This is a genomic window from Streptomyces sp. NBC_01750, from assembly GCF_035918095.1.
In the GTDB taxonomy this organism is placed as follows: domain Bacteria; phylum Actinomycetota; class Actinomycetes; order Streptomycetales; family Streptomycetaceae; genus Streptomyces.
The window spans coordinates 5,090,579-5,147,456 of the sequence record NZ_CP109137.1 but is presented as its reverse complement, the minus strand read 5'-3'; the positions used below and the strand labels follow the sequence as shown (position 1 = coordinate 5,147,456).

52 protein-coding genes and 3 rRNA genes (2 of these 55 cut by a window edge) are annotated in these 56,878 nt (G+C 68.4%); 19 read left to right on the top strand and 36 right to left on the bottom strand.

What is annotated here, in order from left to right; all coding sequences use genetic code 11:
* Both OG966_RS23340 and OG966_RS23335 read right to left on the bottom strand, forming a co-directional pair.
* On the bottom strand, positions 1-218 hold the beginning of the coding sequence (locus OG966_RS23340; protein WP_326651735.1) for a redox-sensing transcriptional repressor Rex. It extends 508 nt beyond the left edge of the window; the window shows 218 of its 726 coding nt (coding positions 1-218); it begins with the start codon at positions 216-218; its stop codon lies off the left edge, out of view.
* 331 nt (positions 219-549) lie between these two features.
* Positions 550-825, bottom strand: a complete 276-nt coding sequence (locus OG966_RS23335; protein ID WP_326651734.1) for a glutaredoxin family protein — start codon at positions 823-825, stop codon at positions 550-552.
* A gap of 145 nt (positions 826-970) precedes the next feature.
* Here OG966_RS23335 and OG966_RS23330 point away from each other — a divergent pair, with 145 nt between their 5' ends.
* From OG966_RS23330 to OG966_RS23320, 3 genes are all read left to right on the top strand, one after another.
* Positions 971-1,921 (top strand): HAD family hydrolase, encoded by a 951-nt coding sequence (locus tag OG966_RS23330; protein WP_326651733.1) that lies wholly within the window; start codon positions 971-973, stop codon positions 1,919-1,921.
* Positions 1,922-2,319: 398 nt separating this feature from the next.
* Positions 2,320-3,114, top strand: coding sequence for an ECF subfamily RNA polymerase sigma factor, BldN family (locus tag OG966_RS23325; protein ID WP_326651732.1), 795 nt, complete (start codon positions 2,320-2,322; stop codon positions 3,112-3,114).
* Between the two features lie 220 nt (positions 3,115-3,334).
* Positions 3,335-4,513 carry a DUF5667 domain-containing protein gene (locus OG966_RS23320; RefSeq protein ID WP_326651731.1) on the top strand — a complete coding sequence of 393 codons (1,179 nt, stop codon included), beginning with the start codon at positions 3,335-3,337 and terminating at the stop codon, positions 4,511-4,513.
* A 117-nt stretch (positions 4,514-4,630) separates the two neighbouring features.
* Here OG966_RS23320 and OG966_RS23315 read toward each other — a convergent pair whose 3' ends face one another.
* From OG966_RS23315 to OG966_RS23265, 11 genes are all read right to left on the bottom strand, one after another.
* Positions 4,631-5,704 (bottom strand): lysophospholipid acyltransferase family protein, encoded by a 1,074-nt coding sequence (locus tag OG966_RS23315; RefSeq protein WP_326651730.1) that lies wholly within the window; start codon positions 5,702-5,704, stop codon positions 4,631-4,633.
* 92 nt (positions 5,705-5,796) lie between these two features.
* Positions 5,797-6,879 carry an NAD-dependent epimerase/dehydratase family protein gene (locus OG966_RS23310; RefSeq protein ID WP_326651729.1) on the bottom strand — a complete coding sequence of 361 codons (1,083 nt, stop codon included), beginning with the start codon at positions 6,877-6,879 and terminating at the stop codon, positions 5,797-5,799.
* A gap of 183 nt (positions 6,880-7,062) precedes the next feature.
* Positions 7,063-7,161 carry a 30S ribosomal protein bS22 gene (locus tag OG966_RS23305; RefSeq protein WP_003948845.1) on the bottom strand — a complete coding sequence of 33 codons (99 nt, stop codon included), beginning with the start codon at positions 7,159-7,161 and terminating at the stop codon, positions 7,063-7,065.
* A 122-nt stretch (positions 7,162-7,283) separates the two neighbouring features.
* Positions 7,284-7,496, bottom strand: a complete 213-nt coding sequence (locus tag OG966_RS23300) for a helix-turn-helix domain-containing protein (protein ID WP_014046653.1) — start codon at positions 7,494-7,496, stop codon at positions 7,284-7,286.
* Between the two features lie 127 nt (positions 7,497-7,623).
* A complete protein-coding gene (locus tag OG966_RS23295) occupies positions 7,624-8,439 on the bottom strand; it encodes a phosphatase (protein WP_326651728.1) in 816 nt (271 codons plus the stop codon).
* A 228-nt stretch (positions 8,440-8,667) separates the two neighbouring features.
* Positions 8,668-9,843 carry an acetoin utilization protein AcuC gene (locus OG966_RS23290; RefSeq protein WP_326651727.1) on the bottom strand — a complete coding sequence of 392 codons (1,176 nt, stop codon included), beginning with the start codon at positions 9,841-9,843 and terminating at the stop codon, positions 8,668-8,670.
* Positions 9,794-11,035 (bottom strand): MFS transporter, encoded by a 1,242-nt coding sequence (locus OG966_RS23285; protein ID WP_326651726.1) that lies wholly within the window; start codon positions 11,033-11,035, stop codon positions 9,794-9,796. The genes OG966_RS23290 and OG966_RS23285 overlap by 50 nt, the downstream gene beginning before the upstream one ends.
* A 43-nt stretch (positions 11,036-11,078) precedes the next feature.
* Positions 11,079-11,723: an HAD family hydrolase gene (locus OG966_RS23280; RefSeq protein ID WP_326651725.1), complete on the bottom strand. Its 645-nt coding sequence runs from the start codon at positions 11,721-11,723 to the stop codon at positions 11,079-11,081.
* A 63-nt stretch (positions 11,724-11,786) separates the two neighbouring features.
* Positions 11,787-11,903, bottom strand: a 5S ribosomal RNA gene (rrf, locus tag OG966_RS23275).
* Positions 11,904-11,992: 89 nt separating this feature from the next.
* Positions 11,993-15,116 (bottom strand): 23S ribosomal RNA (locus OG966_RS23270).
* A 299-nt stretch (positions 15,117-15,415) separates the two neighbouring features.
* A 16S ribosomal RNA gene (locus OG966_RS23265) occupies positions 15,416-16,941 on the bottom strand.
* The 16S, 23S and 5S rRNA genes sit together here, the layout of an rRNA operon.
* A gap of 853 nt (positions 16,942-17,794) precedes the next feature.
* Here OG966_RS23265 and trpS point away from each other — a divergent pair.
* On the top strand, positions 17,795-18,790 hold the full coding sequence (trpS, locus tag OG966_RS23260; protein ID WP_326651724.1) for a tryptophan--tRNA ligase: 996 nt from the start codon (positions 17,795-17,797) through the stop codon (positions 18,788-18,790).
* 71 nt (positions 18,791-18,861) lie between these two features.
* Here trpS and proC read toward each other — a convergent pair whose 3' ends face one another.
* Positions 18,862-19,671 (bottom strand): pyrroline-5-carboxylate reductase, encoded by an 810-nt coding sequence (proC, locus tag OG966_RS23255; protein WP_326651723.1) that lies wholly within the window; start codon positions 19,669-19,671, stop codon positions 18,862-18,864.
* A 157-nt stretch (positions 19,672-19,828) separates the two neighbouring features.
* A complete protein-coding gene (locus tag OG966_RS23250) occupies positions 19,829-20,158 on the bottom strand; it encodes a hypothetical protein (protein WP_326651722.1) in 330 nt (109 codons plus the stop codon).
* A 137-nt stretch (positions 20,159-20,295) separates the two neighbouring features.
* Between OG966_RS23250 and OG966_RS23245 the strand changes: the two genes are divergently transcribed.
* Together OG966_RS23245 and OG966_RS23240 are read left to right on the top strand one after the other, a co-directional pair.
* Positions 20,296-20,802 (top strand): SigE family RNA polymerase sigma factor, encoded by a 507-nt coding sequence (locus OG966_RS23245; protein ID WP_326651721.1) that lies wholly within the window; start codon positions 20,296-20,298, stop codon positions 20,800-20,802.
* Positions 20,795-21,412 (top strand): L,D-transpeptidase, encoded by a 618-nt coding sequence (locus tag OG966_RS23240; RefSeq protein ID WP_326651720.1) that lies wholly within the window; start codon positions 20,795-20,797, stop codon positions 21,410-21,412. Before OG966_RS23245 ends, OG966_RS23240 begins: the two co-directional genes overlap by 8 nt.
* Here OG966_RS23240 and OG966_RS23235 read toward each other — a convergent pair.
* A complete protein-coding gene (locus OG966_RS23235; protein ID WP_326651719.1) occupies positions 21,409-22,146 on the bottom strand; it encodes an ABC transporter permease in 738 nt (245 codons plus the stop codon). The two genes, OG966_RS23240 and OG966_RS23235, sit on opposite strands and share 4 nt — an antisense overlap.
* The gene (locus OG966_RS23230; protein ID WP_326651718.1) at positions 22,143-22,985 is read right to left on the bottom strand and encodes an ABC transporter ATP-binding protein; all 843 of its coding nucleotides are present in this window, start codon (positions 22,983-22,985) and stop codon (positions 22,143-22,145) included. Before OG966_RS23230 ends, OG966_RS23235 begins: the two co-directional genes overlap by 4 nt.
* 103 nt (positions 22,986-23,088) lie before the next feature.
* On the opposite strand from OG966_RS23230, the gene OG966_RS23225 reads away from it, so the two are divergent.
* Complete coding sequence (locus tag OG966_RS23225) at positions 23,089-23,550, top strand: hypothetical protein (protein ID WP_326651717.1); 462 nt, start codon at positions 23,089-23,091, stop codon at positions 23,548-23,550.
* A 162-nt stretch (positions 23,551-23,712) separates the two neighbouring features.
* On the opposite strand, the gene OG966_RS23220 is transcribed toward OG966_RS23225, so the two are convergent.
* On the bottom strand, positions 23,713-24,279 hold the full coding sequence (locus tag OG966_RS23220) for a hypothetical protein (RefSeq protein WP_442806745.1): 567 nt from the start codon (positions 24,277-24,279) through the stop codon (positions 23,713-23,715).
* 35 nt (positions 24,280-24,314) lie between these two features.
* Positions 24,315-24,641 carry a peptidase gene (locus OG966_RS23215; protein WP_326651716.1) on the bottom strand — a complete coding sequence of 109 codons (327 nt, stop codon included), beginning with the start codon at positions 24,639-24,641 and terminating at the stop codon, positions 24,315-24,317.
* A gap of 127 nt (positions 24,642-24,768) precedes the next feature.
* Here OG966_RS23215 and OG966_RS23210 point away from each other — a divergent pair, with 127 nt between their 5' ends.
* A complete protein-coding gene (locus OG966_RS23210; protein WP_326651715.1) occupies positions 24,769-26,913 on the top strand; it encodes a serine/threonine-protein kinase in 2,145 nt (714 codons plus the stop codon).
* Between the two features lie 23 nt (positions 26,914-26,936).
* Here the strand turns inward: OG966_RS23210 and ilvD are convergent, their stop codons facing one another.
* From ilvD to OG966_RS23190, 4 genes are all read right to left on the bottom strand, one after another.
* Positions 26,937-28,787 carry a dihydroxy-acid dehydratase gene (gene ilvD, locus OG966_RS23205; RefSeq protein ID WP_326651714.1) on the bottom strand — a complete coding sequence of 617 codons (1,851 nt, stop codon included), beginning with the start codon at positions 28,785-28,787 and terminating at the stop codon, positions 26,937-26,939.
* Between the two features lie 94 nt (positions 28,788-28,881).
* Positions 28,882-29,496 carry a TetR/AcrR family transcriptional regulator gene (locus OG966_RS23200; protein ID WP_326651713.1) on the bottom strand — a complete coding sequence of 205 codons (615 nt, stop codon included), beginning with the start codon at positions 29,494-29,496 and terminating at the stop codon, positions 28,882-28,884.
* Complete coding sequence (locus OG966_RS23195) at positions 29,493-30,320, bottom strand: sugar phosphate isomerase/epimerase family protein (protein ID WP_326651711.1); 828 nt, start codon at positions 30,318-30,320, stop codon at positions 29,493-29,495. The genes OG966_RS23200 and OG966_RS23195 overlap by 4 nt, the downstream gene beginning before the upstream one ends.
* 23 nt (positions 30,321-30,343) lie before the next feature.
* The gene (locus OG966_RS23190) at positions 30,344-31,297 is read right to left on the bottom strand and encodes a Ppx/GppA phosphatase family protein (RefSeq protein ID WP_326651709.1); all 954 of its coding nucleotides are present in this window, start codon (positions 31,295-31,297) and stop codon (positions 30,344-30,346) included.
* Between the two features lie 40 nt (positions 31,298-31,337).
* Between OG966_RS23190 and OG966_RS23185 the strand changes: the two genes are divergently transcribed.
* A complete protein-coding gene (locus OG966_RS23185) occupies positions 31,338-32,144 on the top strand; it encodes a hypothetical protein (RefSeq protein WP_326651708.1) in 807 nt (268 codons plus the stop codon).
* 49 nt (positions 32,145-32,193) lie between these two features.
* On the opposite strand, the gene OG966_RS23180 is transcribed toward OG966_RS23185, so the two are convergent.
* Entirely contained in the window at positions 32,194-33,852 is a 1,659-nt protein-coding gene (locus tag OG966_RS23180; RefSeq protein ID WP_326651707.1) for a BACON domain-containing protein, read from the bottom strand.
* Positions 33,853-34,248: 396 nt separating this feature from the next.
* Between OG966_RS23180 and radA the strand changes: the two genes are divergently transcribed.
* Both radA and disA read left to right on the top strand, forming a co-directional pair.
* Positions 34,249-35,703 carry a DNA repair protein RadA gene (gene radA / locus OG966_RS23175; protein WP_326651706.1) on the top strand — a complete coding sequence of 485 codons (1,455 nt, stop codon included), beginning with the start codon at positions 34,249-34,251 and terminating at the stop codon, positions 35,701-35,703.
* A 44-nt stretch (positions 35,704-35,747) separates the two neighbouring features.
* Complete coding sequence (gene disA / locus OG966_RS23170; protein ID WP_326651705.1) at positions 35,748-36,872, top strand: DNA integrity scanning diadenylate cyclase DisA; 1,125 nt, start codon at positions 35,748-35,750, stop codon at positions 36,870-36,872.
* A 23-nt stretch (positions 36,873-36,895) separates the two neighbouring features.
* Here the strand turns inward: disA and OG966_RS23165 are convergent, their stop codons facing one another.
* Positions 36,896-37,687, bottom strand: a complete 792-nt coding sequence (locus OG966_RS23165; RefSeq protein ID WP_326651704.1) for a hypothetical protein — start codon at positions 37,685-37,687, stop codon at positions 36,896-36,898.
* A 385-nt stretch (positions 37,688-38,072) separates the two neighbouring features.
* Here OG966_RS23165 and OG966_RS23160 point away from each other — a divergent pair, with 385 nt between their 5' ends.
* The 5 genes from OG966_RS23160 (at position 38,073) to cseC (ending at position 42,444) form a co-directional block, all read left to right on the top strand.
* Positions 38,073-38,987 (top strand): A/G-specific adenine glycosylase, encoded by a 915-nt coding sequence (locus tag OG966_RS23160; protein WP_326651703.1) that lies wholly within the window; start codon positions 38,073-38,075, stop codon positions 38,985-38,987.
* 195 nt (positions 38,988-39,182) lie between these two features.
* The gene (locus OG966_RS23155) at positions 39,183-39,749 is read left to right on the top strand and encodes a SigE family RNA polymerase sigma factor (RefSeq protein ID WP_326651702.1); all 567 of its coding nucleotides are present in this window, start codon (positions 39,183-39,185) and stop codon (positions 39,747-39,749) included.
* Positions 39,737-40,408, top strand: a complete 672-nt coding sequence (locus OG966_RS23150) for a hypothetical protein (RefSeq protein ID WP_326651701.1) — start codon at positions 39,737-39,739, stop codon at positions 40,406-40,408. The genes OG966_RS23155 and OG966_RS23150 overlap by 13 nt, the downstream gene beginning before the upstream one ends.
* Before the next feature lie 12 nt (positions 40,409-40,420).
* Positions 40,421-41,125 carry a two-component system response regulator CseB gene (gene cseB, locus OG966_RS23145; RefSeq protein ID WP_326651700.1) on the top strand — a complete coding sequence of 235 codons (705 nt, stop codon included), beginning with the start codon at positions 40,421-40,423 and terminating at the stop codon, positions 41,123-41,125.
* Complete coding sequence (gene cseC / locus OG966_RS23140) at positions 41,122-42,444, top strand: two-component system sensor histidine kinase CseC (RefSeq protein ID WP_326651699.1); 1,323 nt, start codon at positions 41,122-41,124, stop codon at positions 42,442-42,444. Before cseB ends, cseC begins: the two co-directional genes overlap by 4 nt.
* 160 nt (positions 42,445-42,604) lie before the next feature.
* Here the strand turns inward: cseC and OG966_RS23135 are convergent, their stop codons facing one another.
* Positions 42,605-44,182 (bottom strand): MDR family MFS transporter, encoded by a 1,578-nt coding sequence (locus OG966_RS23135; RefSeq protein WP_326651698.1) that lies wholly within the window; start codon positions 44,180-44,182, stop codon positions 42,605-42,607.
* A gap of 105 nt (positions 44,183-44,287) precedes the next feature.
* On the opposite strand from OG966_RS23135, the gene OG966_RS23130 reads away from it, so the two are divergent.
* Positions 44,288-44,848, top strand: coding sequence for a TetR/AcrR family transcriptional regulator (locus OG966_RS23130; RefSeq protein WP_326651697.1), 561 nt, complete (start codon positions 44,288-44,290; stop codon positions 44,846-44,848).
* Between the two features lie 40 nt (positions 44,849-44,888).
* Here OG966_RS23130 and OG966_RS23125 read toward each other — a convergent pair whose 3' ends face one another.
* On the bottom strand, positions 44,889-45,572 hold the full coding sequence (locus tag OG966_RS23125; RefSeq protein ID WP_326651696.1) for a M23 family metallopeptidase: 684 nt from the start codon (positions 45,570-45,572) through the stop codon (positions 44,889-44,891).
* 537 nt (positions 45,573-46,109) lie between these two features.
* On the opposite strand from OG966_RS23125, the gene dacB reads away from it, so the two are divergent.
* A complete protein-coding gene (gene dacB / locus OG966_RS23120) occupies positions 46,110-47,708 on the top strand; it encodes a D-alanyl-D-alanine carboxypeptidase/D-alanyl-D-alanine endopeptidase (RefSeq protein WP_326651695.1) in 1,599 nt (532 codons plus the stop codon).
* Between the two features lie 83 nt (positions 47,709-47,791).
* On the opposite strand, the gene OG966_RS23115 is transcribed toward dacB, so the two are convergent.
* Complete coding sequence (locus OG966_RS23115) at positions 47,792-50,317, bottom strand: ATP-dependent Clp protease ATP-binding subunit (protein ID WP_326651694.1); 2,526 nt, start codon at positions 50,315-50,317, stop codon at positions 47,792-47,794.
* Between the two features lie 432 nt (positions 50,318-50,749).
* Between OG966_RS23115 and OG966_RS23110 the strand changes: the two genes are divergently transcribed.
* On the top strand, positions 50,750-51,328 hold the full coding sequence (locus OG966_RS23110) for an SCO3374 family protein (protein WP_326651693.1): 579 nt from the start codon (positions 50,750-50,752) through the stop codon (positions 51,326-51,328).
* On the opposite strand, the gene OG966_RS23105 is transcribed toward OG966_RS23110, so the two are convergent.
* The 8 genes from OG966_RS23105 to OG966_RS23070 form a co-directional block, all read right to left on the bottom strand.
* Positions 51,307-51,642: a histone-like nucleoid-structuring protein Lsr2 gene (locus OG966_RS23105; RefSeq protein ID WP_326651691.1), complete on the bottom strand. Its 336-nt coding sequence runs from the start codon at positions 51,640-51,642 to the stop codon at positions 51,307-51,309. The two genes, OG966_RS23110 and OG966_RS23105, sit on opposite strands and share 22 nt — an antisense overlap.
* Before the next feature lie 143 nt (positions 51,643-51,785).
* The gene (locus OG966_RS23100; protein WP_326651689.1) at positions 51,786-52,307 is read right to left on the bottom strand and encodes an amino-acid N-acetyltransferase; all 522 of its coding nucleotides are present in this window, start codon (positions 52,305-52,307) and stop codon (positions 51,786-51,788) included.
* Positions 52,308-52,316: 9 nt separating this feature from the next.
* Positions 52,317-52,712 carry a BlaI/MecI/CopY family transcriptional regulator gene (locus OG966_RS23095; RefSeq protein ID WP_326651688.1) on the bottom strand — a complete coding sequence of 132 codons (396 nt, stop codon included), beginning with the start codon at positions 52,710-52,712 and terminating at the stop codon, positions 52,317-52,319.
* Positions 52,713-52,814: 102 nt separating this feature from the next.
* Positions 52,815-52,988 carry a hypothetical protein gene (locus OG966_RS23090; protein WP_326651687.1) on the bottom strand — a complete coding sequence of 58 codons (174 nt, stop codon included), beginning with the start codon at positions 52,986-52,988 and terminating at the stop codon, positions 52,815-52,817.
* Between the two features lie 15 nt (positions 52,989-53,003).
* The gene (locus OG966_RS23085) at positions 53,004-53,603 is read right to left on the bottom strand and encodes a hypothetical protein (RefSeq protein ID WP_326655332.1); all 600 of its coding nucleotides are present in this window, start codon (positions 53,601-53,603) and stop codon (positions 53,004-53,006) included.
* A gap of 107 nt (positions 53,604-53,710) precedes the next feature.
* Positions 53,711-54,508, bottom strand: a complete 798-nt coding sequence (locus OG966_RS23080; protein WP_326651686.1) for a type III pantothenate kinase — start codon at positions 54,506-54,508, stop codon at positions 53,711-53,713.
* Positions 54,508-55,536, bottom strand: coding sequence for a carboxylating nicotinate-nucleotide diphosphorylase (gene nadC, locus OG966_RS23075; protein WP_326651685.1), 1,029 nt, complete (start codon positions 55,534-55,536; stop codon positions 54,508-54,510). Before nadC ends, OG966_RS23080 begins: the two co-directional genes overlap by 1 nt.
* Before the next feature lie 2 nt (positions 55,537-55,538).
* Positions 55,539-56,878 carry the 3' portion of an L-aspartate oxidase gene (locus OG966_RS23070; protein WP_326651684.1) on the bottom strand. Its footprint extends 358 nt past the window's final position, so the window shows 1,340 of its 1,698 coding nt (coding positions 359-1,698); its start codon lies off the right edge, out of view; the stop codon is at positions 55,539-55,541.

The following is a 56,878-nucleotide window of genomic DNA, read 5'->3' as shown; positions in this document are numbered from 1 at the left end:
ACACCGCGCGTCCCGTAGGAGCCCAGGTAGGAGAAGTCCTTGCGCAGCTTCGCGGAGTTGACTCCGGCCGCGGCGGCGAGTTCCTCCGACGAGACCGTGGGAACGGACCGCTCGGACAGCGCGGTCAGGGCGCGCAGGTACAGCGGGAGTCGGGCGACGGTGGCCTCGGGGATTCCTCGGCTACGGGTCGCCGGTCGGTGATTTCGGCCAGTTGCCACGGTGCTCCTGCGGGATGAGCGAGGCTGCAGGCGGCCGTATGTCACAGGGCCGCCCCGTCGAATGCAGGCTATGTCTTTGTGAACGCGTGCACAAAGATGGTGTCCGTTTTGTCCGTGCAAAGTGACCGGGGTCACGCCATCCGATCGCGTGATCCTGGAACTCTGGACCGCATGGGTCCGCTGAAGAGCCGAAGGGGGCAAAACCGTACACACTCCTCACGACTACGCCCCCGAGACCGCTTACTGTGCCCTGTCCGCACAGCGTCCCGATAGAGGCTGGACCGCGTCCGGGACCCGAGCAAAACGACCCCGATGGTCTCCGGCCGCTCATCTACGCCCCGAGCGCGCGGCGCAGCCGTCCCGCGTCGACACGCCAGAACGTGTGCTGCTCGCCGTCGACCAGGACGACCGGAATCTGCTCCCAGTACGCCCGGTGCAGCGCCTCGTCCTGAGTGATGTCCTTCTCCTCCCAGGACGCACCGGTCTCGGTGCACACCTCCTCGACCACGGCCCGCGCGTCGTCACAGAGGTGACATCCCGGCTTGCCGATCAGCGTCACCACCCGCTCGTCGGCCTTCTTCTTCGCTCGTCGCAACACAGGACTCATGTGCCCATTCTCCGCCCGCGCCGGAGGGCTGCGGCACGCATCCCGTACGCCCGAATCGCCCGTTTAACGGGTTGGTCGCGGAGAGTTCACGCCATGGCATCCCGGTGGGTCGGGAAGTACCGAACAGACTGGCTATGCTCACGACATGGCCGCACTGGGATGGCTCACCCCCCGTAGGCGCTCCGCCACCGCGCGGAGCGTGCTCGCAGGCGAGGCAGCAGCGGAGGCAGCGCGCAAGTCGTCGCAGCATTTCGAGGCGCTCGATGCACTCGAAGCGCAGGACGGCACCGCCTCGGCCGCCGAACCGGATTTCCCCGTCGCCGGGGACGACCGGGCCGCCGCCTTCTTCGACCTCGACAACACCGTGATGCAAGGCGCTGCGATCTTCCACTTCGGCCGCGGCCTGTACAAGCGGAAGTTCTTCCAGCGCCGCGAACTGGCCCGGTTCGCCTGGCAGCAGACCTGGTTCCGGCTCGCCGGCGTCGAGGATCCGGAACATATGCAGGACGTCCGCGAGTCCGCCCTGTCCATCGTGAAGGGCCACCGCGTCTCCGAGCTGATGTCGATCGGCGAAGAGATCTACGACGAGTACATGGCCGACCGCATCTGGCCCGGCACGCGCGCTCTCGCCCAGGCCCACCTCGACGCCGGGCAGAAGGTCTGGCTGGTGACCGCGGCGCCCGTCGAGACCGCGACGATCATCGCCCGCCGGCTCGGCCTGACCGGCGCGCTGGGCACGGTCGCCGAGTCCCTCGACGGCGTGTACACCGGAAAGCTTGTGGGCGAGCCGCTGCACGGCCCCGCGAAGGCCGAGGCCGTACGCGCGCTGGCCGCCGCCGAGGGCCTGGACCTGACCCGCTGCGCGGCGTACAGCGACTCGCACAACGACATCCCGATGCTGTCGCTGGTGGGACATCCGTACGCCATCAACCCGGACACCAAGCTCCGCAAGTACGCGCGAGCGCGCGAGTGGCGGCTGCGCGACTACCGCACGGGCCGCAAAGCCGCCAAGGTCGGCATTCCGGCGGCAGCGGGCGTCGGCGCCATCGCGGGTGGCACGGCGGCCGCGGTCGCCCTCCATCGCCGCCGCCGCTGACTCCCGGGCCGACGCCGACTCCCGGGCCGACGCCGACTCCCGGGCCGACGCCGACTCGAACGGCGACGCCCGCTCCGGCGACGACAGCGCTTTCCGCGAGCAATCCAGGCCCTTGCCCCTGTGCGCTCCCGCCAGTCCTGTTGCCGCGTGTCGGGCACAATCCACCGCCCGACACGACAGATCACGAATCAATTCGATCAACAAGTGCTCACGATCTGCGACTTGATACGTCTCCTAGACGTAACAGAAGCGACTGAAACGACGATTTGAGCAACTGGGTGTAGCAACGCCTGTACGAAGCGTTATTCTCCTCAGACGCATGACGGACCCCACCAGTCCCCACGACGGGTGAACGGTCCCGCACTGCACGTGATGGAAGCTCTGCCTCTGGGAGTCCCGTGTACCCACACGTCGGGGTTGACGCCTCGGGCCTGGCTACGCTGCGCGCAACGGTCCTCGACCACTTGCGCGGCTTCGTCCCCACCGCGTACGCCGTCCCCGCATTCGCCATGCCCCGCCTTGCCCCAAGCGGCCCGGCCGCCCCCTGCTACGCCCTGGCCGACGGCCGCGCGGCCGTCGGCAGACGAGGCAGCCGGGGCGCCGGCGGCTCCTCGACCGCCGCCCGCCGACCCAGCGCCGACAGCGACAGCGCCCGCATGATGGACCTGGTCGAGCGCGCCCAGGCGGGCGAGACCGACGCCTTCGGCCGTCTCTACGACCAGTACAGCGACACCGTCTACCGCTACATCTACTACCGCGTGGGCGGAAAGGCGACGGCGGAGGACCTCACCAGCGAGACCTTCCTGCGCGCCCTGCGCCGCATCTCCACCTTCACCTGGCAGGGGCGCGACTTCGGCGCCTGGCTGGTCACGATCGCCCGCAATCTGGTGGCCGACCACTTCAAGTCCAGCCGCTTCCGGCTGGAAGTAACCACCGGCGAGATGCTCGACGCCAACGAGGTCGAGCGCAGCCCGGAGGACTCGGTCCTCGAGTCCCTGTCGAACGCCGCACTGCTGGAAGCGGTCCGCAAGCTCAACCCTCAGCAGCAGGAGTGCGTGACCCTGCGCTTCCTGCAGGGCCTCTCGGTCGCCGAGACGGCCAGGGTGATGGGCAAGAACGAGGGCGCGATCAAGACCCTCCAGTACCGGGCGGTGCGCACACTGGCCCGGCTCCTCCCCGACGACGCCCGCTGACCGACTCCCAACTCACCATCGGTGACGCCTCGATGACGCACTGGTCACATCATCCTTCGCGCGTAACCCAAGTGCCGCGACGCTCGTTGTGCGGGATGCAGGTTCCCTGTGGTCACGCCATGCCCGCAGCCACTCACTCGATCGTGTGGATGTGTTCAAGGTATGCAACCATCCGGACCCCCAGGGGAGTCGATCGTCATGACGAGAGGAGGTGCCGCCAGTGATCGCGAACGTTTCGGCGCGTCGGCGGGCGAACGCCTTCGCCCAGGCCTTGGAAGATCAGGCGGCCGCACAGCCCGAAGAATCGGTCGAACCGACCGCGCCCGGACGGCTGTTGGCTCTGGCGAACGGTCTCGGCGAGCTGCCGAAACCGGAGATGGATCCCGAGGTCAAAGTGGTGCAGCGAGCACAGCTCGTGGCCGCCATGGAAGAGATGTTCGCCTCGGGGGGTGCGTCCGCGGGCCCTACAGTGCCCGAACAGCGGACACCCGGCCGTGGCGCCCATCGGGCCTCCCCGCTCCGGAAATTGCGACCACGCTCCCGGTGGTCGAAGGGCCTCGCGGCCGGCGGTCTCACCGTCGGTGTGGCTGCGGGAGCCTTCAGCGGAGTGGCCGCTGCCAGCTCCGACGCCCTTCCCGGTGATTCGCTGTACGGGCTGAAGCGTGGCATGGAAGATTTCAAGCTCGGCCTGGCGGACGACGACTCCGACCGCGGCGGGCTCTACCTCGACCAGGCCTCCACCCGGCTCAGCGAGGCACGCCGCCTGATGGAACGCGGCCGGGCGGGCGCCATGGACCACGAGTCGCTCGGCGAGGTCCGCCGCGCACTCAACGGCATGAGACACGACGTCACCGAGGGCCACCGCCTGCTCCACGAGGCGTACGCGAGGGACGGCTCCCTCGGCCCGATGGCGAGGCTCGATTCGTTCTCCCGGTCCCATCGCGACGCCTGGAACGGACTCCGCGACCGGCTGCCGGCCCAGCTGACCGATGTCGGCGACGAAGTGAACTCCGTCTTCGACGCCATAGACCAAGAGGTCGGCCCGCTGGCGTCGCTGCTGCCACGCGTCCCGGAAAAGGGCGGCCGCGGCTCGCAGCGCCCCGGCGCCACCCAGGACTCGGGCAACACCTCGGACCCGGGCCGTACGACACAGTCCTCACCGGCCACCGGCAGTGGCCGTACTGGAGACAGCGGCAGTCCGCGTCCGTCCGGTTCGGGCAGCACGGCGGACGACGACCTGCTCGGCGGTGACACGGGCGGCCTGTTCGAGCGCCCGTCGAGCGGCGCCACACCGTCCCCGTCCGGCAGCAAACCCGCACAACCGGAGCCGGACGTCACGATCCCGCCGCTGCTGCCGGGGATCCTGCCGGGCCTCGGACTCGACAGCGAGGACGATTAGCAGGCGGTACGTACGAAGGTGGGGCGTCCCTGAAAAGGGGCGCCCCACCTTCGTACGTACCGCCGGTACATGTGTTCAGAAAAGTCGCGCCGGAAAAGTCGCGCCGGAAAAACCGCTTCAGAAGAACACAGACCGGCGCTGCACCAGCAACTTGTACAGCGTGTGCTGGATCTGCTCCCGTACCTGATCCGTCAGATTGAACATCAGCATCGGATCCTCGGCCGCTTCCGGCGGATACCCGTTCGTCTGGATCGGCTCGCCGAACTGGATCGTCCACTTCGTCGGCAACGGCACCGCGCCCAGCGGCCCCAGCCACGGAAACGTCGGCGTGATCGGGAAGTACGGAAACCCGAGCAGCCGCGCCAGCGTCTTCGCGTTGCCGATCATCGGGTATATCTCCTCGGCACCGACGATCGAGCACGGCACGATCGGTGCCCCCGCCCGCAGCGCCGTCGACACGAACCCGCCCCGCCCGAAGCGCTGAAGCTTGTAACGGTCGCTGAACGGCTTGCCGATGCCCTTGAAGCCCTCCGGCATCACGCCGACGACCTCGCCGCGCTGCAGCAGCCGTTCCGCGTCCTCCGCACACGCCAGGGTGTGCCCGGCCTTGCGGGCCAGTTCGTTGACCACCGGCAGCATGAAGACCAGATCCGCGGCGAGCAGCCGCAGATGCCGGTTGGCCGGATGGTTGTCGTGGACGGCGACCTGCATCATCAGCCCGTCCAGCGGAAGCGTCCCCGAGTGGTTGGCCACCACCAGCGCCCCGCCCTCGGACGGGATGTTCTCGATGCCCTTCACCTCGACCCGGAAGTACTTCTCGTACAGGGGGCGGACCATCGACATCAGGACCTGGTCGGTGAGCTCCTTGTCGTAGCCGAACTCGTCGACCTCGTAGTCACCGGTGACGCGCCGCCGGAGAAACGCCAGGCCGCCGGCGATCCGCCGCTCCCAGCCGCCTCCGCCCGTCGGCTCCTGGCCCGTCAGGGGCTCCTGGCCCGCCTCGGGGGCCCGAACCGCTCCCCGGGGCTCTCCGTCCTTCTGCTGCCCCGGCAGCTGGCTGACCGGAGCCTCGCGCACCGCCGCGGGCTCGGCCTTCCGACGGCTGCTTCCTGCGGGGCGCCGCCGCGCCGATCGCTGCGCGCTGCTGCGCGAACGGTCGTCGTCGAACGGAATGACCTTGGCGTCCGCCATCGTTGGCTGCGCTCCTTATTCGGCGTCGCTCTGAGTCGTCTTCATGGTCGTCCTACTCGATCGGCTTCGGCGATCGCCCTCGTCGATCGGCGTCATCGATCGGCTTGGTCCATCGCCTTGCTCGCGGCTGTCGTCCTCGCACTGCCGGCCAAAGGCAGTGCCGCGGCCACCTGGTCCACAGCCCTGGCGAGCGCGTCCGGCGGCAGCAGCCCCGGCCCGCGGCTGCGTGCGAAGTCCGCGAAGGCCTCCGCTGTCGTGTACTTCGGCACGAACCCGAGTGTCTCGCGCATCTGAGTGGTGCTCACCACCCGGCCGTGCGTGAGCAGCCGGATCTGTTCGGGCGAGAAGTCCGTAATGCCGATCGTACGCAGCGCGGAGCCGACCCAGGTGACCGCAGGCAGCAGAACCGGCATCGTCGGCCGGCCCAGCCGCCGGGAACACTGCGAGAGCAGCAGTACACCATCACCCGCGACATTGAAGGTGCCACTGTTGAGCGTGCCGCGCCGCGGCTCGTGCAGGGCGATCCGCAGCACGTCGATCACATCGTCCTCGTGGACGAACTGCAGCCTCGGGTCGTAGCCGAAGACGGTCGGCATGACGGGCAGCGAGAAGAACTCGGCGAGCGGCGAGTCGGCGCACGGCCCGAGGATGTTCGCGAAGCGCAGTACGCACACCGCCACATCCGGCCGCCGCCGCGCGAAGCCCCGTACGTACCCCTCGACCTCGACCGTGTCCTTCGCGAACCCACCGCTCGGCAGCGACTTGGGTGGCGTGGTCTCGTTGAAGACCGCCGGATCGCGGGGCGCGGAGCCGTACACACTCGTACTGGACTTGATCACCAGCCGCTTGACGGTCGGCGACTTCTGGCAGGCACCGAGCAGCTGCATGGTGCCGATGACATTGGTTTCCTTCACCGTCGTACGGCCGCCTGTGCCCAGCGGCGTACCGGTGACATCCATGTGCACGACGGTGTCGACGGCATGCTCGGCGAGCACGCGCGCGATGGCGGGCTGGCGGATGTCCGCTCGAACGAAGTCGGCCCCGCCAAGATGATGCTCGGGCGCCACCGCATCGACCCCGATCACCCGGTCCACCTCGGGATCCCGCTGGATACGCCGGACGAGCCGGCCTCCGAGCTGCCGGGCCACTCCGGTGACGAGCACGACCTTCCCCAAGATCAGCGCCTTCCTTAGGTCCGCCTAGGTCCACTCTTATGCGTCACCGTAGCGGTTACGTGTTGCGCTGTGATGACCGCACGGCGGTCTTTTGCCACGACCGCTCCTTTGGCCACCCACAAACGCACCGCGGCCCTCCCACCGTGAAGGTGGAAGGGCCGCAGAGACACGTACAGCGGTCGCTTACTTCTTGTTGCGACGCTGAACGCGGGTGCGCTTGAGCAGCTTGCGGTGCTTCTTCTTGGCCATCCGCTTACGCCGCTTCTTGATAACAGAGCCCACGACTACCCTCGCTCACTTCTCTTCACTCGGTGCGGGGCGTCTGGGCCCACACGACCTACGTCGGCCTAGCCTACCTGCCGCCGAGTGAGGGACGTAATCCGAGGGGATTCGCCCGGCTCCGGTTACGCGGATTCCACCCCCACGAATGATTCGCGGAGGTACTCGTGAACCGCTTGCTCCGGAACCCGGAAGGACCTGCCCACCCGGATCGCCGGCAGATGACCGCTGTGTACCAAGCGATACACGGTCATCTTCGACACTCGCATCACCGAGGCAACTTCCGCCACGGTAAGAAACTTGACCTCGTTGAGAGGCCTCTCGCTGCCAGCAGCCATGACCCACCTGTACCTTCCGCACCCGACGCGCACCGGCTTCCCCTCCGGTGACTCAACGTCGCTGTGCGCTCACTCCCAGACTAGGGGCGTGTGGTGCGAGTGGGGAAGAGGAGCAGCCATCGGCCGCCTACTGTGACAGACACGCTCGATTGAGTACATAGCGAGTAAGCGGTCGGTAGTAATCGGACCGCACTGCGTCATCAAGCGGAACAACGACTGAGACGCGCCCCTCGGCCTCGCCGACGAAGAGGGCCGGATCGTCCGTATCCGCCAGACCGATGGCCTCAATCCCCAGCTGACCTGCCCCGCAGACCCAGCCGTGGTCCCCGACGACCAGCTCGGGCAGTGGCCCGCCACCCTCCGTCACACCCTCCAGGGCGACCCGAACCGGGAGCGGTGAATGGGTATGTGCGCCGGTCTCACTCCCGGCGCCCCGTGCGCCGGGTTCCCGCACCAGCGCGACTCCTCGTACGTACTCAAGGTTGTACGTACGTACGCCGAACCGGGTCGTTATGTCGACACATCGCCCCTGCGCGGGGGTGAGTACGAGGCAACCTGCCGCCGACAAAGCGTCTGCCAGCCCGGCGTAGAACCCGAGAAGCCGATGCGGATGCCCGGTCCCGAACATCACCGGCGCCCGCCGAGCGGCCACCTCCCCGAGCCGTTCGGCAAACGCGGCGAGCCCGCTCAACGTCCGCTCCGGATCGATTGCATCGGGCCCGGTCACATACTCGGGATCGTCCGAAACCCCACACTTGTCAGCCATCAGCGCGATCAAATCCCGCTCGCCCCAGGCCCATTCGGGATCAAGCCCGAGAGTCACGCGGGGATCCCTGGCGGCGAAGAGCCGATAGCTGCGCAGGCTCACCTCCCGCGATGTGGCCACCGTCCCGGCCAACCGGGCCGCCAGCAGATGCGCCCGCAGCGCTCCGGTGCTCAACACTCTGCCGATGCTCCCGCACCGGTAGCGGTTCCGGGCCAAAAGCCCGGGTAGCACCCACAGTTGGCGTAACAGTCGCGCGGCCTAAACGCGGAGTGCCGGGCCCCGCGGAGCTCCGTTCCGGGAAGGGGAGGGAGGGGAACGCCCAGCGTCCCGCACCTCCATCCGGCCGCCCATCCACACCGGCCCACCGCCCGCTGCGCACCGCCGCGGGTTACGCACCGCCGCGGGTTACGCCAACAGTCCCCGCAACGGAAACGCCGCCCGCCGCGTGGCCAGAACCGCCTGGTCCAACCGGTCCGCCGGGTCGTACCCCTGCTCCCACTCCCGCCAGGCCGGCTCCCGCCCATCCGTCATCCGCCCCGGCGCCACCCGCCGTGTCAGCGCATACACCTCATCCCGCCACGACGACGGAATGACTGACTCCGGATCCACGGGCGCATGCGCCGCGATCCCCACCAGATGCGTCCACGACCTCGGTACGACATCCACCACCTCGTAGCCCCCGCCGCCGAGCGCCACCCACCGACCGCCCTCCACGTACTCGTGCGCCAAGGCATGACACGACTCCTGCACCGCCCGCTGCGCATCCAGCGAGACCGCCAGATGCGCCAGCGGATCCTCGAAGTGCGTATCCGCCCCATGCTGAGTCACCAGCACCTGCGGCCGGAAGTCCGCCAGCAGCTCCGGCACCACCGCGTGAAAGGCCCGCAGCCAGCCCGCGTCGCCCGTCCCCGCCGGCAGCGCCACATTCACCGCACTGCCCTCGCCCGCCCCGGCGGCCCCGGTCTCTTCGGGCCACCCGGTCTGTGGAAACAGCGTCCGCGGGTGCTCGTGCAGCGACACCGTCAGCACCCGCGGGTCCTCCCAGAAAGCCGCCTGGACCCCGTCCCCGTGATGCACATCGACATCCACGTACGCGACCCGCTCCGCCCCCAGTTCCAGCAGGCGGGCGACGGCCAGCGACGCGTCGTTGTAAATACAGAACCCGGAAGCCGACCCCGGCATCGCATGGTGCAGCCCGCCCGCGAAGTTCACCGCATGCTCGGCCTCACCCCGCCACACGGCCTCCGCGGCCCCCACCGACTGCCCGGCGATCAGGGCCGACGCCTCGTGCATCCCGGCGAAGGCCGGGTCATCCACCGTCCCGAGCCCGTACGACTGGTCGGCCGCCCGAGGGTCGAGAGACGCCGCCCGCACCGCCGCCACATAGTCCTCGTGATGAACGAGTCTGAGCGTCGAGTCCCCGGCCGGCTTCGCGGCCACCACATCCACCGCACGATCCAGTGCGTACGCCCGCACCAACCCCATGGTCAGCGCAAGCCGCACCGGATCCATCGGATGGCCGTCACCGAAGTCATACTTCGTTACCGCCTCGTCCCACATCAACAACCCGCGGCCGCTCATGCACGCCACCGTACCGGGCGGTATCCGCCCCGAACGATCTGGCGTACCACAACGTCACCAGCACCAACACCATCGGCACGACCATCGCCCACCGATAGCTCCACGCATCACCGAGCGCGCCCACCAGCGGCGACCCGATCAAGAACCCCACATAGTTGAAGACATTCAGCCGCGCCACCGCCACGTCGCTCGCCCCAGGGAACAACCGCCCCGCCGCCGCGAATGTCTGCGGCACGATCACGCACAGCCCGAGCCCCAGCATGGTGAACCCGAGCATCCCCACCCACGCCCCCGGCGCCACGGCCACCACCCCGAACCCGGCCGCCGCCAGCACCGTCCCGCATCGCACGACCGCCACCGCCCCGAACCGCCGCACGCCCAGATCCCCGACGGCCCGCCCCAGCAGCGTGGTGACCATATAGGCGTTGTACGGAACGGTCGCGAGCTCCTCCGAGCTCCCGAGCACGTCCTGCAGGTACTTCGCGCTCCAATTCGAGACGGTCGAGTCCCCGATATACGCGAAGGTCATCACCAGACAGAGCGGCAGCAGCAGCTTGAAAGCGCCAGCCTGCCACTCCCCCGCACCTTTCTCCGTGTCCCCCTCGGCTCTCTCCCCTTCCCTCCCGGCCCGCTCCCCGTCCGCGTACCAACGGCTCCCGACCAGCGCGGTCGGCAACAGCACCATCGCCACCGGCAGATACGACATGAGCAGCGACAGGTCCCAGTGCGCCCCGGCCCAGGCGAGGGAGGCACCCGCGATCCCGCCGAGGCTGTACGCGGCGTGGAAGCCGAGCATGATGCTGCGCCCGTACGACCGCTGCAGGCTGACCCCGAGCATGTTCATGGAGGCGTCAAGCGCCCCCACCGCCAGCCCGAACCCGCCCAGCGCGACGGCCGCCTGCCATATCTCGCTACCGGCCGCCACCCCGAGGAGCGCCAGCAGGACCACGGGCTGGGCCCATCGGAGCACCACACTCGGCGCGACCCGCTTCACCAGCCGCTCGGTGATCACACTGGCCACACCGGCGAGGATCGGTACAGCGGCCAGGAAGGCGGGCAGCAGGCCGTCGGATATCCCGTACCGGTCCTGGATGGCGGGGATACGCGTCACGAGCAGGGCGAAGGCCACCCCCTGCGCGAAGAAGCTCAACGCCAAGGAGGCCCGCCCGTGCCGCAAACGCGCATCTGTCATGGCCGCACAGCGTAGGGCGCCGATCTACCCATGGGTAGATCGATCACACGAGCAATACGGGCAACTCCGCCATCCCGTCGAAGTACCCCTTGGCGCCATCGAGCTTGTCTGCAGCCGTCATGGCCGTGAACCCGTACACATCCATCCCGGCCGCCCTGGCCGCCGCCACCCCGAGGGGGCTGTCCTCCACGACGACGCACCGCTCCGGCGCCACCCCCATCCGCTCGGCGGCATGGAGGAACAGATCCGGCGCCGGTTTCCCGCGCCCCACATCCTGCGCGCTGAACACCGTACGGTCCTCGAACCACCGGTCCAGCCGGGTCTTCCGGTGCCCGACTCTGATCCGCTCATGGCTGCCGGAGGAGGCGACGCAGTACGGCACCCCGTCCGCGACCAGCTTCTCGAGCACCTCGGTCACACCGTCGACGGCGACCAACTCCCGCTCGAAGGCGGCAAAGACACGAGCGTGCAGGGTCTCGTCGAAGTCCGCCGGCAACGACTGTCCGGTCCGCTCCCGCACAAGATCGTGTACACGGTGCACAGCGGCGCCCATGTAGTCACGAAGGGAGTCCTCGTACGACGTGGGATGCCCCAGCTCGGTGAGATAGCCGGCCAGGATGGTGTTGGAGATCGGCTCGCTGTCGACGAGCACACCGTCGTTGTCAAAGATGACGAGGTCGTATCGCATACCTGGACCCTAAACGCAGAAAAGCCCCGCACCATAACGGTGCGGGGCTTTCCCACAATGATTGTTCGGCGGTGTCCTACTCTCCCACAGGGTCCCCCCTGCAGTACCATCGGCGCTGAAAGGCTTAGCTTCCGGGTTCGGAATGTAACCGGGCGTTTCCCTAACGCTATGACCACCGAAACTCTATGAAGATGTACGACCCGGAATCCCCGCACAGGGGGACTCGACAGTTCGTTGCTTCAGAACTAACACAGTGGACGCGAGCAACTGAGGACAAGCCCTCGGCCTATTAGTACCAGTCAGCTTCACCGGTTGCCCGGCTTCCACATCTGGCCTATCAACCCAGTCGTCTACTGGGAGCCTTAACCCCTCAAGGGGGTGGGAGTCCTCATCTCGAAGCAGGCTTCCCGCTTAGATGCTTTCAGCGGTTATCCTTTCCGAACGTAGCCAACCAGCCATGCCCTTGGCAGGACAACTGGCACACCAGAGGTTCGTCCGTCCCGGTCCTCTCGTACTAGGGACAGCCCTTCTCAAGACTCCTGCGCGCGCAGCGGATAGGGACCGAACTGTCTCACGACGTTCTAAACCCAGCTCGCGTACCGCTTTAATGGGCGAACAGCCCAACCCTTGGGACCGACTCCAGCCCCAGGATGCGACGAGCCGACATCGAGGTGCCAAACCATCCCGTCGATATGGACTCTTGGGGAAGATCAGCCTGTTATCCCCGGGGTACCTTTTATCCGTTGAGCGACGGCGCTTCCACAAGCCACCGCCGGATCACTAGTCCCGACTTTCGTCCCTGCTCGACCCGTCGGTCTCACAGTCAAGCTCCCTTGTGCACTTACACTCAACACCTGATTGCCAACCAGGCTGAGGGAACCTTTGGGCGCCTCCGTTACTCTTTAGGAGGCAACCGCCCCAGTTAAACTACCCATCAGACACTGTCCCTGATCCGGATCACGGACCCAGGTTAGACATCCAGCACGACCAGAGTGGTATTTCAACGGCGACTCCACAACCACTGGCGTGGCCGCTTCAAAGTCTCCCACCTATCCTACACAAGCCGAACCGAACACCAATATCAAACTGTAGTAAAGGTCCCGGGGTCTTTCCGTCCTGCTGCGCGAAACGAGCATCTTTACTCGTAGTGCAATTTCACCGGGCCTATGGTTGAGACAGTCGAGAAGTCGTTACGCCATTCGTGCAGGTCGGAACTTACCCGACAAGGAATTTCGCTACCTTAGGATGGTTATAGTTACCACCGCCGTTTACTGGCGCTTAAGTTCTCAGCTTCGCCACACCGAAATGTGACTAACCGGTCCCCTTAACGTTCCAGCACCGGGCAGGCGTCAGTCCGTATACATCGCCTTACGGCTTCGCACGGACCTGTGTTTTTAGTAAACAGTCGCTTCTCGCTGGTCTCTGCGGCCACCCCCAGCTCTGGCAGTAAATGCCGTCACCGGTGATGGCCCCCTTCTCCCGAAGTTACGGGGGCATTTTGCCGAGTTCCTTAACCATAGTTCACCCGAACGCCTCGGTATTCTCTACCTGACCACCTGAGTCGGTTTAGGGTACGGGCCGCCATGAAACTCGCTAGAGGCTTTTCTCGACAGCATAGGATCATCCACTTCACCACAATCGGCTCGGCATCAGGTCTCAGCCTTGATGTGTGACGGATTTGCCTATCACACGGCCTACACCCTTACCCCGGGACAACCACCGCCCGGGCTGGACTACCTTCCTGCGTCACCCCATCGCTTACCTACTACCATCTTGGGCCGGCGGCTCCACCACTCCCCTCAACTCCGAAGAGATCAGGGCGGCTTCACGGCCTTAGCATTAATGGGCTCGATACTGGGCGTTTCAAAGCGGGTACCGGAATATCAACCGGTTGTCCATCGACTACGCCTGTCGGCCTCGCCTTAGGTCCCGACTTACCCTGGGCAGATCAGCTTGACCCAGGAACCCTTAGTCAATCGGCGCACACGTTTCTCACGTGTGTATCGCTACTCATGCCTGCATTCTCACTCGTGAACCGTCCACCACTCGCTTCCGCGGCGGCTTCACCCGGCACACGACGCTCCCCTACCCATCCGTACTCCCGTTGGGGATATGTGTACGAATGACACGACTTCGGCGGTACGCTTGAGCCCCGCTACATTGTCGGCGCGGAATCACTTGACCAGTGAGCTATTACGCACTCTTTCAAGGGTGGCTGCTTCTAAGCCAACCTCCTGGTTGTCTCTGCGACTCCACATCCTTTCCCACTTAGCGTACGCTTAGGGGCCTTAGTCGATGCTCTGGGCTGTTTCCCTCTCGACCATGGAGCTTATCCCCCACAGTCTCACTGCCGCGCTCTCACTTACCGGCATTCGGAGTTTGGCTAAGGTCAGTAACCCGGTAGGGCCCATCGCCTATCCAGTGCTCTACCTCCGGCAAGAAACACACGACGCTGCACCTAAATGCATTTCGGGGAGAACCAGCTATCACGGAGTTTGATTGGCCTTTCACCCCTAACCACAGGTCATCCCCCAGGTTTTCAACCCTGGTGGGTTCGGTCCTCCACGAAGTCTTACCTCCGCTTCAACCTGCCCATGGCTAGATCACTCCGCTTCGGGTCTTGAGCGCGCTACTGAATCGCCCTGTTCGGACTCGCTTTCGCTACGGCTTCCCCACACGGGTTAACCTCGCAACACACCGCAAACTCGCAGGCTCATTCTTCAAAAGGCACGCAGTCACGACTGACAGCACAAGTGCTGCCAGCGACGCTCCCACGGCTTGTAGGCACACGGTTTCAGGTACTATTTCACTCCGCTCCCGCGGTACTTTTCACCATTCCCTCACGGTACTATCCGCTATCGGTCACCAGGGAATATTTAGGCTTAGCGGGTGGTCCCGCCAGATTCACACGGGATTTCTCGGGCCCCGTGCTACTTGGGTGTCGCACAAGCAAGCCGTTGATGTTTCAGCTACGGGGGTCTTACCCTCTACGCCGGACCTTTCGCATGTCCTTCGCCTACATCAACGGTTTCTGACTCGCCCAACAGCCGGCAGACTGTTGAAGTGCGATCCCACAACCCCGTATGCGCAACCCCTGCCGGGTATCACACGCATACGGTTTGGCCTCATCCGGTTTCGCTCGCCACTACTCCCGGAATCACGGTTGTTTTCTCTTCCTGAGGGTACTGAGATGTTTCACTTCCCCTCGTTCCCTCCACACTGCCTATGTGTTCAGCAGCGGGTGACAGCCCATGACGACTGCCGGGTTTCCCCATTCGGAAACCCCCGGATCAAAGCCTGGTTGACGGCTCCCCGGGGACTATCGTGGCCTCCCACGTCCTTCATCGGTTCCTGGTGCCAAGGCATCCACCGTGCGCCCTTAAAAACTTGGCCACAGATGCTCGCGTCCACTGTGCAGTTCTCAAACAACGACCAGCCACCCACCACCCCGCTCTCACGAGCGAGTTCACCGGGGCCGGCATCGCGAAGGGCGAGCTCACGCTCGCACCCTCAGATACCCAACAGCGCGCCCGGCACGACCCCCCAACCCTCACGTTCCACGCCGAAGCAGTACTAGTGAAGCCAGGAAACCGTGCCGAATAGTCAACGTTCCACCCATGAGCAACCAGCACCGGACATTCGCCGGTGTTCTGGCCTCTGACCGGGCAAGCCCGGTAAGAAGTGCTCCTTAGAAAGGAGGTGATCCAGCCGCACCTTCCGGTACGGCTACCTTGTTACGACTTCGTCCCAATCGCCAGTCCCACCTTCGACAGCTCCCTCCCACAAGGGGTTGGGCCACCGGCTTCGGGTGTTACCGACTTTCGTGACGTGACGGGCGGTGTGTACAAGGCCCGGGAACGTATTCACCGCAGCAATGCTGATCTGCGATTACTAGCAACTCCGACTTCATGGGGTCGAGTTGCAGACCCCAATCCGAACTGAGACCGGCTTTTTGAGATTCGCTCCGCCTCGCGGCATCGCAGCTCATTGTACCGGCCATTGTAGCACGTGTGCAGCCCAAGACATAAGGGGCATGATGACTTGACGTCGTCCCCACCTTCCTCCGAGTTGACCCCGGCAGTCTCCTGTGAGTCCCCATCACCCCGAAGGGCATGCTGGCAACACAGAACAAGGGTTGCGCTCGTTGCGGGACTTAACCCAACATCTCACGACACGAGCTGACGACAGCCATGCACCACCTGTATACCGACCACAAGGGGGGCACCATCTCTGATGCTTTCCGGTATATGTCAAGCCTTGGTAAGGTTCTTCGCGTTGCGTCGAATTAAGCCACATGCTCCGCTGCTTGTGCGGGCCCCCGTCAATTCCTTTGAGTTTTAGCCTTGCGGCCGTACTCCCCAGGCGGGGAACTTAATGCGTTAGCTGCGGCACCGACGACGTGGAATGTCGCCAACACCTAGTTCCCAACGTTTACGGCGTGGACTACCAGGGTATCTAATCCTGTTCGCTCCCCACGCTTTCGCTCCTCAGCGTCAGTAATGGCCCAGAGATCCGCCTTCGCCACCGGTGTTCCTCCTGATATCTGCGCATTTCACCGCTACACCAGGAATTCCGATCTCCCCTACCACACTCTAGCTAGCCCGTATCGAATGCAGACCCGGGGTTAAGCCCCGGGCTTTCACATCCGACGTGACAAGCCGCCTACGAGCTCTTTACGCCCAATAATTCCGGACAACGCTTGCGCCCTACGTATTACCGCGGCTGCTGGCACGTAGTTAGCCGGCGCTTCTTCTGCAGGTACCGTCACTTTCGCTTCTTCCCTGCTGAAAGAGGTTTACAACCCGAAGGCCGTCATCCCTCACGCGGCGTCGCTGCATCAGGCTTTCGCCCATTGTGCAATATTCCCCACTGCTGCCTCCCGTAGGAGTCTGGGCCGTGTCTCAGTCCCAGTGTGGCCGGTCGCCCTCTCAGGCCGGCTACCCGTCGTCGCCTTGGTAGGCCATCACCCCACCAACAAGCTGATAGGCCGCGGGCTCATCCTTCACCGCCGGAGCTTTCAACCCCTCCCCATGCAGGAAGGAGTGTTATCCGGTATTAGACCCCGTTTCCAGGGCTTGTCCCAGAGTGAAGGGCAGATTGCCCACGTGTTACTCACCCGTTCGCCACTAATCCACCCCGAAGGGCTTCATCGTTCGACTTGCATGTGTTAAGCACGCCGCCAGCGTTCGTCCTGAGCCAGGATCAAACTCTCCATGAATGTTCTCCCGTAATCGGGATCAACACCACAAGAGCGGAACAGCCGGTCGGAATAAGACCGACTGTTCACAGCGTCCTCGCTGTGTCATTGCCTGCCCCGCTGCAATGAGCGGAGACAGGACTTTCAAAGGAACCTCGAACCTGCCGAAACAGGCCGGGGTATCAACATATCTGGCGTTGACTTTTGGCACGCTGTTGAGTTCTCAAGGAACGGACGCTTCCTTTGTACTCACCCGCAGAACACTGTCTGAAGGCTTTCCTCCGGGCGCTTCCCTTCGGTCTTGCGTTTCCGACTCTATCAGACTCTTTCGTGTCCGATTCCCCGTCGGAGCGGGGTTTCGCTTTCCAGCCTTTCGGCTTTCCGGCGGTTCCGACTCTATCAGATCCTTTCGGGCCTGATTCCCAGTCAGCGGGATTTGTCTTTCCGGCTGTTGGGCCGTTCCGACGAGTGAGACTTTAGCGGAATCCTCGTCCCCGACGCTAATCGGGGTTGCGCTCATTCGAACGCGGATTCCTCATTTCACAAAAGCGCACAGAAAGTCGGGCGACAGAGTGTCGCTCGCTTGTAGTGGATCTTGCGGAATGGCTGTCCGGGGACCGGCCGAAGTCGGTGCTCACGTCGGACAACTCGGAGAACACTACGGATGCCCGTATGTGCTGTCAACTTCGGGCCCGGGTGCGTACTCTCGAGCGCATGACAGCGCGTACGTGCTTCCTCCAGTGGTGGGCCGCCTGACGGCGGCCGGCACTTACGCATGCACTCAACGGCCGCCGCTTCGGCGGCCGTTCTCGTTACTCCCTCCGGGAGTCCGGCCGCTCGACGCGGCGGCTCCAGTCAGGAGACGGAGAGCGGGATGACTCGGATCTTCAGCGGTATCAAGCCGACAGGGCATCTGACCCTGGGCAACTACCTCGGTGCCCTGCGCAGGTGGGTCGAGGTCGATCAGCATCAGGCGGACGCACTGTTCAGCGTGGTCGATCTGCATGCGCTGACCATGGAGCACGATCCGGCGCGGGTGCGCAGACTCAGCCGGCAGGCCGCGACGCTGATGCTGGCAGCGGGCCTGGATCCGGAGCGGTGCACCGTATTCGTACAGAGTCATGTGGACGAGCACGCCCGGCTCTCCTGTCTGCTGGAGTGCACGGCGACGGACGGCGAGCTGCGGCGCATGATCCAGTACAAGGAGAAGAGCGCGCGGGCACGGGCTGCCGGACAGAGTGTGCGGGTGTCGCTGCTGACGTATCCGGTGCTGATGGCGGCGGACATCCTGGCGTACGGGGCCGATGAGGTGCCGGTGGGTGACGACCAGGCCCAGCATGTGGAGCTGACCCGCGATCTGGCCGTGCGGTTCAACCAGAGGTACGGGCATACGTTCACCGTGCCGAAGGCGACGCATCCGCCGGTGGCGGCGCGGGTCATGGATCTGCAGGACCCCACCTCGAAGATGGGGAAGTCGCACGAGTCCGGGGCCGGAATCGTCTATCTGCTCGATGACGCGGACATGGTGCGCAAGAAGATCACGCGAGCGGTCACGGACAGCGGGCGCGAGGTCGAGTACGACCGGGAGAGCAAGCCGGGTATCGCGAATCTGCTCGAAATCCTGGCGTCCTGCGAGGGTGGGAACCCGAACGAGTTGGCCGGTGTATATGAGTCGTACGGAGCGTTGAAGAAGGACACGGCCGAGGCGGTGGTGGAGCTGCTCAGGCCGGTCAGAGAGCGGCATGCCGAGCTGGCGGCGGATCCGGGACACGTCGATGGCGTACTGAGGAAGGGAGCCGAGCGGGCCAGGGGGATGGCGCGGCCGAGGGTCGATGCCGCCTATCGGGCGATCGGGCTCTTGCCCGCGTAGCCGCGGACAAGAGAAAGGGATGCGGCTGCTCCCGCCGCCGTGGCTCCACGACGGCGGGAGTGCGGCGATCGTCAGCCGTTGCCCGAGGCGAGCTCACGGCTACGGTCGCGAGCCGCTTCGAGGGCGGCGATCAGGGCGGCGCGTACACCGTGGTTCTCGAGTTCACGGATGGCACTGATCGTGGTGCCGGCCGGGGAGGTGACAGCTTCACGGAGCTTTACGGGGTGTTCGCCGCTGTCGCGGAGCATCACCGCTGCGCCGATGGCGGCCTGGACGATCAGGTCGTGGGCCTGGGCTCGGGGGAGGCCGAGGAGGATGCCCGCATCGGTCATGGCCTCGACAAGGAAGTAGAAGTACGCCGGCCCCGAGCCGGACAAGGCGGTGGCCGCGTCCTGCTGGGACTCGGGGACGCGGAGCGTCTTGCCGACTCCGCCGAAGATCTCCTCGGCGTGCGCGAGGTGCTCGGCGGTGGCGTGGCTGCCGGCCGAGATCACGGACATGCCCTCGTCGACGAGGACGGGGGTATTGGGCATGACGCGGACCACGGGGGTGCCTACGGTCAGGCGCTCCTCGATGAAGGAGGTGGTGATACCGGCCGCGGCACTGATGACGAGACGCTCGGCGGTGATGTGCGGGGCGAGTTCGTCGAGGAGCTTGCCCATGTCCTGGGGCTTGACGGCCAGGATGAGGGTGTCGGCGCGCTTGGCAGCTTCGGCGTTGTTGACGGGCTCGACGCCGTAACGGGTGCGGAGTTCTTCGGCCCGGTCGGCGCGGCGGGTGGTGACCAGCAGATCGGCAGGGCGCCAGCCGGCGCGGATCATGCCACTGAGCAGGGCTTCTCCGATCTTGCCCGTACCGAGAACTGCGACTGTCTGGGTCATGGCTCTGTTCACCTCGCCGGTGGGGATACGTGGGGTCATCCTCGCACCAGGGGCGTAGCCGTGCCCGGGCGTCCGAGGGGCGGTACGGGTGCGTTCCGGTCCGCGCCCTCGGACGGCAGGTCCCGGCGGAGCCGTCGGGACCTGCCGGTGCAGCTGGCTAGAGGGCGCTGCGGGAGCGCCATTCGGACCAGGAGAGGTTCCAGTCGCCGTAGCCGTTGCCGGAGGCGCGCTTGAAGGTCACCGATACAGGCAGGCCGACGCCGACGTGCCCGCCGTCGGTGATGTTGATGGAGGCGTCGGCCAGGTGGCCGAGGGTGGCGGCGGACGGTGGGGTGGCCGTGGGCCGCGGTGCTTCTGCGGTCGAGTTGGCGACGGGCCGGCGCGGTGGCGCCGCGACGGCGTCCGGTGTCCCGCCCGCGCCGGAGCAGCCGGTGAGCGACAGCGCGCAGATCAGGCCGAGCACGGCAGCCGTGATGTGTCGTGGCATTGAGTTCCCCCCTGGGTCAGCTGAAGGTCAGCTGTGTTGGTCCGGCTTCTGTACGCATGGGAAGGGAGGCAGGTTGCACAGGGGGCGGAGATGGTTTCCCGTGGAACCGAGAGGGCGCCGGGACTGTCCTACCGCTCGTGACGGTGGAGGAGTTCGACGCCTTCTACGCGGGCGCCTTCCCCCGGCTTGTGGGGCAGCTGTACGCGTTGACGGGCGATCACGGCGAGGCGCAGGACGTGGTCCAGGAGGCGTTCGTTCGGGCTTGGGACCGCCGTGCCTCGTTTCTGGCGGAGGAGGCTCCCGAGGCGTGGATCCGTACGGTCGCGATGCGGCTGGCGGTGAGTCGCTGGCGGCGGGCGAGGCGGTGGCTGGAGCTGGTGCGGCACCATCCGCCGGCGGACCGTACGCCGGGGCCCGGGCCCGAACACACGGTGCTCGTCGAGGCGTTGCGGAAGCTGCCCGAGGCGCAGCGGCAGGCGGTGGTGCTGCATCATCTCTGCGATCTGAGCATCGAGCAGATCGCAGCAGAGACGGGTTCACCGGCCGGTACGGTCAAAGCCAGGCTGTCGCGCGGGCGAGCCGCCCTCGCCAGGTTGCTGTCTCCCGGGGAGTCTGCCGACGAGAGGGAAGGCAGCCATGTCTGAGACGGGTCGCGAGCGGGATGGACTCGACTCTGCGCTGCGTGTCCTGGCTGCCGGAGCGGAGGTGCAGTCTTCGCTGTCGGGTGCTCAGATCCGGCGGCGCGGCGAGATGCGTGGACGTCGGCGGCGGGTCGCCGGGCCGACGGCGGCGGCCCTCGCGCTGATCGCCGGTGTCGCGGTCGGGCTGCCGCAGCTGATGGGGGCGGACGAGGCGCGGCAGCTGCCTGCGGCGGTCCCGCCCAGCCCGTCCGTATCGGTGCGGGCGCCGGCAGCCACGATCGAGCGCGGGACGGGGACGCTGACGGTCACCAAGGACGGGGGGCAGCCCCGTTCGGTCGTCGTGGTCCTGGGCAAGGTCGCCCCGGGCCGGTTGACGGTTGTGTCGAAGTCCCCGAAGCGCAAGGTGCCCGCGGAGATCATCGGCTTGGGGGACGCCTACATGCTCAACGCGAGCTGGGTGGTGGAGCTGTCGCGGCCTGATGGCACCACCATGTTCGCCATCCAGTCTCCTTCGGACAGGAACTTCTCCCAGAGCGCGATCGGAGTGGGTTCCCCGGATGCCAAGTGGCTCTACGACCAGCTCGCCGTCGGGGACGTCATCGCCCTGAGCTAGGCGGTACGACGGCGAAGCGTCGCCGCGCCCAGCGCCAGGACCAGGACCGCGCAGGCCGCGACGATCAGGACGTCGCGGGTGAAGTCTGCGGTGGCGTCCGGATGGACGAGGACCTGGGTCATGGCGTCGACGGCGTACGACATGGGCAGGACGTTCGAGATGCCTTCCAGGACGGGCTGCATCTTCTCGCGCTGAATGAACAGTCCACAGAGCAGCAGCTGCGGGAAGATCACGGCCGGCATGAACTGGACGGCCTGGAACTCGGAGGCCGCGAAGGCCGAGACGAAGAGGCCGAGAGCCGTGCCGAGCAGGGCGTCGAGAAGTGCGACGAGCAGCAGCAGCCAGGGTGAGCCGATGACGTCCAGGCCCAGCACCCAGAGTGCGAGGCCGGTGGCGAGGAGGGACTGGACGACGGCGACGAGGCCGAATGCCAGGGCGTAGCCGCCGATCAGGTCGCCCTTGCCGAGCGGCATGGCGAGCAGTCGTTCCAGCGTGCCCGAGGTGCGTTCGCGCAGGGTCGCGATGGACGCCACCAGGAACATCGTGATCAGCGGGAAGATGCCGAGCAGCGAGGCGCCGATGGAGTCGAAGGTCTGCGGGCTGCCGTCGAACACGTAGCGCAGCAGGAAGAGCATCACGCACGGCACGAGGATCATCAGTGCGATGGAGCGCGGGTCGTGGCGCAACTGGCGCAGGACGCGGGTGGCGGTGGCGAGGGTGCGTGCGGTGCTCATCGGGCGTTCTCCTGAAGTGCGTCGGCCTCATCGGTGCCCGCCTGAGGGGTCGTGGCCTGACTGGCGCCGACTTGCCCGGTTTTGGCTTGGCCGGCGTTGGCTTGGTCGACCAGGTGGAGGAAGGCTCCCTCGACCGTGTCGGAGCTGGTGCGGGTGCGCAGGAAGTCCGGGCTGTCCTCGGCGAGGATCTCGCCTTCCCGCATGAGGATCAGGCGGTGGCAGCGCTCGGCCTCGTCCATGACATGGGAGGAGACAAGGATCGCCGCGCCGCGTCCGTCGGCGAGGCGGTGGAAGAGGTCCCACAGATCGCGGCGCAGAACGGGATCGAGGCCGACGGTCGGTTCGTCGAGGACCAGGAGTTCGGGCGTGCCGAGCAGAGCGACGGCGAGGGAGACGCGGGTGCGCTGGCCGCCGGACAGCCGGCCGGCGAGTGAGTCTGCGTGCGAGGTGAGGTCGACGTCGGAGATGGCCCGGGCGACGTGTTCGCGCCGGGCGTCGCGCCGGCGGCGGCCGGGCTGCAGCACAGCGGCGAAGTAATCGAGATTCTGGCGGACCGTCAGGTCGTCGTAGACGGACGGGGCCTGGGTGACATAGCCGATACGGGAGCGGAGCGCGGCGTGGCCCGCCGGTTCGCCGAGGATTTCGAGGGTCCCTGTGACCTTGGCCTGGGTGCCGACGATTGCTCGCATCAGGGTCGATTTGCCACAGCCGGACGGTCCGAGCAGGCCGGTGATCCGGCCGGGCGGCACCGTGAAGTCGATGCCTCGAAGGACGGTGCGGTCTACTCGTACGACGGTGAGGCCGCGGGCCAGGACAGCAGGCCCAGAAGAATTCATCATACGATGAATAGTGCTCCTGGTGCTGTGCCGCGTCAAGAGATGGGGGGTGCGTCAGGGGCATCCCCCATGGCGTTCCCCGGGATGGGCGACGGACCGTGGACATATGAGCCACAACAGTGAGATCTCGAAGGCCGAGCGGCGGCGGCTCGCCGTCGCCTCGGCGACGCTCGGGCCGTGGCGCGCCGCCGCGACAGTCGGTGCGCTGGGCGGCGGCGTCGCCCTCGCGCTCGGCACGATCGGCGACGGAATCGAACTCGGCGTGCTGGCCGGTGCGTTGTCGGTCGCGCTGATGCTGTTCTTCATGGTCGGCGGCGCGGGCGCGGTGCTCGGCGACAAGCCGGGCACGGGCAGCGGCGACGACCGCCGGATCCGGCGGTGGGCCGCGGCCCACCCGTGGCGGGTCGCGGCCGTGCCGGGCGCCCTGATGGTCGCCACCGATGTGGTGGTACGGCAGGCCTTCACCGCTCAGGGGCTGTTCGGCAGCCTCTGGGACGGACTGTGGCGGGGTGCGCTGGTGGTCGGCGTCGTGGGGCTGGTCGGGCGGTTCTCCCGTCGGCAGGCCTGACGCGCCGGCGCCGGCCCACGCCCGGGAGTCAGCTCCTCGATCGTGTCGAAGAGCGCGGGCGGGTAACCGGGGCGGGCGGCGTCGTACCGAGCGGCAGCCGAGTCGAAGGAGAGTGCCCGCAGAGCGTGGTCCGTCATGCGCCTCATCCTCACCGGGACGCCCCTACCTACGCTTGGGCTTGGCGCGCTTTCCCTTGCGGGCGGCAGGGTTGCCGGTGCGGTTGCCACGGCGCTTCTCGTACTGACTGCGGGCCGTCTCGTACTCCGCGCGCCGCAGCTTCTCGCCCGGCGCCTCGGCAAGGGAGCGGAAGAAGTACGCGAGAAGCGCGCCGACGAAGCCGATCGCCTTGAGGGTGCGCAGCGCGTCCTCGGTGGCGGTTCCGGTGGGCCGGCGCGTGAAGCTCTCCCAGGTCTTGCGGAAGGCGACGGCGCTGCAGATCGCGAACATGAGGATGACCAGCATGTTGACGAAGCCGCCGACATCGGCGATGTCCAGGCCCTGGTAGCCGAGCCGCAGGACCAGACAGCCGGCGACGGCGGCGACGAGCGAACCAATGGCGACGCCGGCGCGGCGCAGCCCGTAGCCCCCGTCGCGGCCGACCCAGGTCGTACCGAAGAAACGGATGGGCTCGGGCTGCGGCCCGCCGCCGGTGCCGTTGCCGCCGCCGGTGTGGCTACCGCTGTTCTCGCTGCGGTCGCTCTGGTCGCTCTGCACACTCTGCTCGCTCACGGGATCGATTATCCCCGGGCGGCGCCGGTGTCCCGTCAGGAGCAGCGGATGGTGACATAGCCGTCGCTGCCGGTCTGCACATAGGCGTCCGAGACGAACTGCCCGTTGGCGATGTTGTCCCAGATGTTGGTGGTGCCGTACGGACCGCTCACCGACTCGCCCGGCTTCTGGCAGTTGATGGGCACCCGCGCTCCGAGCGGGAGCACCTTGATGAGCCGGTAGTTGGTGCCGGGGCCGCTGCGGACGTTCAGCTGGCAGCCCGGTGCGACCGGATAGCGCTTCGACCCCAGCGACTCGCCCGCCACGGCCCCCGCCTCGGCCTCGACACCCTCGACGCCGTTCTGTACTTCTTCAACAGCCATCGGACTCTCCCCCGTTGAAACGTGCTCTCTGTACGCCGCGCAGGCTAGCAAGCCACCGCTGCATCGCACGCATCATCGACTAGGCTCCGTGCGTCGCGCTTGCGCACGAACCACACGGGGGTGGGAAATGCCACCGCTGCGCACCACCGGGAAGTTTCCGGAAGCGGAGCATCCGGAATATGCCGGGCAGTACCGGCTTGAGGCATGCCTGGGCACAGGCGGCATGGGGGTCGTCCATCTGGCCACCTCCGCCTCGGGGTTGCGCCTGGCGGTCAAGGTCATCCATGCCGAGCATTCCTCGGATCCGGAGTTCAGAGCCCGCTTCCAGCAGGAGGTCGCGGCGGCCCGCCGGGTCAGCGGGGCCTTCACCGCGCCCGTCGTCGATGCCGACCCCGAGGCCGAACGGCCCTGGATGGCCACGTTGTTCATCGAGGGCCCGACGCTCGCGGAGCGCGTGAAGCGGAACGGACCGCTGGATGCGGCGGAGCTGCGCAGGGCCGGCGCGGGGCTGGCCGAGGCGCTGCGCGACATCCACCGCGCCGGCGTGGTGCACCGCGATCTCAAGCCGAGCAATGTGCTGCTGGCGCCCGACGGGCCCAAGGTCATCGACTTCGGTATCTCCCGTCCCACGGACAGTGATCTGCGTACGGAGACGGGCAAGCTGATCGGTACACCGCCGTTCATGGCGCCCGAGCAGTTCCAGCGTCCGCGCGAGGTGGGACCGGCCGCCGATGTGTTCGCGATGGGCGCGGTACTGGTGCACGCGGCCACCGGGCGCGGGCCCTTCGACTCGGACAGCCCGTACATCGTGGCGTACCAAGTGGTGCACAACGAACCGGACTTGGCAGGTGTGCCGGAGGATCTCGTACCGCTGTTCCGGCGCTGCCTCGCGAAGGACCCGGCCGACCGGCCGACGCCGTACGAGCTGATGGTCGCGCTGCGTGCGTCCTCGCCGTCGGCCTCGTACGACACCCAGGCCTACATACCTGCGCAGCGGACGCCGGACCCCCGGGAGAGCGCGCCGCGTGGTCTCGTCGCCGGAATCCGGACCGCACCGCGGGCCTGGCGCGGCAAGAAGATCCGCTGGGTGGCCGCCGCGCTCGCGGTGCTGGTCACGGCCGGCATCATCACCGCACGCACGGTGGCCGACGGCGACAGCACGGGATCCGCTACCGCCACGCCTCGCGCGGGGCAGCGCTTCCACCCCTGGAGTGTCCCGCTGCGCGGCGGGCACGCGGAGAACAGGACGCCGGTCTGCGCTTCCGCGGGCCCGGCGCTGTACTGCACGGCGCCCGGGATCAAGGCCGCCCGGCTGAGCCCGAACGACGGCAGGACGCTCTGGGAGGCGAAGGCGGGCGACAGCGCGACGCAGACCGACGCGGGCATGACGCCCCTGCTCGCCGGCGGGCTGCTGCAGGTGGTGGCGCCGGGCGGGGACCACCTCGAGGCGCTCGACCCGAAGTCGGGCAAGGTGCGCTGGGACCTGGACATCTCGCGGTACTCGACCGTCCGGCACGCCGCCGGTGTGGTGCTGCTGGTGACGGACGGCGGACTCGTGCGAGCCGTCGACGCCACCACGGGCGAGGTGCGCTGGACCCGGCAGCGCGGCGGACGCGGCACCCAGTGGGTCTCCTCCCCCGGCGGCGAAGGACCGGCCCTCGCCGCGACGCCCGCGGCGAACGGGGCGTCCACGCTGGTCAGCGCGGTCGACCCGACCAGTGGCGACCTGCTCTGGGAGAAGCGCGTCAAAGGTTCGCTGAGCCCGGTGCAGCTCGAGGGCGGCGCCCTGTATCTGCTCTCCGCCGACACCGACGGCTTCACGGACGCCGTCGTTCGCCTCGACACAGCGGAGAAGACCCGTACCGTCCGCCGCATTCCGCTGTCCGTCCCGGTCGACCAGGCCCAGGCGGCGGTGGCCGGGGACACCGTGTATCTGTCCGGCTCAGGAGGCTCCCTCCTCGCCGTCGACACCCGTGCCGCCACCGCCACGAAGGCCGCTCAGCTCTGGCGGCTCGAGACCTCGGTCACGCATCTCTCGCGCCCAGCCGCCGACGGCCGCGCGGTCTATGTGACGGCCGGAGACGGACGGCTGCTGGCCGTGGACGCCACCCGCGGTGTGCTGCTCGGCCAGTCGAAACCCCGTATGGACGACGGGCGTTACACCTTCCCGTCCGTACTGCCCACCCCTGTCGTCACCGACGGCAGGGTCGTCGCCGGCGCCCCGGACGGCTCGGTCTTCGCACTCGATGCCCGGGACCCGGCGCAATGGTGAACTGCTGAGCCGGTGAGCCGACGTCAGCCGAGTCGGGACACGTCCCGGACCGCGCCCTTGTCCGCGCTCGTCGCCATCGCCGCGTACGCGCGCAGCGCCGCCGACACATTCCGCTCACGCGACTTGGGGGCGTACACCCCGTCCAGCGCCTCACGGCGGGTGGCCAGCTCGGCCTCGGAGACGAGAAGATCGATCGAACGGTTCGGGATGTCGACACGGATGCGGTCGCCGTCCTCGACGAGCGCGATGGTCCCGCCCGAGGCCGCCTCCGGCGAGGCGTGGCCGATCGACAGCCCCGACGTGCCGCCGGAGAAGCGGCCGTCCGTCACCAGCGCGCAGGCCTTGCCGAGTCCCCGCCCCTTCAGGAAGGACGTCGGGTAGAGCATCTCCTGCATACCGGGGCCGCCCCTGGGGCCCTCGTAGCGGATGACGACGACGTCGCCCTCCTTGATCTGCTTGCGGAGGATCTTGTCGACCGCCTCTTCCTGCGATTCGCAGACGACGGCCGGACCCTCGAAGGTCCAGATCGACTCGTCGACGCCGGCCGTCTTCACGACACAGCCGTCAACCGCGAGATTCCCCTTGAGGACGGCCAGTCCGCCGTCCTTGGAGTACGCGTGCGCCGCGTCGCGGATGCAGCCGCCTGCCGCGTCCGTGTCGAGGCTCTCCCACCGCTCGGACTGCGAGAAGGCGGTCGCCGACCGCACACAGCCCGGCGCCGCGTGCCACAACTCGACGGCCGTCTCGGACGGCGAGCCACCCCGGACGTCCCACGTTTCCAGCCAGTCCTTGATGCTGGACGAATGGACGGTGTGCACGTCCTCGTTGAGCAGCCCGGCGCGGTAGAGCTCGCCGAGGATGGCCGGGATGCCGCCGGCGCGGTGCACGTCCTCCATGTAGTACGTGCCGCCGGGCGCGACGTTCGGAGCGACCTTCGCCAGGCACGGGACGCGGCGCGAGACCGCGTCGATGTCCTTGAGGTCGTAGTCGAGCCCGGCCTCCTGCGCGGCGGCGAGCAGGTGCAGGATCGTGTTGGTCGAGCCGCCCATGGCGATGTCGAGTGCCATGGCGTTGTCGAAGGCGGCGCGGGTCGCGATATTGCGCGGCAGGACGGACTCGTCGTCCTGCTCGTAGTAGCGCTTGGTGATCTCGACGACGGTGCGGCCGGCGTTCTCGTACAGCGCCTTGCGGGCGGTGTGCGTGGCCAGCACCGAGCCGTTGCCCGGCAGGGAGAGGCCCATGGCCTCGGTCAGGCAGTTCATCGAGTTGGCGGTGAACATGCCGGAACAGGAACCGCAGGTCGGGCAGGCGTTCTCCTCGATACGGAGGACATCCTCGTCCGAGACGTTCTCGTTGACCGCGTCCACGATGGCGTTGATCAGGTCGAGCTTGCGGACCGTGCCGTCGACGAGCGTGGCCTGTCCGGCCTCCATCGGACCGCCCGAGACGAAGACGACCGGGATGTTGAGGCGCAGCGCGGCCATCAGCATGCCCGGCGTGATCTTGTCGCAGTTGGAGATGCAGATCAGCGCGTCGGCGCAGTGCGCCTCGACCATGTACTCGACCGAGTCGGCGATCAGGTCGCGGGACGGCAGCGAGTACAGCATTCCGGCGTGGCCCATCGCGATGCCGTCGTCGACCGCGATCGTGTTGAACTCGCGCGGCACCGCGCCCGCCGCCAGGATCGCGTCGGAGACGATCCGGCCGACCGGCGCGAGGTGGGTGTGTCCCGGCACGAACTCGGTGAAGGAATTGGCCACCGCGACGATCGGCTTGCCGATGTCCGAGCTCGCTACGCCCGAAGCCCGCATAAGGGCGCGGGCGCCCGCCATGTTCCGGCCGTGGGTGACAGTGCGGGACCTCAGCTCGGGCATCGTCGCTCGCTCCTCAATAGGGGTAGAACTCCCATCGAGCGTACGCCGCAGCTCCAAGATCTGGACAGCGCGTCCGTTATACGGGACGGCCGGCTCACGCTTCGGTCAGATACCGCTGAAGCGTCGGGGCCACCATCGCCACGATCTCCTCGGGGTCCGCCGAGGCCAGCGGCTCCACCTTGATCACATACCGCAGGATCGCGATGCCGATCATCTGCGAGGCAGCCAGCTCCGCCCGGAACTTCGGATCCGGTACGTCGAGGTCCCCTGCCAGCCGTTCGAGCAGCCGCCGCAGTACGAAGCCGCGCAGCACCTTGGCCGCCGCCTCATGGGTGAGCGCGGAACGGACAATCGCCAGCAGCGGCCCCCGGGTCGCCGGGTTCTCCCACACGCCGATGAAATAGCGGGCGAGCCGTTCGCCGATGCCGTCCGCGCCCTGCCCCAGGATCGCCGGGATGACCAGCGCCGGCTCGAAGGAGACCTCGATGGCGGCCGCGAAGACCTCGTCCTTCGTACCGAAGTAGTGATGGACGAGTGCCGGGTCGACGCCCGCCGCCCTGGCGATACCGCGGACGGTCGTCTTGTCGTAGCCCCGCTCGGCGAACTCCGTACGGGCCGCCTCGAGGATCCGCTCCCGGGCTCCGGGGCCCTCGTCCGTCTCCGTACGGGCCGGCCGCCCGCGCCGCCGCGGAGCCTGTGCGCCGGTCATGATCGGCTGATCCCCGATGCGGCCGAGGCGAGATGCAGCCGGGTGAAGGCGAGCGCCTCCGCCAGATCGGCTTCGCGTTCGGCGGCGGACATCGCACGCCTGGTGTTGACCTCGATGACGACATGGCCGTCGAAGCCGGTGCCGGCGAGGCGCTCGAGCAGCTCGGCACAGGGCTGATTGCCGCGGCCCGGGACCAGGTGCTCGTCCTTCGCGGACCCCTTGCCGTCGGCGAGATGGACATGGCCGAGGCGGTCGCCCATCCGGTCGACCATGGCCATGGTCTCGGTGCGGGACGTGGCCGTGTGCGAGAGGTCGATCGTGAAGTGGCGGTAGTCCTCCTTCGTGACGTCCCAGTCGGGGGCGTACGCCAGCATCTCGCGGTCCCGGTAGCGCCACGGGTACATGTTCTCGACAGCGAACCGGACGTCCGTCTCGTTCGCCATCCGCCAGATCCCGGTCACGAAGTCACGCGCGTACTGCCGCTGCCAGCGGAACGGCGGGTGCACGACGACCGTCGAAGCGCCCAGCTTCTCGGCCGCCGCCTGCGCGCGCTGGAGCTTCACCCAGGGGTCCGTGGACCAGACCCGCTGGGTGATCAGGAGACAGGGCGCGTGGACAGCGTGGATCGGCATCTGGTGATAGTCGGAGAGCCGGCGCAGGGCCTCGATGTCCTGGCTCACGGGATCGGTCCAGACCATGACCTCGACACCGTCGTAGCCCAGGCGCGCGGCAATCTCGAAGGCCGTCGCCGTGGACTCCGGGTAGACGGAAGCCGTCGACAGGACAACCTTCGCATCCGGGATACGCACCGCTGGTTCTGCCACGGGAGACAGGGTACGGGCCCGCGCTAGCGGCTCGGGAGTTGGTCCAGGCGGGGCGGGAGGTGGTCGAGGCGCCGCAGAATCACGCCCTCGCGCAGCGCCCAGGGGCAGATCTCGAGCGTCTCGGCGCCGAACAGATCCATCGCAGCCTCCGCGACCACCGCTCCGGCCAGCAGCTGACGGGCGCGGCCCTCGGAGACGCCGGGGAGTTCGACACGCTCCTCGACCGTCATGGCGGCGAGTCTGGGGACCCACTCCTGCAGTGATTTACGACTCAGTTCCCGCTGCACGTAAAGCCCCTCGGTGGAGCGCGCCGCGCCCGCGATACGGGCCAGCTGCCTGAAGGTCTTGGACGTCCCCACGACGTGGTCCGGCTTCCCGAACCTGCGGAACTCGCCGACCGTACGGGCGATTTCCGCCCGCACATGGCGGCGCAGCGCCTTCACGTCCTGGGGGTCGGGCGGGTCGCCGGGCAGCATTGCCGCGGTCAGCCGGCCCGCGCCGAGCGGCAGCGACACCGCGGCGTCCGGCTCCTCGTCGATCCCGCAGGCGATCTCCAGCGAACCGCCGCCGATGTCCAGGATCTGCAGCCTTCCGGCGGACCAGCCGAACCAGCGGCGGGCGGCGAGGAAGGTGAGCCGGGCCTCGTCCTCGCCGGTCAGCACGGCCAGATCCACGCCGGTCTCGGCCTTGATCCTGGCCAGCACCTCGTCGGCGTTGCTGGCCCCACGTACCGCCGAGGTGGCGAACGGGAGCACCTGCTCGCAGCCCTGGTCCTCGGCGGACTGCACGGCGCGCGCGATCGTCTCGATCAGCCGGGCGACGCCCTCGGGCCCGATCGCCCCGTTCTCGTCGAGAAGTTCGGCGAGCCGCAGTTCGGCCTTGTCCGAGTGGGCGGGCAGCGGTCGGGCACCGGGGTGGGCGTCCACCACCAGCAGGTGCACTGTGTTCGAACCGACGTCGAGGACTCCGAGTCTCATGGACCGAACGCTACTGCTGTCGCACGCATACTCTGGTGTTGTGCCAAAGACGAAAAAGGCGAAAGCGGGCAAAGCCGAGCCCCCGAAGAACCTCAAGCGCGACGAGAAGGGCCTGGACTTCGCGCGCGCGTGGGTCGAGTTTCCCGACCCCGCCGACGACGAACAGGTCTTCCGCTGCGATCTGACCTGGCTGACCTCACGCTGGTCCTGCATTTTCGGCAGCGGCTGCCAGGGCATCCAGGCGGGCCGCGCGGACGACGGCTGCTGCACGCTGGGCGCGCATTTCTCCGACAAGGACGACGAGAAACGGGTCGCGGGGCATGTCGCCCGCCTCACTCCGGAGCTGTGGCAGTTCCACGACGTCGGTACGTCGTCGGGCTGGGTCCAGACCGACGACGACGGCGAACGCCAGACGCGCCGCTGGGAGGGCTCCTGCATCTTCCAGAACCGTCCGGGATTCGCGGGCGGGGCAGGCTGCTCGCTGCACATCCTGGCCCTGCAGGAGGGCAAGGAGCCGCTGGAGACGAAGCCGGACGTGTGCTGGCAGCTGCCGGTACGGCGTACGTACGACTGGATCGAGCGCCCCGACGACACAAAGGTGCTGCAGGTCTCGATCGGTGAGTACGACCGGCGCGGGTGGGGCCCTGGCGGCCACGACCTGCACTGGTGGTGCACGTCGGCGACATCGGCGCACGGGGCGGGAGAGCCGGTGTTTGTGACATACCGCCCGGAGCTGACGGAGCTGATGGGCAAGGAGGCGTACGACGTGCTGGTGGAACTCTGCGAGGCGCGACTGTCTTCACAGCTCCCCCTGGTGGCTCCGCACCCGGCGGACCCGAAGGCGTAGCGGCCACCGGGGCACCTCAGGCGGGTCCGAAGCCTGCCGCCGATCCCTCTCAGGGCGCGGACGCGGAGTCCGACGCCGAGGGAGTCGGGTCCGGCGGGGTGGAGGCCGAGGGCTCCGACGTGGGGTCCGAGGGGGTCGGCGTCGGGTCGGACGGCGTCGGGGCCGGGTCCGACGGGGTTGGCGTCGGGTCGGGCGGCCGCGGTGTGTGCGAGTGCGTCGCGCCCCAGCCGTCGATCTCCACAACCGCTCCCGACGGGTCGATCCCCACCCGCGCGCTCCACGGCCCCGACGGCTCCCGCGCGTGGTCCACGGTGATGTAGATCGTGATCGACTCGCCCGGGTTGAGCGTGCCCGAGGAGCGGCTCATGTACAGCCACGGCGCGTCCGTCCAGGCCGACCAGGCCACCGGGGAGCCGCCGGACGCCGTGAGCGTGATCCGGGTGCTGTCACCGGACGGCTGCGCGTCGACCGTGAGACGGCCCGAGCCCGCCGCGCCGGGGCGGGACGGTGGCGCGGGCGTGCCCGCGCTGATGACCTCGACCGAGACGTCCGAACGGCTGTCCGCCGTGAACCTCGTGTCCGGTTCCGCACGCGCGTTGCCCGCGTTCTCGTAGTGGCCGTAAGGATCGCCGTCGAGCCCGCCCGGCCGGTCCGCCTCGCTCGCGGTGACCGAGGCCCCACCGTGCCGCCCCTCCCCTGTCAGCGGCGCGCCCCGGTACGCCGCCCACAGCGCGAGCACCGGCGCCGCCACGACCGTCGCCACGACCGTGGTCGTCACCACCCGCGCCCGCAGCCGGTCCCGCCGGGCCGCGTAGTCCTTCGGGTCCAGCGGGAAGCCGCCGGAGTCGAAGCGCGGCGCACCCGTGAGGGCGCGCGGTACGTGCAGCATCGCGACGTACGCGGCGGCCCGCGGTGCCGTGACCAGCGGGAGCACGGCCGGGGTGACGGCCGACCCCGGCCACAGCCCGCCCGCGCCGGCGCGCTCGGCGACGCGACGGCAGCGCGGGCAGTCGTCGACGTGCCGGACGAGTTCCTGGCGGAGTGCCGTGGAGAGCAGCACCCGGTGGTCGTCGGCGAGCCGCGCGACGGCCGGGCAGTTCCCCGTCTCGACGACGGCGAGCGCGGCACGGGTGCGCTCCACCTCGCAGGCCGCGGCCGCCAGCAGCTCGCGCGCAGCCAGTGCGTCCAGGCCGAGAACCGCGGCGACCTGGCGGACGCCGAGGCCGTGCCGTACAGCCAGTTCCAGGGCCTCTCGCTGTTCCGGGGTCGTACCAGCCGCCTCCGGCCAGGCCAGCAGCGTCAGTTCACGGCGGCGGCGCTCCGCGGTCTCCTCCGGGACCCGCGGCCCTGCCTCCTCGGAGACGGCGGCCCGCGCGGGGCGCCCGCCGTGCGCCCCCTGCCGCTTGCGCCGCTGCTCGGTCAGCCGGCGCAGACAGGCCCAGCGCGCGAGCGCGTACAGCCATGCCTTCCGCTCGGCCTCACCGGCCGGGCTACGCCCGTACTGCCGCTCGGCGATGGCGAGTACGTCGCCGAGGAGCCCGGTCGCCGCGTCGTGGTCGCAGAGCACGGAGAGGCAGTAGGTGAACAGGCCGTCGAGATACGGCTCATAACGTGCGGGCGGGCGCTGCGCCGACGAACGGGGCGCGCGCCGGTGCGCCCGATGTGCGCCGGTGGTGTGCGTGGAGGGTTCCAGCCTGCTGCTCGTCACGTCGCGACCGTAGGCGCAGGACGAGATCCCGTTCATACCTCTTGAACACTTTTAATCCTTACGGGTGAACAGTTCGCCCGAAGGGGGACAGGAATCGTTAATTCCGCCCCTACTGGACCACCGGCGTACGCCGGACGGCGATGAGTTCGGCGCCGCCGGGCAGTCGCCCCGTCATGGCCGGAGCGGCTGGACACCGGCCTGCTGGACGGCATCCACACCAGGTTCGTCCCGGTCCTGCTCGGCGCCGGCAGGCGTGCCATGTCGGCGGGCCCGTCGGACCGAAGCGGATCCGGTCCGCGGCTCGGCGGACATCACCCACCTGCGCTTCGACGTCGGTAAGTGGCCCGCGGTGACCGCGGCGACCGCGTTGTCAGCGCTCCCCGATACGGTCTCCGCATGGCTGCCCGTACGAAATCCGCGAAGGACCGGCCGTCCTACCGCTGCACAGAATGCGGCTGGACGACCGCCAAGTGGCTCGGCCGCTGCCCCGAGTGCCAGGCCTGGGGCACGGTCGAGGAGTACGGCGCGCCCGCTGTCCGTACGACCGCGGCGGGCCGCGTCTCCACCGCCGCCGTCCCCATCGGCCAGGTCGACGGCCGGCAGGCGACCGCCCGCTCCACCGGTGTGGACGAGCTCGACCGCGTCCTCGGCGGCGGTCTGGTGCCCGGCGCCGTCGTGCTGCTCGCGGGCGAACCGGGCGTCGGCAAGTCCACGCTGCTGCTCGACGTCGCCGCCAAGGCCGCGAGCGACGAGCACCGGACGCTGTACGTCACGGGCGAGGAGTCCGCGAGCCAGGTCCGCCTGCGCGCCGACCGGATCCATGCCCTGCACGACCACCTCTATCTCGCCGCCGAGACCGATCTCTCCGCGGTCCTCGGCCACTTGGACGCGGTCAAGCCGTCCCTGCTGATCCTCGACTCCGTACAGACCGTCGCATCGCCGGAGATCGACGGTGCGCCCGGCGGCATGGCGCAGGTCCGCGAGGTCGCCGGCGCGCTGATCCGCGCCTCCAAGGAGCGCGGGATGTCCACGCTGCTGGTCGGCCATGTCACCAAGGACGGCGCGATCGCGGGACCGCGACTGCTCGAGCATCTGGTGGACGTCGTGCTGTCCTTCGAGGGCGACCGGCACGCCCGCCTTCGTCTCGTACGGGGTGTCAAGAACCGCTACGGCACGACCGACGAAGTCGGCTGCTTCGAGCTGCACGACGAGGGCATCACCGGCCTGGCCGACCCCTCGGGCCTCTTCCTCACCCGCCGGGCCGAGGCGGTCCCCGGCACCTGTCTCACGGTCACCCTGGAAGGCCGCCGCCCGCTCGTCGCCGAGGTGCAGGCGCTGACCGTCGACTCGCAGATCCCTTCGCCCCGGCGCACCACCTCGGGTCTGGAGACCTCACGGGTGTCGATGATGCTCGCGGTCCTCGAGCAGCGCGGCCGGATCACCGCGCTCGGCAAGCGCGACATCTACAGCGCGACCGTCGGCGGCGTGAAGCTCTCCGAGCCCGCCGCGGACCTGGCGATCGCGCTCGCGCTCGCCTCGGCCGCCAGCGACACTCCGCTTCCCAAGAACCTCGTCGCGATCGGCGAAGTCGGCCTCGCGGGGGAGGTCAGACGGGTCACGGGCGTCCAGCGCCGACTCGCTGAAGCCCACCGGCTCGGCTTCACGCACGCACTCGTACCGTCCGATCCCGGCAAGGTCCCGACCGGTATGAAGGTCATAGAAGTGGCCGATATGGGGGAGGCGCTGAGGGTGCTCCCGCGCGGGCGGCAGAGGCCTTCCGACGGGGCCTCCGTAACGGCCCCGCGCAAAGAGCGTGCGGAGGCCACCCGGGACGACGACCCGCGCCGGTAGACTTTGCCCTGGTCTCGCCCATCCGTACGAGCCGGAGGAGTGCAGTGGCAGCCAAGGACGGGGCATCAGCACCCGGAAAGTCCGGCGGAGGCTCCGGCAACGAAGCGCTGATCCGCGCCGCCCTGAGCGCGGTCGCTCCCGGCACCGCCCTGCGCGACGGCCTGGAGCGGATCCTCCGCGGCAACACCGGAGGCCTGCTCGTCCTCGGCATGGACAAAACTGTCGAATCCATGTGTACCGGCGGTTTTGTGCTGGATGTGGAATTCACCTCGACCCGGCTGCGCGAGCTGTGCAAACTCGACGGCGCGCTCATCCTCGACAAGGACATCAGCAAGATCCACCGGGCCGGTGTGCAGCTGGTCCCGGACGCGTCCATCCCTACCGAGGAGACCGGCACCCGCCACCGCACCGCGGACCGGGTATCCCGGCAGTGCGCCTACCCGGTCGTCTCCGTATCGCAGTCCATGCGGCTGATCGCGCTGTACGTGGACGGCGAGCGCCGCGTGCTGGAGGAGTCGGCCGCGATCCTCTCCCGCGCCAACCAGGCCCTCGCGACGCTGGAGCGGTACAAGCTCCGCCTCGACGAGGTGGCGGGCACACTCTCCGCCCTGGAGATCGAGGACCTGGTGACGGTCCGGGACGTGACGGCGGTGGCGCAGCGTCTGGAGATGGTGCGCCGGATCGCCACCGAAATCGCCGAGTACGTGGTGGAGTTGGGCACCGACGGCCGCCTTCTCTCCCTCCAGCTCGACGAGTTGATCGCCGGAGTGGAGCCGGAGCGGGAGCTGGTCGTCCGTGACTATGTGCCGGAGCCGACCGCGAAGCGGTCCCGTACGGTCGCCGAGGCGCTCACCGAGCTGAATGAGCTCACCCACGCCGAGCTGCTCGAACTGCCTATAGTCGCGAAGGCGTTGGGATACACCGGCGCTCCCGAAACACTCGACTCCGCGGTCTCGCCACGGGGTTACCGCCTGCTGGCGAAGGTGCCGCGGCTGCCCGGCGCGATCATCGAGCGGCTCGTCGAGCATTTCGGCGGACTGCAGAAGCTTCTCGCGGCCAGCGTCGACGATCTGCAGACGGTCGACGGCGTGGGCGAGGCGCGGGCCCGCAGCGTGCGCGAGGGGCTTTCACGGCTCGCCGAGTCCTCGATCCTCGAGCGGTACGTCTAGCCTCCGGCCCCGGCCGGGGCCGGTCAGTCCTTGTCCAGGCGGAACGACGCAGGCAGCACCGTCACGCCCTTGATCTCCGCTTCCAGCAGGTACGTACCGGGCGGGACGGCCCCCGCGGGCGGCGTGGCGCACTGCGGCGCGCTCCGCCTGCGGTCCCACTCCACGGTATGCGTGATGCTCGCGCCCGCCGGGACCCTCAGCAGCAGACTGCCCGGCGTGTGCGGGCAGTCCTTGGAGGACCACACATCGTCGTCCTTGTCGTCGGTGACCGTCAGCACGACCGCCTTGGGGCCGAAGTCCGCCTTGCAGGTCGTCGCCGACGAGTTGGCGGCGACCAGCTGGAACGTGGGCTTCACCCCCGGCTCGTACGAGACTTTGAGGCTGCGCAGCGTGAACTTCACAGCGCCGGGGGCGCAGTCGGGGAGGCTGGAGCCCGCGGGAACCTGCTGGCCGCCCCCGCCGCCGCTGGAAGCACCACCCGTTCCGTTGTCGCCGTTCTTGCCCGGGTCACCGCCCGATCCGGCATCCGTACCGTCGCTCTCGCCACCGGTGTCGCCGCCGGTGTCGCCCGACTCGTCGCGGCCGCCGGGCTGTTCGCTGATCGCGGGCCCCGACTGGGCGGGTCCGGGCGTGATGGAGGGCGCGGGAGTCGAGCCGTTGGCGCCGTCGTCGGCCTTGCCCCCTTTGCCCCCACCGGAACTGAGGGCCCATGCGATCAGCAGCGCGAGGAGCGCGATCAAAGACGCCGCGACTGCCCTCCGTCGCCAGTAGATGGAGGAGGGGAGCGGCCCGATCGGATTGCGCAGAGATCCCACGGCCCAAACTCTACGAGAGATCCGGTCCAACTCCCGCCCCACCCGCCGCCCGACTCGGTAAGTTCCACGGATCATCATCCCGGACGGACCGGCCCCACCGCCGGCATTCATCAGGGTGTGCTCCGATCGGTCGCTATGGGTGACCGTCTGCGCGTGACAGGTACGGTCCGTGACCATCGACAGCGTCGCCCGCGGCATCCACGGTCGCGGTGGCGTTCCTCTTCACCCTCCCGCCGGCCCGGCGGGCGCGGGCGACGATCACCATGCGTACGAGCTGTGAGGGCTTCGTGGTCCGGTCCGCCGGACCGGGCCGCGGCCGACAGGCGGCGGCCCCCCGGAGCGTAAGCACCGTCCGGTAGCCATGACGTGCCAGGATCGGAGTGCCATGACTGACACCACCGCAGACCCCGCCATCGCCACGTCCGACGCGGCCTCCCTCCACGCCCCCGTCATCGCCTGGTTCGACAAGAACGCCCGCGACCTCCCCTGGCGCCGCCCCGAGGCCGGTGCCTGGGGTGTGATGGTCAGCGAGTTCATGCTCCAGCAGACCCCGGTCAGCCGGGTGCTCCCCGTGTACGAGCGGTGGCTGGCCCGCTGGCCGCGCCCCGCCGATCTCGCGGCCGAGGCGCCCGGCGAGGCCGTCCGCGCCTGGGGCCGGCTCGGCTATCCGCGGCGCGCGCTGCGGCTGCACGGGGCCGCGCAGGCGATAACGGAGCGACACGGCGGCGATGTACCCAGCGACCATGGGCAGTTGCTCTCGCTGCCCGGAATCGGTGAGTACACGGCGGCCGCGGTGGCCTCCTTCGCGTACGGGCAGCGGCATGCCGTCCTCGACACCAATGTCCGGCGGGTCTTCGCCCGCGCCGCGACCGGCATCCAGTACCCGCCGACCGCGACGACAGCGGCCGAGCGCAAGCTGGCCCGTGCACTGCTCCCGGAGGAGGAGTTGACCGCGGCCCGCTGGGCGGCGGCCTCCATGGAGCTGGGCGCGCTGGTGTGCACCGCGAAGAACGAGGACTGCGCGCGCTGCCCGATCGCCGAACGGTGCGCCTGGCGGCTGGCCGGGAAACCCGCCTACGAAGGTCCGGCGCGCCGCGGCCAGACATACGCGGGCACCGACCGCCAAGTGCGCGGCAAGCTCCTCGCCGTACTGCGTGAGGCGGTGGCTCCGGTCGAACAGGCGGCGCTGGACGCGGTCTGGCACGAACCGGTGCAGCGGGCGCGGGCGCTGGAGGGGCTGGTCGCCGACGGCCTCGTCGAGCACTTGGAGGACGGTGTCTACCGCCTCCCTCTCGGCTGAACCCGCGCCCGGTCCGCATCCGGCCCCACGGCCGTTTCCCACCCGAACCGCACCTGAAACCTCCGCTGTTACACAACCGATGGACGGCCGTGCGCCCGCCGACGGCTGCTCCGCACAGTGCCGTGACAAGTCCTCCGTAGCTTCTTGGGACGTAAGGCAAGGCAGTGGCTTGTCACGGGGACGGAGGCGGTTGGAATGGCGCACGGCGAGGTGCTCGAATTCGAAGAGTACGTACGCACTCGGCAGGAGGCGCTGCTGCGCAGCGCCCGGCGTCTCGTCCCCGACCCGATCGACGCGCAGGACCTGCTGCAGACCGCTCTGGTCCGCACGTACGGCCGCTGGGACGGCATCGCGGACAAGTCGCTCGCCGACGCGTACCTGCGCCGCGTGATGATCAATACGCGTACGGAGTGGTGGCGCGCCCGCAAGCTCGAAGAGGTCCCGACCGAGCAGCTGCCCGACGCGAGTGTCGAGGACGGCAGTGAGCAGCGCGCGGACCGCGCCCTGCTGATGGACATTCTGAAGGTGCTGGCGCCCAAGCAGCGCAGCGTTGTGGTGCTGCGACACTGGGAGCAGATGAGCACCGAAGAGACGGCTGCCGCACTCGGTATGTCGGCCGGTACGGTGAAGAGCACGCTGCACCGGGCGCTCGCCCGGCTCCGCCAGGAGCTGGAGAGCCGGGACCTGGACGCCCGTGCCCTTGAGCGGGCCGAAGTGCGGCGTGAGCATGACGAACGGGGGCAGGAGCGGTGCGCGGCCTGACAGGCAGAAGCGGCAGCAGGGCAAGGGCGGCGAGCGGCGCGGCAGTGGCCGGGCTCGCCGCCGTCGGCCTGTTCACCGTCGCCTGCTCCACGGGCGGCTCCGGCGTGCAGGACGAGGGTGCGGCCCATGCCGATGCGGCGGCCAAGACCACCCCCTCCCCGGTCACGTCCTCCGGCAGCGCCGCGCGGAAGCCCGAGAGTGTCAACGCGGTGAAGCTGATCATGAGTGACCCGAAGGTCAGCGAGCGGGTCAAGGCCGACCTCAAACCGTGCGGCCGGGACTCGTACCCTGTGGACACCTCGTACGGGAACCTCACCGGCGGGACCTCGCCCGATGTCGTCGTCAATGTGCTGACGTGCGGGGACGCGGTCGGCATGGGCACGTACGTGTACCGCGAGAACGGCGACAAGTACGAGAACGTTTTTGCGGCCGAGGAACCGGCGGTGTACTCCGCGATCGACCGGGGGGACCTGGTGGTGACCAAGCAGGTGTACACCAAGGGCGATCCGGTGACCGAGCCGTCCGGCGAGGAAGTGACCACGTACCGCTGGTCGGGCGGCAGATTCGCCCAGCAGTACTGGGTACGCAACGAATTCAGCAGAACAGTCGGTGAGGGCGAGGCAGTCGCACCTGACCCAGCCACAACGAGCGAGAACTGAGGCAGCAGCAGGATGGCCGAGACCCATGTCCTCTTCGTCGAGGACGACGACGTCATCCGTGAGGCGACCCAGCTCGCGCTGGAGCGTGACGGCTTCGTGGTCACCGCGATGCCCGACGGGCTGCTCGGCCTGGAGGCGTTCCGCGCCGACCGGCCGGACATAGCGCTGCTCGATGTGATGGTCCCGGGCCTGGACGGGGTGAGCCTGTGCCGCCGTATCCGGGACGAGTCGACCGTGCCCGTGATCATGCTGTCGGCGCGTGCCGACTCGATCGACGTGGTGCTCGGCCTGGAGGCCGGCGCCGACGACTATGTGACGAAGCCCTTCGACGGCGCTGTGCTGGTGGCCCGCATCCGCGCGGTGCTGCGCCGCTTCGGGCACGCGGGCGGACCGGTGGGCGGCGGGTCCGACCCTGCCGGGCAGCAGGAACAGGGCGCGCTGTCCTTCGGCGATCTGGAGATCGACACGGAGGGCATGGAGGTACGCAAGGCCGGTGAGCCGGTGGCGCTGACGCCGACCGAGATGCGGCTGCTGCTGGAGTTCTCCGCCACGCCGGGCACCGTGCTCTCGCGCGACAAGCTGCTCGAACGGGTCTGGGACTACGGCTGGGGCGGCGACACCCGGGTCGTGGACGTCCATGTCCAGCGGCTACGCACCAAGATCGGGCAGGACCGGATCGAAACGGTCCGCGGCTTCGGCTACAAGCTCAAGGCATGAAGCGGCTCGTACTGCGCACCGGCATCCGTTGGAAGATCAGCATCTCGATCGCGGCCGTCGGCGCGCTGATCGCCGTGGCGCTGAGTCTTGTCGTGCACAACGCCGCACGCGTCTCGATGCTGGACAACGCCCGCGATGTGCAGATGGACCGGGTGCTGCTCGCGCAGCGCTGGTACGAGACGTCCAAGAACAAGGACCCGCGCTTCAACACGAAGGTCAACGACCCCGCGCTGCCCAAGGACCTGCAGAAGCTGATGCGGGAGAAGCGTCGCGGCAGCTACGTGGCAGAGAGCCACCGCGGCACGCCCGACATCTGGGCGGCCGTGCCGCTTGCCAACGGCGACGTCCTCTCCCTGCACAGCCAGTTCGCCGGCCGCAGCGCCACCGTCATGAAGGACCTCGACCGGGCGCTGATCATCGGCTCGGTCTCGGTGGTGTTCGGCGGCTGCGCGCTCGGCGTGCTCATCGGCGGACAGATCTCGCGCCGGCTGCGCAAGGCTGCCGCGGCCGCCGGCCATGTCGCTCAGGGCAATACCGGGGTTCGGGTACGGGACGCGATCGGCGGCGTCGTACGCGACGAGACCGACGACCTCGCCCGCGCCGTCGACGCGCTGACCGACGCGCTGAACGAGCGCATCGAGGCGGAGCGCCGCGTCACCGCGGACATCGCGCACGAGCTGCGCACTCCGGTGACCGGGCTGCTCACGGCGGCCGAGCTGCTGCCGCCGGGCCGTCCCAGTGAGCTGGTACGGGACCGGGCGCAGGCCATGCGCACGCTCGTCGAGGACGTACTGGAGGTGGCGAGGCTCGACAGTGCGTCGGAGCGGGCCGAACTTCAGGAGATCGCGCTCGGGGAGTTCGTCAGCCGCCGGATAGCCCTGCTGAACACCGATGTGGTGGTCCGGGTGGTGCACGAGTCCTGGGTCAGTACCGATCCGCGGCGGCTCGAGCGCATCCTTTTCAATCTGCTGGCCAACGCCGCCAAGTACGGCGCTGCGCCGATCGAGGTCACGGTCGAGGGCCGCGTGGTGCGGGTCAGGGACCACGGCCGCGGCTTCCCCGAGGAGCTGCTGCGCGAGGGCCCGAGCCGCTTCCGTACGGGCGCCAGCGACCGCGCGGGCACGGGCCACGGCCTGGGCCTGACGATCGCGGCCGGCCAGGCCCGCGTCCTCGGTGCGCGGCTGACCTTCCGCAATGCCGCACCGGAAGGCACCGAGACGCCGCTGGGCCAGTCCGGCGGTGCGATCGCGGTGCTCTGGCTGCCCGAGCACGCGCCGACCAACACCGGCAGTTTCCCGATGATGCCGTTGCCGCACTAGCCGCTACCGGCCCCGGCCGCCGCCGGTTCGCGCCGCCACCGGCCTTCGGGCCACCGGGCTAGCAGGACCGACGGCCCCCGGCGCGCACAACGGATGTGCACACCGGGGGCCGTCGGCCTGGGAGGTGGTACGAACCGCGAAGCTGCCCGGACCGTGCCGCTCAGACGGTCTGCGCCACCTTGTCCTCGGAGGCACCGGAAGTCTCGTCCGCGGTCGCGGGTCCCGCGCCGCGAAGCGGCACCTCCTTGACGAAGAAGGCCGCGAGGAAGCCGAGCACCGCGACCGCCGACCCCAGCAGGAAAGCCGCGTGCGTGCCGGACGCCACCGCGGACTCGTACGCCTCACGCACCTGGTCCGGCACCTTCGCCAGGCTCGCGGCGTCCAGCTGCGCGGAGCGCTCCGTGATCTGCGATCCGCCCCGGGACCCCATCTCGTCCTGGACCCGGCCGGTGAAGAGCGCGCCCATGATCGCGACGCCGAAGGAGCTGCCGAGGGTACGGAAGAGGGTGGCCCCGGAGGAGGCGACGCCCATGTCCTTCAGCTCGACGCTGTTCTGCGCAACCAGCATGGTGATCTGCATCAGGAAGCCCATGCCGGCGCCGAGCACCGCCATGTAGATCCCGGAGCTCAGCCGCGAGGTCTCGGTGTCCATGGTGGAGAGCAGGAACAGGCCCGACATCATCAGCCCGCCGCCGATGATCGGGAAGATCCGGTACTTGCCGGTGCTGGTGGTGACCCGCCCCGCGATCATCGAGACGACGAGCATCGACAGGAGCATCGGCAGCAGGAGCAGACCTGAGTTGGTCGCCGACGCACCCTGTACGGATTGCTGGAACAGTGGCAGGAAGAGCACCGCGCCGAACATCACGAAGCCGGTCAGGAAACCGATCACCGACATCAGCGTGAAGTTGCGGCTGCGGAAGATGTGCAGCGGCATGATCGGCTCGGCGGCCCTGGTCTGGGAGAAGACGAAGCCGGTGAGTGCGGCCACGCCCATCGCGATCAGCTCCATGATCACGGCCGAGTCCCAGGCGTACTCCGTGCCGCCCCAGGTCGTGACCAGCACGATGGAGGTGATGCCCAGGGTCAGCAGCCCTGCGCCCAGATAGTCGATCCGCGCGTCGGTCCGCTTCTTCGGCAGATGGAGCACGGCGGTGACCATCGCGAGCGCGACGGCGCCCAGCGGCAGGTTGATGTAGAAGCTCCAGCGCCAGCCGAGGTGGTCGGTGATGGTTCCGCCGGCCAGCGGTCCGCCGATCATGGCGATGGCCATCACGGCGGCCATCATGCCCTGGTACTTGCCGCGCTCGCGCGGCGGTACCAGATCTCCGATGATCGCCATCACGCCGACCATCAGGCCGCCCGCACCCAGTCCCTGGATGGCGCGGAAGCCGATCAGCTGCCCCATGTCCTGGGCCATACCGCTCAGTGCCGAGCCGATCAGGAAGAGCACTATGGCGGTGAGGAAGACGCCCTTCCGCCCGTACATGTCACCGAGCTTCCCCCAGATCGGGGTGGAGGCGGCGGTGGCCAGGGTGTACGCGGTGACCACCCAGGACAGATGCTCGAGCCCGCCGAGCTCGCCGACGATGGTCGGCATCGCGGTTCCGACGATCATGTTGTCGAGCATGGCCAGCAGCATCGCGATCATGAGCGCCAGGATCACGACCCGCACGCTGCGCGGCTGAGGCCGAGCCTCGGCGCCCTGCTGTTTCTCGACGTTCGCTCTACCGGCCATCGTTCCCACTCCCCGACACTTACTTGCCGCCCGGCTAGTTGACTACACTGGGGAAGGTAGACCCGTAACTAGCCGGGCGTCAAGTAAGTTCTCAGGAGAGCCGACATGGCCAGAGGCAACACCCGCCAGCGCATCCAGGACGTGGCCCTGGAGCTCTTCGCCGAGCAGGGTTACGAGAAGACGTCTCTGCGCGAGATCGCCGAGAGGCTCGAGGTCACCAAGGCGGCGCTGTACTACCACTTCAAGACCAAGGAAGACATCCTGATCAGCCTCTTCCAGGACCTCACCAGGCCGATGGACGAGCTGATCGAGTGGGCGCAGACGCAGCCGCACACCCTGGAGACAAAACAGGAGATCCTGCGCCGGTACAGCGAGGCCCTCGTCGGCGCCGCCCCGCTCTTCCGCTTCATGCAGGAGAACCAGGCGACGATGCGCGATCTGAGCATCGGCGAGACCTTCAAGGACCGCATGCTGGTGATGCTCGAGCTCATCAAGGACCCGGAGGCCGCTCTGGCCGACCAGGTCCGCTGCATCAGCGCGCTCTTCACGATGCACGCCGGAATGTTCGTGCTCAAGGACGTCGAAGGCGACCAGGAGGACAAGCGCAAGGCCGTCCTCGAGGTCGCCATCGATCTGGTGAGCCAGGCTCACGGCGTCACGGGCTGACGCGGGGTGCCGCTGGTGCGGTGCGGTGCGGTGCGGTGCGTCAGACGGTGACGCCCGCGGCACGCAGGAAGGCCATCGGGTTGACCGCGGAGCCGTAGTCCGGGGTCGTACGGATCTCGAAGTGCAGGTGCGGGCCCGACGAGTTGCCGGTGTTGCCGGACCGGGCGATGTCCTGGCCCGTCTTCACCGTCTGGCCGGCGCCGACGTTGATCTTCGACAGGTGGGCGTACTGCGAGTAGTTGCCGTTGGCGTGCTTGATCACGATGGCATTGCCGTACGCGGAACCGTCGCCACCGCCGTTCGGGCCGGCCTTCACGACGACACCACCGTGGGCGGCCTTGACCGGGGTGCCGACCGGGACGGCGAAGTCCTGGCCGGAGTGCTTGTGCGACCACATGGCGCCGCCCTGGTTGAAGCTCGCGGACAGCGTGTAGCCGGCAACGGGCTTGACCCAGGCGACGGCCTTCTTGGCGGGCTTGGCCTTGACGGCCTTCGCCGCGGCGACCTTGACGGCCTTCGCGTTCGCGGTGGCCTTGGCGGGTGCGCCGGCCTGGGCGGCCACGGCAATGGCGGGATTCGCGACTGCCGTCCTGCCCGCATCGGCGGAGGCGACACCCGCACCGGCTCCGACGACCATCACGGCGCCGATTCCGGCGGCCACGACGGCACCACGGGTACGGAGCACGGACGGGCGGAGACGGTGGTTGATGACGCTCTTCGACATACGGGGTGAACCTCCGGGCATGAACGGACCCGGCGCACTCGCACCGGGCTGGCCATCCCTTGGTAGCCGATGCGCCCACTTCCACTCAAACCCCCCATCTACGACATTGCGTCGTAGTCATAGCGTCGCAAATCAGACTCTTGACACCTTCCAGGACTGATCGGGATCTCTGCCGGAGAGAGGTTGAAATATCCCCAGAGGCGGAGGTTTAACCGCACATACAAGCCGAGCGGGGCCGCCATCAAGCACGGATGAGCGCGACTCTCCGACCGATGTGCCGAAACTCCCGCCACAGCCCGGACCGAGGACCCCCGCCGGGAGTCGAACCGTGCTCCTATTGCGGCTAGTAGGGCCGGATGGGCGTGTGTGGCTTGTCACGGACCCGGCGCCGGTGCGGGCCCTGGAATGTTGCCCACGACACACCAACTCCCGAGTCAGAAATGCCCCTTTCACCCCAAATGAGCACCTGTAAGCCGGTCTCACACGACCGATCCGCGTCCTTCCCGCCGACCCCGCCCTCCGGGATGCTCCTGTGCCATGAGTAGACCCGTGATTCACACTGACCGGCGCCTGAAGCGCCACGGCTGGATCTGGCCCGTCGTCATCGGGCTCGTCTGCACACTCACCTGGAGCGCGCCTGCCGGGGCGGGCCCCTCCGACACCGGACTCAAGGGCGCCATCGACAAGATCCTCGCGGACGCCCGCATGGACGGCGGAGCCGCGAGCGTGGTGATCGCCGACGCCGCCACCGGGGAGCGGCTCTACCAGCGGGACGGCACCGACCGCCTGATGCCCGCCTCCAACACCAAGCTCGCCACCTCCACCGCCGCCATGGCGCTGCTCGGCCCCGGCTACCGCTTCCGTACCGACGTCCTGTCCACCGGCAGCCGCCACGGTTCCGTCCTCCGCGGCGACCTCTACCTGCGCGGCGGCGGCGACCCCACCACCCTCGCCGTGAACTACGACCGGCTCGCCGCCGATCTCGCCGCTTCGGGCATCACGCGCGTCACCGGCCGCCTCGTCGCCGACGACACCCGCTTCGACACCCAGCGCCTGGGCCGTTCCTGGGCCGCTGACGACGAATCCTCGTACTACTCCGCACAGATCTCGCCACTCACCGTCGCGCCCGACACCGACTACGACTCCGGCACGGTCATCGTCGAGGCCCTCCCGGGCGCCGAGCCCGGAGACAAGCCGCAGGTCAAGATCACCCCGCCGACCGACTACGTACGCCTCGACATCCGCGGCACCACCGTCCCGGCCGGCCAGGCCGACACCCTCGCCGTCGAGCGGCAGCACGGCACCAACACGATCACCGTCAGCGGGAACACCCCGGTCGGCGCGAGCGCCACCAAGGAGTGGGTGACCGTCTGGGAGCCGACCGGCTATGCCGCCGCGGTCTTCTCCGACGCGCTCGGCCGGCACGGCGTACGCCTCACCGGCGGTCCCCGCCCGGGCCGCCCCACCCCGCCCGGCGCCACGCTCCTCGCCTCGCACAGCTCCATGCCGCTCAAGGAGCTGTTGCTCCCGTTCATGAAGCTCTCCAACAACATGCACGCCGAGACGCTGACCAAGACGATCGGCTACGAGACATCGGGCCGCGGCACCTGGGACGCCGGGCTGGCAGCCATCCGCGGCTATCTGGAGAAGGAGGGCGTGAAGACCACCACCATCCGCCAGTTCGACGGCTCGGGTCTGACCCGGATGAACCTCTTCCCGGCCGAACAGCTCGCCACGCTGCTGCTGTCCGTACGGGACGCACCCTGGTACGCAGAGTGGTACGCGTCCCTGCCGGTCGCCTGCAATCCGGACCGCGCCGTCGGCGGCACCCTCCGCTCCCGGATGTGCGCCACGCCCGCCGCTCTCAACGCCCGTGGCAAGACAGGCTCGTTGACGGGCGCATCGGCCCTCTCGGGATTCGTCACGGACGCCGGCGGGCGTGAGCTCGTCTACAGCGTCGTCCTCAACAACTACCTGGCCTCTTCGGTGAAGAGCATCGAGGACGCGATCGTCGTCACGCTCGCCTCGTCCGACACGGCACACGGCACGATCACCGCCGTACCGCCGAAGGCCGCGCGGGGCACCGAGCCGCCGGGCGACCTCGAATGCTCCTGGCTGAAGCCGAAGTTCTGCTGAACCGCAGACGGAAAAAGGGGCTGCCCCGGACCGTACGAGTTGTACGGTCCGGGGCAGCCCCTCTGATCAGCTGCTCAGAACGCCTACGCGTCCTTCGACAGGTTCGGACCGGCTCCGCCGGCCGCCTGCTCGATCGGCGGGACGTCCGGCAGTGCCGACTTCTCCTCGCCGCGGAAGGTGAACTTCTTCTCCTCACCCTCGCCCTCGGTGTCCACGACCACGATGTGACCGGGGCGCAGCTCGCCGAAGAGGATCTTCTCCGACAGGATGTCCTCGATCTCGCGCTGGATCGTCCGGCGCAGCGGCCGGGCGCCCAGGACCGGGTCGTAGCCCTTCTTGGCGAGGAGCGACTTGGCCGTGGGGCTGAGCTCGAGGCCCATGTCACGGTCCTTCAGGCGCTCATCCACCTTGGCGACCATGAGGTCGACGATCTGGATGATGTCTTCCTCGGTGAGCTGGTGGAAGACCACCGTGTCGTCGACACGGTTGAGGAACTCGGGCCGGAAGTGCTGCTTCAGCTCTTCGTTGACCTTGACCTTCATCCGCTCGTAGTTCGACTTGACGTCGCCCTGAGCCGCGAAGCCCAGATTGAAGCCCTTCGAGATGTCCCGGGTCCCGAGGTTGGTCGTCATGATGATGACCGTGTTCTTGAAGTCCACGACGCGGCCCTGGGAGTCGGTCAGACGACCGTCCTCCAGGATCTGCAGCAGGGAATTGAAGATATCGGGATGGGCCTTCTCGACCTCGTCGAAGAGGACGACGGAGAACGGCTTCCGGCGCACCTTCTCGGTGAGCTGTCCGCCCTCTTCGTAACCCACATATCCGGGCGGGGAACCGAAGAGACGGGAAACCGTGTGCTTCTCGCTGAACTCCGACATGTCGAGGGAGATCAGTGCGTCCTCGTCGCCGAAGAGGAATTCGGCGAGCGTCTTGGACAGCTCGGTCTTACCCACACCGGACGGGCCGGCGAAGATGAACGAGCCACCGGGACGCTTCGGGTCCTTCAGACCGGCTCGCGTACGGCGGATCGCCTGCGAGAGGGCCTTGATGGCGTCCTTCTGCCCGATGACGCGCTTATGAAGCTCGTCCTCCATGCGCAGAAGCCGCGAGGACTCTTCCTCGGTCAGCTTGAAGACGGGAATACCGGTGGCCGTGGCGAGGACCTCGGCGATCAGCTCGCCGTCGACCTCGGCGACGACGTCCATGTCGCCGGCCTTCCACTCCTTCTCCCGCTTGGCCTTCGCCGCCAGCAGCTGCTTCTCCTTGTCACGGAGCGAAGCTGCCTTCTCGAAGTCCTGGGAGTCGATCGCCGACTCCTTGTCGCGGCGGACTCCCGCGATCTTCTCGTCGAACTCGCGGAGGTCCGGCGGCGCGGTCATCCGGCGGATGCGCATCCGGGATCCGGCCTCGTCGATCAGGTCGATCGCCTTGTCCGGCAGGAAGCGGTCCGAGATGTACCGGTCGGCCAGGGTGGCGGCCTGGACCAGCGCCTCGTCCGTGATGGAGACCCGGTGGTGCGCCTCGTAACGGTCGCGCAGACCCTTGAGGATCTCGATCGTGTGCGGCAGCGACGGCTCCGCCACCTGGATGGGCTGGAAGCGGCGCTCGAGGGCCGCGTCCTTCTCCAGGTGCTTGCGGTACTCGTCGAGCGTCGTCGCACCGATGGTCTGCAGCTCACCGCGGGCCAGCATCGGCTTGAGGATGCTGGCGGCGTCGATCGCGCCCTCGGCGGCACCCGCACCCACCAGGGTGTGGAGCTCGTCGATGAACAGGATGATGTCGCCGCGGGTGCGGATCTCCTTGAGAACCTTCTTCAGGCGCTCCTCGAAGTCACCGCGGTAGCGGGAGCCGGCGACCAGCGCGCCGAGGTCGAGGGTGTAGAGGTGCTTGTCCTTGAGGGTCTCGGGCACCTCGCCCTTGACGATGGCCTGCGCCAGGCCTTCGACGACCGCCGTCTTGCCGACGCCGGGCTCGCCGATGAGGACCGGGTTGTTCTTCGTACGGCGGGAAAGCACCTGCATGACCCGCTCGATCTCCTTCTCGCGCCCGATGACCGGGTCGAGCTTGGACTCACGAGCGGCCTGGGTGAGATTCCGGCCGAACTGGTCCAGGACGAGCGAGGTCGAGGGCGTGCCCTCGGCCGGGCCGCCGGCAGTGGCGGCCTCCTTGCCCTGGTATCCGGAGAGCAGCTGGATGACCTGCTGCCGCACCCGGTTGAGATCGGCGCCCAGCTTCACGAGGACCTGGGCTGCGACGCCCTCGCCCTCGCGGATCAGGCCGAGCAGGATGTGCTCGGTGCCGATGTAGTTGTGGCCGAGCTGGAGGGCCTCGCGGAGCGACAGCTCCAGGACCTTCTTGGCACGAGGGGTGAAGGGGATGTGCCCGGACGGGGCCTGCTGGCCCTGGCCGATGATTTCCTCCACCTGCTGGCGGACCGCCTCGAGCGAAATCCCGAGGCTCTCCAGGGCCTTAGCGGCGACACCCTCACCCTCGTGGATAAGGCCCAGGAGGATGTGCTCGGTGCCGATGTAGTTGTGGTTGAGCATCCGGGCTTCTTCCTGAGCCAGGACGACAACCCGCCGCGCACGGTCGGTGAACCTCTCGAACATCGTTAATCGCTCCTCAGAGCGGTCAGGCAGTAAGGGGTCGGTCCCCTCCCTGTCCTTCCGCAGCTTAGTCCCGCAAGCGGGGACCGCTCATTCCAACTGCCGACACCCGTCTGTGGCCTCCTGACCGCTGAACGCCGACAACTGGTCCAACTCGATGGTGCGAGACGATGTTCCCGCAGGCCAGGCAGTTACCCTCGTCACCGCTACGCCGATGGCGAACGTGAGACGGCCAAACAGGCGTGTCGCCCCTCCCCACTAGGAATGTCTTACCCGTAATAACTGGCACTCCATGCAGCGCGCACCGGTTCCCCTCAGCTACGGGCGAACAACTTTGCGCCCTCGAATGGGCTTGTACGCCCCCAACGCCGACACTGAGTGCAACCGAACCTCAACTCTGCGTAACTCTCGAGCCGGGTCGGGAGTTCCCGGGGTATGGCCTTCACCGTCCCGCTCCCCCGTGCGCCCTTCGACGGCGGCATCGCGCAGTGGTACGAGAACGAGCTGGGCTGGGCCGTGGCGGACGGGGCCCCGGTGCAGCTGCTGACCGGGCTGCGCTTCGACGTACTGGAGCTGCCCGCGGACGCAGGCGCAGCTGTGCTGCGCCGGACGGAGCCCGCCGGGCCTGTGGCCCTCATGGGGCAGCGAATGCGGCTTCTGGTGGCCGTGGGGAGCGCGGACGAGCTGCCTGGGCTGCTCGACTGGCTGCAGTGGGGCGGGATCGCTCTCGATCTGACCGCCATCGGCGCGGGCGGACGGATGACCGCCCCGCCGCCGCCCGGATTTTCCCGCTCGCGGGAGGCCGCCGTATGGCTGCGGCCCCCCGTGCCGGGACGCGAGGTGGAGCCGACGTTGCCGGCGCTTGCCCCATTCGGGCACAGTGCCGGGTCCGGCGGGGGAATCAGCCCCGATCTCGTGCGACTCGTGGACACAGCGGCGACCGAGTGCCACCGGGCCCGTCTGCTGCGTACGAATACGCCGCATACGAATACTCAGCCGTTGGCCTTCTCGTAAGCCTCACGCACCGTGGCCGGGACGCGGCCGCGATCGTTGACCTCGAAGCCGTTCGCCTTGGCCCAGGCGCGGATTTCGGCGGTGTCCTTGTTGCCCCCGGCCGCCGCGCGTGCCTTGCCCCGACCGGCCGCGGCACGGCCGCCGGTACGCCGGCCACTCTTTGCGAACGGCTCGAGCAGACCACGGAGCTTGTCCGCATTGGCGGTGGTGAGGTCGATCTCGTAGGTCTTGCCGTCCAGAGCGAACGTCACGGTCTCGTCCGCCTCGCCGCCGTCGAGGTCATCGACAAGAAGGACCTGAACCTTCTGTGCCACCGGATTTCCTTTCATCGAAAATGCAGTACGCGGAAAGGAAACCGCTTTTCCCTGGAAAACACAAACCCTTGGCAGAGGTTCAGAACCTCAAGAACGCGGGAAACGTGCGCGATTCGGACATAGGGATCCGCCTCTAGTGGCGATCACAGGTGCAGAAGCATCCGGCTGTTGCCCAGGGTGTTCGGCTTCACTCGTTCGAGCCCGAGGAACTCGGCGACGCCCTCGTCATAGGAACGCAGCAGCTCGCTGTAGACATCTCCGTCGACCGGTGTCTCACCGATCTCGACGAAGCCGTGCTTCCCGAAGAAGTCGACTTCGAAGGTGAGGCAGAAAACTTTGCTCACTCCGAGCCGGCGGGCGGTCTGCAACAGCTTGTCGAGCACGTGATGGCCGATGCCGGTGCCCTTGAACGCGGGATCCACCGCGAGAGTGCGCACTTCGGCCAGGTCTTCCCAGATGACATGCAGCGCACCGCAGCCGACCACCTCGGCATCCTCGTCGCGTTCCGCGACCCAGAACTCCTGGATGGCTTCGTAAAGCGTCACCGTTGCTTTGTCGAGCAGGATGCCTTCACTCACGTACGGGTCGACGAGTCGGCGGACCGACGGCACATCGCTGGTCCTGGCCCGCCGGACGGTGATGGCATTTGCTGCGGCATAAGGCATGGCCCGACGCTATCGCCCCTGCGCGGTCCCACCGTCGGCGGCCTCGTCGCCCTGAACGATGCGGACGGCGGCAAGGAGAGCTTCACGCTGCTCGGGCGACATCATGCCGAAGAAGGCGACAAGTGCGGCCGCGGGGTTGTCACTCTTGGACCAAGCTTCGTTCATGAGTGCGGCCGAGTAGGCGGCACGGGTGGAGACCGCCGTATATCGATAGGCGCGGCCTTCGACTTCCCTGCGAACCCAGCCCTTCTGATGGAGATTGTCCATTACCGTCATGACGGTGGTGTAGGCGATGGACCGTTCCTGCTGAAGGTCTTCGAGGACTTCCCGGACCGTGACCGGCCGGTTCCATTGCCAGACGCGTGTCATGACGGCGTCTTCCAGCTCTCCCAATTGGCGGGGCACAGCGCCACCATAGTCGGAGATGTCGGAATGGCTGGTTATTGACGTAACAAAAAGGACGTACGGGTGTAAATCGCCCGTACGTCCTCGATGCCGATGTGCGCGTCAGTCGCCGCGGACGGCCTGCTGCGTCGACTCCGCGCGAGCGAGCGCGGCGTCCACGATCGCGTCCTCCTTGGCCTTGTTCGGACCACCCTGGCTCTTGACGATCGTCACGACCAGGCCGATGAAGAAGGCGGCCATCACCACGGGGGGCAGGAGCGCGGATACGTAGTCCATGGCACCCAAGAGTAGCTATCCGGCGGCCAGCTGTTCCGGTGGGGGCACGGGCTTGCGACGCGGCGGGAAGGCCTCGGAGGGCTTCGGGACCGGACGGTCGGCGGGCACCGGCGCCTTGGGCTGCGGTTTCTGCTGCGGTTTCTGCTGCGGCTTCGGTTCGTCGGCGGCGGCGCGGCCGCCGGGGAGCGCCAGCAGACGGGTGCGCGGGGCCGGGGCGGCGGGCGAGGGCGCGGCCTCGACCGGCCGGCCGGCCAGCCGGGCCCGTACCGACGCTTCGGCGAGCGTCTGGCAGCGGTGCAGCACGGCGGCGCCGGCCGGCGTGCCGCGCAGGGTGCGCAGCGCGGCCAGATCCTCCGGGCGGGGGTCGTAGCCGCCTGCCAGGGCGTCCTGGAGGAGCTCCAGATAGCCCGCGGCGGAGCCGGGAAGCGCTGCGCGGTAGCGGGCGAGGTCGGCGTGGAGGAACGCGCGCAGCCGGCCCGCCTCGCGGACCGCCTCGTCCACGGAATCGGCCAGACGCAGACAGTCCTGGATGTCCTCGTCGGCGAGAAGGGCAGGGTGGAGGGCGACGGCGAGGGCACGTCGGAGCACACGCAGCTCGTCTGCGCCGAACGCCATTCCGCCGCGGGGTCCGTATGGCGTGGGCATGGGCCGACGATACGTGCCAAAGGGACAAAATCTGGTTAATGCGATGAGTTCCGGCGCGGCGGAGTACCGCGCCGGGCTCACATACGCGAGACGTTCCGCTCGTAGACCAGACGCAGACCGATCAGCGTCAGCCAGGGCTCGTGCTCGTCGATCGCGGAGGACTCGCCGAGCACCATCGGAGCGAGACCGCCGGTCGCGATCACGGTCACGTCGTCCGGGTCGTCGGCGAGCTCGACCTTCATCCGTCCTACGACACCGTCGACCTGGCCCGCGAAGCCGTACACGATGCCGGCCTGCATGGCCTCGACGGTGTTCTTGCCGATCACGCTGCGCGGGCGGGCCAGTTCGATCTTGCGGAGCTGGGCGCCCTTGACGCCGAGCGCCTCGACGGAGATCTCGATGCCGGGCGCGATCACACCGCCCGCGTACTCGCCGCGCGCGCTGACGGCGTCGAAGGTCGTCGCCGTACCGAAGTCGACGACGATCGCCGGGCCGCCGTAGAGGTCGACGGCGGCGACCGCGTTGATGATGCGGTCCGCGCCCACCTCCTTGGGGTTGTCCATCAGGATCGGCACACCGGTCTTGATTCCGGGCTCGACGAGGACGGCCGGGACGTCGCCGTAGTAGCGGCGGGTCACCTCGCGCAGCTCGTGCAGCACGGAAGGAACGGTGGAGCAGATCGCGATGCCCTCGATGCCGTCGCCCAGTTCGTCTCCGAGCAGCGGGTGCATGCCCATCAGGCCCTGCAGCAGGACGGCGAGTTCGTCGGCGGTGCGCCGGGCGTCGGTGGAGATGCGCCAGTGCTCGACGATCTCCTCACCGTCGAACAGGCCGAGGACGGTATGGGTGTTGCCGACGTCGATCGTGAGCAGCATCAGATGCCTGCCTCGCGCAGGTCGAGGCCGATGTCGAGGATCGAGGAGGAGTGCGTCAGCGCGCCCACCGCGAGGTAGTCGACGCCCGTCTCGGCGTACGAACGGGCGGTCTCGAGGGTGAGGCGGCCGGAGGACTCGAGCGCGGCACGGCTCGCGACGAGCGCGACGGCCTCCTCGGTCTCGGCCGGGGTGAAGTTGTCCAGCAGGATCAGGTCCGCGCCCGCGTCGAGGACTTCGCGGACCTGGTGCATGGTGTCCACCTCGACCTCGATCGCGAGGTCCGGGAACTGCTCCCGTACGGCCTTGAACGCCTGCGCGACGCCACCCGCCGCCACCACGTGGTTGTCCTTGACGAGCGCGGCGTCGGACAGCGACATGCGGTGATTGACGCCGCCGCCGCAGCGCACCGCGTACTTCTCCAGCGCGCGCAGGCCCGGGGTGGTCTTGCGGGTGTCGCGGACCCTGGCCTTGGTGCCTTCGAGCACGTCGGCCCAGGCACGGGTCGCGGTCGCGATGCCGGAGAGGCGGCACAGCACGTTGAGCGCGCTGCGCTCGCCGGTGAGCAGGTCACCGGTGTTGGTGGTGACGGACAGCAGCTTCTGGCCTGCTTCGACGCGGTCACCGTCCTCGACGTGTCGCTCCACCTCGAACTCGTCGGTGCAGACGATGGACAGGATCGCCTCGGCGATCTGCAGGCCGGCGACCGTACCGGCCTCGCGGGCGGTGAAGTCGCCGGTGGCGACGGCGTCCGCGGGGACGGTCGCCACGGTCGTCACATCCACGCCGCCGTCGAGATCCTCGCTGATGGCGAGGTGGGCGATGTCCTCGACCTGTACGGGGTCGAGGCCCGCGTCGAGCAGAAGCTGCGCGAGGCCGGGGTCGAGGCCGCACTCCAGGTCGTCGTAACCCTCCTCGCCGGCGGCGCAGCCGCAGGCGTCCGAGCAGCCGCCCGCCGGGGCCGCTGCGGGTGCGCCGATCTGGATCAGCGGTACGTCCACGGGACGCGGACGTTCTTCGGGCGTGCTCACGGTTACGGCTCCCTGGGGGCGTCGGGGACAGTGGGGGCGAATGCGGTGTTCTCGGTGCGGCGAACGACCAGGCTGCGGTCCGGCGCGAGGCGTACGACGAGATGGCGGCGCCACTCGGCGTCGTCGCGGTCGGGGCGGTCCTCGCGCCAGTGGCAGCCGCGCGTCTCCTCGCGCTCCAGCGCGGCGGCGGTCAGGACACGGGCCACGCACAGGAGGTTGGAGGTCTCCCAGGTCTCGACTCCGGGTTCGGCCGTCTTGCCCGAACCTTCCTGGTTCTGCACGGCGTTGCGGTGTACGGCGCCGAGCGCGGCCGCCGCCTCGGTCAGGCTCTGCGCCGAGCGGAGCACACCCGCGCCGTGGGACATGATCCGCTGGATCTCGGCGCGCGCCTCGGGTGCTATGAGCGGCAGGACGGAGGGGGTCGCGGGCGCGGCGGGCGGGCCGGCCCGGAGCGGGGCGCGGGAGGCTATGTCGGTGGCGATGCGCTCGGCGAAGACCAGGCCCTCCAGAAGGGAGTTGGAGGCGAGGCGGTTCGCGCCGTGTACTCCGGTGCAGGCGACCTCGCCGCAGGCGTACAGGCCCGGGACGGTGGTGCGGCCGTGCAGGTCGGTGCGTACGCCGCCGGAGGCGTAGTGGGCGGCCGGGGCGACCGGGATGGGCTCGGTGACCGGGTCGATGCCGTGGGCCCGGCAGGCCGCGAGGATGGTGGGAAAGCGCTGCTCCCACATCTCGGCGCCGAAGTGGCGGGCGTCGAGGTACATGTGCGCGACGCCCTGTTCCTGCATCCGGCGCATGATGCCCTTGGCGACGATGTCGCGAGGGGCGAGCTCGGCCAGCTCGTGCTGCCCGAGCATGAAGCGGGTGCCGGACGCGTCGACGAGATGGGCGCCCTCGCCTCGTACCGCCTCGGAGACCAACGGCTGCTGGCCCTCGGAGTCCGCGCCGAGGAAGAGCACCGTCGGGTGGAACTGCACGAATTCGAGGTCGGAGATCTCCGCACCGGCACGGAGCGCGAGCGCGACACCGTCACCTGTGGAGACCGCGGGGTTGGTGGTGGCGGAGAAGACCTGGCCCATGCCCCCGGTGGCCAGGACCACGGTCGGGGCATGGACGGCACCGACGCCGTCGTGCTGGCCCTCGCCCATGACATGGAGGGTGATTCCGGCCGTACGGCCGTCGGCATCCGTCAACAGGTCCAGGACCAGGGCGTTTTCGATGGTGCGCAGCTCGCTGGCGTGTACCGCCTCGACGAGCGCGCGGGAGATCTCGGCGCCCGTCGCGTCGCCTCCCGCGTGCGCGATACGGCGCCGGTGGTGGCCGCCCTCGCGGGTGAGCTCGATCT

Bases quoted from the DNA above. Each gene is read 5' to 3' on its own strand.
- OG966_RS23280 (WP_326651725.1), bottom strand. From the start codon at position 11,723: ATGCGATACGACCTCGTCATCTTTGACAACGACGGTGTGCTCGTCGAC.
- cseB (WP_326651700.1), top strand. From the start codon at position 40,421: ATGGCCGAGACCCATGTCCTCTTCGTCGAGGACGACGACGTCATCCGT.
- OG966_RS23190 (WP_326651709.1), bottom strand. From the start codon at position 31,297: ATGAGACTCGGAGTCCTCGACGTCGGTTCGAACACAGTGCACCTGCTG.
- OG966_RS23210 (WP_326651715.1), top strand. From the start codon at position 24,769: ATGCCACCGCTGCGCACCACCGGGAAGTTTCCGGAAGCGGAGCATCCG.
- OG966_RS23285 (WP_326651726.1), bottom strand. From the start codon at position 11,035: ATGACAGATGCGCGTTTGCGGCACGGGCGGGCCTCCTTGGCGTTGAGC.
- OG966_RS23240 (WP_326651720.1), top strand. From the start codon at position 20,795: ATGTCTGAGACGGGTCGCGAGCGGGATGGACTCGACTCTGCGCTGCGT.
- OG966_RS23330 (WP_326651733.1), top strand. From the start codon at position 971: ATGGCCGCACTGGGATGGCTCACCCCCCGTAGGCGCTCCGCCACCGCG.
- ilvD (WP_326651714.1), bottom strand. From the start codon at position 28,787: ATGCCCGAGCTGAGGTCCCGCACTGTCACCCACGGCCGGAACATGGCG.
- cseC (WP_326651699.1), top strand. From the start codon at position 41,122: ATGAAGCGGCTCGTACTGCGCACCGGCATCCGTTGGAAGATCAGCATC.
- OG966_RS23125 (WP_326651696.1), bottom strand. From the start codon at position 45,572: ATGTCGAAGAGCGTCATCAACCACCGTCTCCGCCCGTCCGTGCTCCGT.
- OG966_RS23225 (WP_326651717.1), top strand. From the start codon at position 23,089: ATGAGCCACAACAGTGAGATCTCGAAGGCCGAGCGGCGGCGGCTCGCC.
- OG966_RS23315 (WP_326651730.1), bottom strand. From the start codon at position 5,704: ATGGCGGACGCCAAGGTCATTCCGTTCGACGACGACCGTTCGCGCAGC.
- OG966_RS23160 (WP_326651703.1), top strand. From the start codon at position 38,073: ATGACTGACACCACCGCAGACCCCGCCATCGCCACGTCCGACGCGGCC.
- OG966_RS23090 (WP_326651687.1), bottom strand. From the start codon at position 52,988: ATGGACTACGTATCCGCGCTCCTGCCCCCCGTGGTGATGGCCGCCTTC.
- proC (WP_326651723.1), bottom strand. From the start codon at position 19,671: ATGACCCAGACAGTCGCAGTTCTCGGTACGGGCAAGATCGGAGAAGCC.
- OG966_RS23215 (WP_326651716.1), bottom strand. From the start codon at position 24,641: ATGGCTGTTGAAGAAGTACAGAACGGCGTCGAGGGTGTCGAGGCCGAG.
- trpS (WP_326651724.1), top strand. From the start codon at position 17,795: ATGACTCGGATCTTCAGCGGTATCAAGCCGACAGGGCATCTGACCCTG.
- OG966_RS23080 (WP_326651686.1), bottom strand. From the start codon at position 54,508: ATGCTGCTCACGATCGACGTCGGCAACACCCATACCGTCCTCGGCCTG.
- OG966_RS23335 (WP_326651734.1), bottom strand. From the start codon at position 825: ATGAGTCCTGTGTTGCGACGAGCGAAGAAGAAGGCCGACGAGCGGGTG.
- OG966_RS23155 (WP_326651702.1), top strand. From the start codon at position 39,183: ATGGCGCACGGCGAGGTGCTCGAATTCGAAGAGTACGTACGCACTCGG.
- OG966_RS23100 (WP_326651689.1), bottom strand. From the start codon at position 52,307: ATGCCTTATGCCGCAGCAAATGCCATCACCGTCCGGCGGGCCAGGACC.
- OG966_RS23130 (WP_326651697.1), top strand. From the start codon at position 44,288: ATGGCCAGAGGCAACACCCGCCAGCGCATCCAGGACGTGGCCCTGGAG.
- OG966_RS23300 (WP_014046653.1), bottom strand. From the start codon at position 7,496: ATGGCTGCTGGCAGCGAGAGGCCTCTCAACGAGGTCAAGTTTCTTACC.
- OG966_RS23235 (WP_326651719.1), bottom strand. From the start codon at position 22,146: ATGAGCACCGCACGCACCCTCGCCACCGCCACCCGCGTCCTGCGCCAG.
- OG966_RS23115 (WP_326651694.1), bottom strand. From the start codon at position 50,317: ATGTTCGAGAGGTTCACCGACCGTGCGCGGCGGGTTGTCGTCCTGGCT.
- OG966_RS23200 (WP_326651713.1), bottom strand. From the start codon at position 29,496: ATGACCGGCGCACAGGCTCCGCGGCGGCGCGGGCGGCCGGCCCGTACG.
- OG966_RS23110 (WP_326651693.1), top strand. From the start codon at position 50,750: ATGGCCTTCACCGTCCCGCTCCCCCGTGCGCCCTTCGACGGCGGCATC.
- OG966_RS23135 (WP_326651698.1), bottom strand. From the start codon at position 44,182: ATGGCCGGTAGAGCGAACGTCGAGAAACAGCAGGGCGCCGAGGCTCGG.
- radA (WP_326651706.1), top strand. From the start codon at position 34,249: ATGGCTGCCCGTACGAAATCCGCGAAGGACCGGCCGTCCTACCGCTGC.
- OG966_RS23230 (WP_326651718.1), bottom strand. From the start codon at position 22,985: ATGATGAATTCTTCTGGGCCTGCTGTCCTGGCCCGCGGCCTCACCGTC.
- OG966_RS23085 (WP_326655332.1), bottom strand. From the start codon at position 53,603: ATGGCGTTCGGCGCAGACGAGCTGCGTGTGCTCCGACGTGCCCTCGCC.
- dacB (WP_326651695.1), top strand. From the start codon at position 46,110: ATGAGTAGACCCGTGATTCACACTGACCGGCGCCTGAAGCGCCACGGC.
- OG966_RS23250 (WP_326651722.1), bottom strand. From the start codon at position 20,158: ATGCCACGACACATCACGGCTGCCGTGCTCGGCCTGATCTGCGCGCTG.
- OG966_RS23290 (WP_326651727.1), bottom strand. From the start codon at position 9,843: ATGAGCGGCCGCGGGTTGTTGATGTGGGACGAGGCGGTAACGAAGTAT.